A 57,027-nucleotide genomic window follows, 5' to 3' on the forward strand; every position below is an offset into this window, starting at 1 on the left:
GAGCGCGACGCTGGCAGCGTCGAGGTCGGGGGTTCGATCCCCCCAGGCTCCACCACTTCAAAAGGCGTTTGAAAGTCCTATGCGTCCCATTCGTCTAGTGGCCTAGGACACTGCCCTTTCACGGCAGTAACAGGGGTTCGAACCCCCTATGGGACGCCACTTTCAAGATTTGCGTGAATTGTTTTATGGGGCCTTAGCTCAGCTGGGAGAGCGCGACGCTGGCAGCGTCGAGGTCGGGGGTTCGATCCCCCCAGGCTCCACCAATTCATGTATGTCAGATCCTGCCTGCTTTGCGTTGTATTCCTGTTTTTTCGATCTTTGTCTTTTCTGCGCTCGTTATTCGCTATTATCCCCTGTTGCCGTTTATGTGCTCTGTCCGTTGTTGTTGGGCGTTGTTCTGTGGTGTCTGTCTGCAGTTGTTTCTCCTTTGCTTCTTGTCTCCCTTGTTCTGGTAAGTCGCGTTAATCGCTATGATGATGCAGTGTGGCTGGTGCCTCGATGTGGTGCGCGCCGGTCGAGTTGTGCGTGGCGGCCTGAAAGTGCGGGTTCGTGGCATTAAATAAGTGAGAGGAGTCTGGATTCCGTGGCCCTGATTGAGTTTTCAAAGGAAGAAAAGGCGTCCGTTGTACTGCAGATTCAGCGTTATTTTCGGGATGAGCTGGATCAGGACATTGGTCAGTTTGATGCCGAGTTTCTACTGGATTTTTTCTCCGACAAGGTGGGTGCCTATTACTACAATCGCGGTTTGTTCGATGCTCAGGCGGTGCTCAGCGGCAAGCTGGATGATATCGCCGAGGCTATCAGCGAGATCGAAAAGCCGACGGAGTTTCTGCGTTAGTCAGTGGGGCAGGTGATCGCTGTTGGTGGTCTTGGTCTTGGTCTTGGTTGTGGGTGCTGCTGATGTGGAGTTTCAGGGCCTGGCGGCGCAGGCGTCTGCTGGCGAAGACGACGCTGCCGCAGGCGCAGTGGCAGGCTGTGGTGGCATCACTCGGGCTCCTGCGCGGCTTGAGTACGGGTGAGTTGCGGGATCTGCAGCAGCTGGTGCTGTTGTTCCTGGCGGAAAAGTCCCTGGTGGGTGTGCAGGGGCTGGCGCTGAGTGATGCCATGCGTTTGCGCATCGCGGCGCAGGCCTGCCTGCCCGTGCTGGCGCTGGGGCTGGATTGGTACCGTGATGTGCAGACTGTGCTGGTCTATCCCGGTGGATTCATCGCCCGGCATGAATATCAGGATGAGGCTGGCGTGGTGCATGTCGAACGAGCGGCGCTCAGTGGTGAGGCCTGGGAGCGCGGGCCTGTGATCCTGTCGTGGGAGGCTGTGGCGGCTGAGTCGCCTGCCGGTGTCAATCTGGTGGTTCACGAGTTCGCCCACAAGCTGGATATGCTCAACGGTGCGGCCAATGGTTTGCCGCCGTTGCATGAGGGTATGTCGGTGCGCCAATGGTCGGCAGATTTCAGTGCGGCCTACGCACGTCTTGTGGCTGAAGCTGAGCGGGGTGGGGTCATGCTGCTGGATGCCTATGCGGCGCAAGATCCGGCGGAGTGCTTTGCGGTGCTGAGTGAGGTGTTCTTTGCAGCGCCAGGGTTATTGCAGGGCAGCTATCCCGAGGTTTACGGGCAGCTGCGTCTGTTCTATCGACAGGATCCGATGGTGCGCCTGGGCTGCTGAGGCGGCTTCAGGCAGGGCTGCGGGCTTTGTCTGTAGTTTCGGCCCAGAGTGCGGCGATGCCGGCCTTGTCGGCGTCACTGAGGCGGTCAACGGCGAAGGCGCTTTCCAGGCTCAGGTTAACGCAGTCATCGAGCAGGTCGCAGTCGGCGGGCTCCGTGCTGGCGGCCAGGCTCAGGTGGCCCAGCAGGTAGCTGCAATAGAACAGGCGGTCGTTGTCGTCGGTGCTCTGTTCCTGTGTCAGCAGGTAGTTGTGGAGGCTGTCGCTGTAATCAGTGGGGGTCATGGAGACTCTACCTTCTTCAGTAGCAGTTGTGCTTTTTTGCCGTCGCTTTCAATCTGGTAAAGCTTGACGATCATGTAATCCAGTTCGGGGGCAAACCAGATGTAGGTTTCGCGCTTGGCGTCTTCGCCGCGGTCGCGCTGTACCTTGATGGCATCAAAGGTGCCGGCCGGGGTGTCGACCGATTCGGTGCCCAGGACTTCGAAGTCATATTGCTTGAGGCTGCCGCCATCGGCGACCGGGTAGCTGAGCTTGGTCTTGCCGCTGGGCAGGTCGAGGCGGATTTGCATCTGGTAGCCGAGCTTGTCGAGGGTGCCGGCGGGGATGTCCATCTGCCAGGGTTTGTTGTCAACGTCGTTGGTGACCCGGGTGTTGGGCCAGTCGAAGTTGAGGGTGGCGTCACGGCGCTTGCCAAATACCTTGTGGTGGTACTGGTACTCTTGCGGTACGACTTGCAGCTGTTCAAGGGTGAAGCGGCTGCTTTCCTCGATGCCGGCAATGGCTGCGTCGGCGGTGCTGGTGAGTATCCATTGGCCGTCACTCTGCTGGCGCAGTTCGCGCACGGCTTCAAGGGTCAGCTCTATGCCAACATCCAGGCGTGATTCGTACAGGGCGCGAAAGGGTTTCAGTTCAGTGGGAGTACTCAGTGCCTGGGCGCTGATGCTGCTGCCCAGTAGCAGGGTGCAGCACAGGATCTGTCTTATCCGGCGGTACATCATTGGAACTCCGTATGGAATGCGCAGCACGGTGGCTGGTGGTCAGAGGTTTAATCTGCCCGGCGCCAGCTCAGGGCGGTGCGCCGGGTGGTTAAGCTCTGAATTTATACGCGCTGTCCGCTTGCCGGTAACTGAATGCCATCCAGTGTCACGCCTGTGGTTCCAAGTGTCAGGCGCTCGGCGCAGAACCACTCGACCGCCAGTGGGTAGATCTCGTGCTCGCGTAGCTGGACCTGCTGTTGCAGGCTTTCGATACTGGTGTCGGTCGCGATGGGTACCGCTGCCTGCAGAATCAGCGGGCCGCCGTCGAGTTCCGGGGTGACGAAATGTACGGTACAGCCGTGTTCGCTGTCGCCGGCCTCGATCGCATGCTGATGTGTGTGCAGGCCCTTGTATTTGGGCAGCAGCGACGGGTGGATGTTGAACATCCGGCCCAGGTAGTGGCGTACGAAGTCGGCGGTGAGGATGCGCATAAAGCCTGCCAGTACGATCAGGTCGGGTTCCTGGCGGTCGATCAGTTCCTGCAGTGCGCCGTCAAACGCCTCGCGGGAATCGTACTGGGTGTGATCGAGCAGCAGGGCATCGATGCCAGCGTCGCGCGCGCGCTCCAGGCCGCGTACGTCGGGCTTGTTGCTGATTGCAGCGACGATGCGCCCATTGATGCGACCCGACTGGGTCGCATCAATGAGTGCCTGCAGATTACTGCCGCTGCCGGAAAGCAGTACCACAATCCGCTTTTGTGTCACGCTCAGGCCTCCGCGCTGCGCAGTTCGACCTGCTCCTCGCCATCCTGCGCGGCTTCAATCTGGCCGATAACCCAGGCCTGTTCGCCGGCGGCGGTCAGCAGTGCCAGGGCGCTGTCGGTGTCGGATGCCGGTACGGCGATAACCATGCCGACGCCGCAGTTGAAGGTGCGGTACATTTCGCGCGCATCAACATTGCCATTGTTCTGCAGCCACTGGAATACGGGCGGCAGTTCCCAGGAGGACGTGTTGATCACGGCCTTGCTCGACTTGGGCAGTACGCGGGGGATGTTCTCCAGCAGGCCGCCGCCGGTGATGTGGGACAGGGCGTTGACCTGGCTGTCCTTGATCAGCTGCAGTACGGACTTGACGTAGATGCGGGTCGGCGCCATCAGGGCGTCCGCCAGGGTGCTGTCACCCATGGGCTGGTCGAGGTCGGCGTTGCTGACTTCAATGATCTTGCGGATCAGCGAATAGCCATTGGAGTGAGGGCCCGAGGAGCCCAGTGCGATCAGGCTGTCGCCGGCCTGCACACGGCTGCTGTCAATAATGTCGGCTTTTTCGACCACACCGACGCAAAAGCCGGCCAGGTCGTAGTCTTCGCCTTCGTACATGCCCGGCATTTCGGCCGTTTCACCGCCAACCAGTGCCGCACCTGCCAGTTCGCAACCACGGCCAATGCCGGTAACCACGTCGGCGGCGGTGTCGATGTTGAGCTTGCCGGTAGCGTAGTAGTCGAGGAAGAACAGCGGTTCGGCGCCGGCGACAATCAGGTCGTTGACGCACATGGCGACCAGGTCGATGCCGATGGTGTCATGCTTTTTCAGATCCATGGCCAGGCGCAGTTTGGTGCCGACCCCATCGGTTCCGGATACGAGCACAGGCTGGCGATATCCGGCCGGGATTTCGCACAGGGCGCCGAAGCCGCCGAGTCCGCCCATGACTTCAGGGCGCGCGGTGCGTTTGGCGACGCCCTTGATGCGCTCGATCAGGGCGTTACCCGCGTCGATATCGACACCAGCGTCTTTATAGCTCAGTGATGTTTTGTCGGATGCGGTAGACATGAATCAGATAACCTTTCAGCAACGAGGGTTGGCGGCAAAAAAATGAAGGCGGCATTCTATCAGGTTGCGCGTGGGGCGGCTATTGTGTGTTAGAGTTTAAGCGTCTTTTACCTCGCTGTTTGCCGGTTTTATCGTAGTTTGGAATACCTCATGTTTATCAAATACTTGCGTCAGGTTTTCGCCTGTGTCGCGCTGCTGTGGGTGATCTCTGCCGGTGCCGTTACTGTGCCGGGGCTGTACAGCGCGGAAATAAATGTTGCCAGCGCAGGGGCAGGGCCTGATGCGCAACAGATTGCCGAAGGTCTGGCGCAGGTGCTGATCAAACTTAGTGGCACTACTGAAGTTGCGGCGCGGCCAGGCTATGGCGCGGTGCTGGCCCAGGCGCAGGGTTTGCTAAGCGAATATGCCTATCGCAATTCGGCTGATGGTGATCACTGGCTGCAGCTGCACTACGATCCGGCGCAGCTTGATGAGCTGATGCAGGACGCGGGCATTCGCGGTCCCGGCCCGCAGCGTCCGGCGCTGCTGTTGTGGCTGGTGGTCAAGCCGGCTGGTGTTGCCGAAGACTATATCGCGACGGATCATCCGGCTCTGCAGGCGCTGGTTCAGCAGGCGCAGCGGCGTGGCCTGGCGTTGCAGTTGCCGCTGCTGGATCTGCAGGACTTGCAGCAGCTGCCGCCGGAGCTGCTCTGGCAGCAGGCCTCGGATGCGGTGCGCCGCGCCTCGCAGCGCTATGCTCCCGATGCGGTACTGGCGGGTCGGTTATGGTACGAAGGCGGCTTCTGGTTCAGTCAATTCGAGTTTGGCGGTGAGCGGCGTGAGATGCTGCGCATTACGCCTGCCGGCGATCTGGATGAGCAAATGACGGACGTTGTCGATACGGTGGCGGATTCTTTGCTGCGGCTGCCCGAGGCTGCGCCGCTGGATTATCGGCCGCAGGGGCTGGTGTTGCAGGTGGAAGGGGTCAGCGGTCAGGCAGATTATCTCGCCCTGGTTGAGCGTTTGCGTGCAAGCGAAGGGGTCACGGCGGTTTTTCCGGAGCTCCTGTCCCAGGGGCGTCTGCGCCTGCGTCTGCAGCTTGATACCAGCGTGGAGCAGTTGCAGGAAACGCTGCGACTGGATAATCGGCTGGTACCGGTGGGTAAAATCGATGGCATTTATATGCCGGACACAGGTCTGCTGCAGTATCGTTGGCAGAACTGAGAGCATGGATAGGGAATGCATCGCATGACGGAATCGCAACGCTGGTTTTTACTGATCATCACCCTGATCATGGGGGCGCTGGTGTATGTGCTGGCGCCTATACTGGCGCCTTTCCTGGTGGGTGCCCTGCTGGCCTATCTGTTCGATCCGGTGGCGGATCGGCTTGAGGCGGCGAAGTTTGGCCGTACCGGTGCCGTGGTGACAGTGTTCCTGTTCATGACGGCCCTGCTGGCGCTGACGGTGCTGTTGCTGCTGCCGCAACTGGGTCGCCAGATTCAGGTGCTGCTGGAGCGGGTCCCCATGATTATTGACCTGATCGAGCAGCGCCTGGTGCCGCTGCTGGAGTCGACGCTGGGAATGGATCTGGCGGCCATGGATCTGGGCATGCTGAAATCCATGCTGGCGGGCAACTGGCAGCAGACCGGCAACCTGATGGCGCAGCTGGCCGGCGGCATTACCCGTTCAGGCCTGGCGGTGCTGGCCTGGATCGCCAATCTGGTGCTGATACCGGTCGTACTGTTTTATCTGCTGCGGGACTGGGATCTGATGATGGCACGGATTCGCATGCTGCTGCCGCGCTACCTGGAGCCCAGGGTCGCGCTCTGGGCCAATGAGTGCGATGAGGTTCTCGGTGCCTTTATAAAGGGGCAACTGCTGGTCATGCTGGCACTGGGCATCATTTATGCTGTCGGTCTGTGGCTGGTAGGGCTTGATATTGCGCTGTTGATTGGTATGCTGGCCGGCCTCGCCAGTATCGTGCCCTATATGGGGTTCATTATCGGCATCCTTGTTGCGGGTATTGCAGCCTTTATACAGTTTCAGGATCCGATGGTGCTGATCTGGGTGGGTGCGGTGTTCGCAGTCGGGCAGGCACTGGAAGGCATGCTGCTGACACCATTGCTGGTGGGGGACCGGATAGGACTGCACCCTGTGGCCGTGATCTTCGCGATCATGGCGGGCGGACAGCTGTTCGGGTTCGTCGGCGTATTGCTGGCGCTGCCGGTTGCGGCGGTGATCATGGTGCTGTTGCGCCATTTGCACCAGGGTTACAAGAGCAGCACGCTGTATGGGTCGGCGCAGGTTGCCGAAGTGGAATTGCTGAATACAGAAGCGGATGAATAACACGGCACCTTTCCAACTCCCGCTAGGCGTATCGCTGCGGGATGATGCGCGTTTTGAGAATTATCTGACCGGCGCCAATGGCCTGGCTCGCGCAATGTTGCAGCAGGCTGCCGAAGGTGAAGGTGAGCTGTTGCTCTACCTCTGGGGGATACCAGGGGTTGGCTGTACCCATTTGTTGCAGGCCGCCTGCCACGCCAGTGAGCCCGCGCGCCGCACGGCGGTTTATCTGCCGTTGCAGGAATTGCTGCACCTGGGTCCCGGTATTCTGGATGGCATGGAACACCTGGATCTGGTGTGCATCGACAGTGTGCAGCTGGTGGCGGGCAATAAACAGTGGGAAGAAGGGTTGTTTCACTTCTTTAACCGCATCCGTGCACAGAATAATCGTCTGGTGGTGGCGGCCAGCAGTGCTCCGCGTCAGCTGGGCATCAAGCTGCCGGATCTGGCGTCGCGCCTGAGCTGGGGCATGGTGTTTCAGCTGCATGCCCTGCCGGATGAAGACAAGGAGCGCGCCCTGCAGTTACGTGCCCAGGCCCGTGGCTTCCAGCTATCCGGTGAAGTGGTGCGCTACCTGATTCATCATGCCAGTCGCGACATGGGGGACCTCTTCGGTCTGCTCGACCGGCTGGATCAGGCATCCCTGAGCGCCAAGCGCAAGATTACCATTCCCTTTATCAAGCAGGAGATGGGCTGGTAGCACCGGCTCGCTTCCTGCCTTGTGTCTTGCCCCCGCGGGGGCTTTTCTGCATCATCCCTATGCTGTCGGACAGCCGTTTCCATTGCAGGCATTGCGCTGTCAATGCGCTGGGTGCGCGCTGTTGGCTATGAAACATCTGAAACCAGAACCTGGTGGGAAACAACATGTTAGACGAGCGGACAATGCGGGATTTCGGCGCCCGGGATGAAGACGAGCAGCAGGCATTTCTGACTCAGACCTGGTGCGACAATTGTCAGCAGGCCAATCTTGGCATGCATACAGTGATCGAGTACGAACTCAAGGGTGTGCTGTTTATCGAGGGCAAGTGTGCTGGCTGTGGTGAGCCGGTACTGACTGAGCTTACGGATGATGACTTCTGAGCAGCAGGGTTGGATAAACGGTGTCGAACGAATTTGAAAACCGCTTTGGCGGCAGTCGCAGGCTCTACGGCGTTGACACGGTTGAGCTCTATCGTCGCAGCCATGTGTGCGTGGTGGGGATTGGCGGCGTGGGTTCCTGGGTTGTCGAGGCGCTGGCGCGCACGGCCATAGGCCGGATTACCCTTATCGATCTGGATGATATCTGTGTCACCAACACCAACCGTCAGATCCATGCGCTAAGCGGCAATATCGGCCGATCCAAGGTCGAGGCCATGGCTGAGCGGGTGCGGGCGATCAATCCCGAGGCCGTGGTGGCGGAAGTTGAGGAGTTTATCACCACAGAAAATATCGCTGAGCTGATCAGCGGCGACTTTGATTACGTGGTGGATGCCATCGACAGCCTGCGCGAGAAGTCTGCCCTAATCGCGCACTGCAAACGGCGCAAGATTCCGCTGATTACCATCGGCGGGGCCGGCGGCCAGGTGGATCCGACCCGCATCGATATTGCTGACCTGAGCCGCACCAGTCAGGATCCGCTGGCGGCCAAGGTGCGTTCGTGGCTGCGGCGCCATTATGGCTTCAGTACGTCGAGAAAATTTGGCGTTGATTGTGTCTATTCGACCGAGCAGCTGGTGTATCCGCAGCCCGACGGCAGCGTCTGTCAGCAGAAGACCCTCGCAGAGGGCAGTACACGGCTGGATTGTGACGGCGGCTTCGGGGCCTCCGTCTGTGTTACCGCCAGTTTTGGTTTTGTGGCGGTCTCGCGGGTACTGAAAAAGCTGCAGGAGCGGGAAGCCCGTCGTGTGGCGGCGCTGTCTGATGCGAGTTCGATCTAGTGTACTGCTTGTGTCGTCGAAGCGCGCCTGGGTGTCTCAGCCCAGGCCAACCTTGATTCCCAATGCCATCAATGTCACGCCAATCGCGCCTTCGATGCGCTGGCGTGCGCGCGCCAGTGCCTGCTGTACCGCGGGTCTTGTCAGCAGCATGACAACCAGGCTCAGCCACGCCAGTTCAATGCTGACCGGGGTTAACCCGTAGAGCATTAGCGCCGGCCAGTCATGATCCTGCTGCAGCACCTGGGAAAACATGGCCATAAAGAACAGCAGTACCTTGGGGTTGAACAGGCTGATCATGAGGCCTGCGAGAAAGCTGTGCTGGCTACTCGCTGCTACACTTTCGTTATCGGGGTTCTGGTCCTTGCGGCTACTGAGCAGATAAACCACACCCATGTAAAGCAGATAGGCGCTGCCGAGCCAGCGAATGCCGGCGTAGAGACCCGGTGACTGGCTGATCAGGGTGGCGATACCGACGAGCGACAGGGAGGCGTGGATCAGCAGTGCGGTGGCAAGGCCTGCTGCGGTGAAAAAGCCCGCTCTGCGGCCGCGCCCCAGGGTATTGCGCAGCACTATGGCCATATTTGCCCCTGGAATCATGGCTCCGAGCAGGGTAATGCCGGCAAAGAGTAACCATTCGAACATAGTGTCAGTCTCTGGGATCGTTCATCTGGACGCCCAGTGTAAGGAGTGGCATGCAGGTGCCGCCAATCCCCAATACTGATACTGGTTATTACTTCTGCTTATGGCTTGATGCGGGCTTGGAAAAGCTCGATTTTTCCAGTGCCTGATAGAAGCGCTCGCGCACAAAGCCGTGGGCAGCGTCATGCTGCTGCCGCTGATGCCAGATCAGCGAATAGCGTACCCGTTCGACCTCAAAGGGTAGCGGGAGCAGCGCCAGATCATGCCGTTGCCTGAGGTTTTCCGCCATGTGGCTGGGCAGGGTCAGAATGCCGTCACTGCTGGCGCAAAAGGCGAGCGCAGAGTGAAAAAAAGGCACGGTAATGCGGACCCGTCTCAGCCTGCCCAGTGCCGCCAGAGCGTTGTCGAGGGCGCGGTTCTTGTCGCCACCGCCGCTGATGCTGATATGGTCAGCGCTGGTGTATTGATCCAGATCGAGTCCGCCGTTCGCCAGTAGCGGGTGATTGGCACGCAGCAGGCAACTGTAGCTGTCTTCGCCCACCTGGCGGCCGTGGATATCGTCGGGTACTTCATTCAGGATGCAGGCGGCCAGATCCATGCGGCCCTCGCGCAGGTCGGTGATCATGGCGGGTTCCCAGAGGTGAAAATGCAGTTGCAGTCCGGGGGCGGTGCGGCACAGATCCTCGACCAGTGTTGGCAGAATGTGTTCGCTGGTGTAATCGGTGATGGCGATATTGAAGCGGCCCTGAAATAGGGCCGGGTCGAAATGATCGGGCATCAGCAGGCTTTCAATGTTCAGCAGCAATGGCGCTATCTGCGCCGACAGCGCTTCCGCCCTGGGTGTCAGCTGCATCTGGTTGCCGACCCGCACCAGCAGCGGATCCCCCAGCAGGGTTCGCAGCTGCGCCAGGTTGCGGCTCATGGCGGGTTGCGTCACGAAGAGGGCGCGCGCCGCCTGGCTGACGCTGCGACAGCGCAGCAGCTGATGCAGTGCTGTTAGCAGGTTGAGGTTGATGCGTGATAATTCCATTGCGCAAGGATATCAGCTCAGGTTATACCGAAGAACACTGCTGCATAAATACCTTGGGTGGCACCCTAATACCGCTCAAGGGCAGGGAGGCTGCGCCGATAGACTTCGCTGTGGGAACAACAGTCTGCGCAAGTGGCAATCTGCACATGCGGCCCCGGTGCATATTGATGGTCTGTTGGGACATGGTTAGCCATACGGCTGGGTGGCCTGGTGGCTGTGGTAGCCGGCATGGAGACTGGAAGCCTGTGAGATAAACGTTTTCAAGCCCGACCCGAGGGATCCAAGAGGTATATAATTAGCAGGTGCGCCCGCAGACTTCGTCAGTGGGCCAGCCAGATCCAGCGCTGAATAGGGAGATAGCTTGGATGCAGCAGCCTGATCGAAGCCCGTTAAGTCGGCCTGATGTGACACTCTCAGACGCCTCTACCGCCAAGGGAGGGGGGCTTGATCGCGGCTTTGGGAACATGCTGCAACAGGCTGCCATCTCGCCGGGGCTGGTGGCTGAGCTTGCGGCGGATCACGCCAGCAACCGGTTGGCTCCGCTGGAAAAAACACTGCTCGCACGCTGGCCGGTAGAGAACTACACCGCGGTGCTGCGCGACCCGGTTCAGGCGCTGGATGATGGCCGGGCAGAGTACGATATCTTTCTTGACGGCGCTCAGCGAGTGCTCGATGAGTTGGGCCGCTTTGATATAGCTGCACTGATTGAATTGCGCTTTCCGGCGGGTGGTGTGCAGTTCGGCTGGCATCGGTTTGAACTGTCGGATCTGTTTCTGGGGCAAATGTGGCTTGCCCAGGCGCCTATGCTTGAATGGCTGGAGGCCCATGCTGCCGGACTGGAATCCCTTGTCGCCCGTGCACGGCCCTATGCGCTGGCCCAAAGTGCCCTGTGGCTTGAACGTGATGGTGGCCAGAGTCGGGCCCGGGCCATCGACTCGGGGCAGCTGTATCCCTATTTGCAACGTCTGTTTGCCGGTGCCTTTAACCTTGTGGGTGTCTCTGCACTAAAGCCAGCAAAACTCTTGTCTGCCGGCATGGAGCCGCTGTTGCTGGCCGGTGGCGCCCTGCGCTTGGCTCATGCTGATGCTTCGGTCAGTCAGGCGTTTAGCCTGCTGGAAATCGATGTGCGCCGGGCGACGCTCATGCAGTTGCGCACTGCAGCAGCGCTTTTGTATGAAAAACATCTGCTCGACGCGCAGCACTATGTGCTGCTCAGTCATGGCCAGTATTTTGTGAAGTGCGTTGTAGCAGGCGCGGATGACGCGGATGACGCGAATTACAGGGCGCCGCGGGACTGGATTGACGTTTTCGAGCAGGCGCTTGCGGGCCTTTGGATGCGTGGCGATCTGGGTACCTCGATTCAGGCTGTTCTGGCGTTGCTCAAAAAGGCGGATAGCGCCGCCGCGGCCTGATTGGCGCCTGTGTTTACAGCTTTTCTCTTTTTGGGCAAGTGCCCACATCTGTAATCCGTTAATGCCCCGGCACGGCCTGTGCTTGTGCGTGCAGGCGCGTGGCCAAATCTCGGCCTATGCTGTAACAACGGTTTCCGGGTTGCGGGGCATGACCAAATAGGCAGGAAATCCTGCAAAATACAGGGTTCTGCGCGTCGTCTTAGACATAACCGATTGATTTTATAAGCTGTATCGCCGACCCTATGAGACGTGGTCTTGGTGCCCATGCGGGCGTTTGAGGCACAGTTACAGGCCATTTATGGTGTGGCAGCTGCGTGCTGCATGTATTTACTGGATAACAAACAAGGAAGCAGACAACATGATGAAACTTAAATCCGCCTTTACCGCATCGGTACTGGCCGCCGGTGTCATGCTGGCAGGCGCTGTGCAGAGCGTCTCTGCGGCCGAGCCGACCTATGTCACCATTGGCACCGGCGGTCAGACCGGCGTTTATTACGTCGTGGGTCAGTCGATTTGCCGACTGGTGAATCGCGGTGCCGATGATCATGGCATCAAGTGCACCGCGCCTTCTACCGGTGGCTCCGTCGCCAACCTGAATGCCATTCGTGAAGGTGGTCAGGACATGGGTGTGGCGCAGTCCGACATGCAGTTCCACGCCTATAACGGTACCGACAAGTTTGCCGAGCAGGGTGCCAACCCGGAACTGCGGGCAGTATTTTCCGTACATCCCGAGCCCTTCACCGTGGTTGCCCGTGCAGACTCAGGCATCAAGGTGTTTGATGATCTCAAGGGCAAACGCGTGAATGTCGGCAACCCGGGATCGGGTCAGCGCGGTACCATGGAAGTGCTGATGGAGCGCAAGGGCTGGACGCTGGACGATTTCAAGCTCGCCTCCGAACTCAAGTCTTCAGAGCAGTCCCAGGCGCTGTGTGACAACAAGGTTGATGCCATAATCTTCACCGTGGGTCACCCCAATGGTTCCATCAAGGAAGCCACGACCTCCTGTGAGGCCCTGATAGTGCCGGTGGAAGGTGCTGAAGTAGATGCGCTGATCTCCGAAAATGATTACTACGCCAAGGCGATCATCCCGGCGGGCATGTACAAGGGTACGGATGCCGATACGGCCACCTTTGGTGTGGGCGCGACCTTCGTATCTTCAACCAAGGCTGATCCGGAAGTGATTTACCAGGTGGTCAAGGCTGTGTTCGATAACTTCGATCGCTTCAAGAAATTGCACCCGGCGTTCGAGAATCTGGATCCTGCGCTGATGATCAAGAATAACCTGTCTGCACCGCTGCATGATGGTGCGGTTCGGTACTACAAAGAACGTGGCTGGATGTAACCACGGGTTTTAATTAAAACGGCTTGCCATAGTGGCAGGCCGTTTTTCGTTTGGCTCGCAGCGTTTTATTGCTTAAGTGCGGGCACAGTTAATAATCGGAGATTTTATGAGCGACCCAAAAAAAGGCCCGTCAGCCATTGATGAGGCAGGGCTGCAGGACATGGTTGCAGCCACTGACAGCGGTGCGCGCACCCCCCTGGGTTTTCAGAAAATGCTGTTGCTCGGTACGGCCCTGGGGTGGTCCTTGTTCCAGCTCTGGATTGCGTCGCCCCTGCCATTTTATGACTGGCCACTGGTTGGCAGTTTTGGTGTCTTCAACGATACAGAAGCGCGCTCTATTCACCTGGCGCTGGCAGTATTTCTGGCGTTTCTGGCCTATCCGGCCTTTGATGGTTCCCCCCGGGATCGGGTGCCGGCCATTGATCTTGTGCTGGCCCTGTTGGGCGCCTTTTCGGCGGCCTATCTGTTTATCTTCTATGTGGAATTGTCGACCCGCCCGGGCGCACCCCTGCTGCAGGATATAGTGGTGGCCTGTATCGGTTGTGTGCTGCTGCTGGAGGCAACCCGGCGTGCGCTGGGGCCGCCGCTGGTGGTGGTGGCGCTGGTCTTCCTGATCTATACCTTTGCCGGCCCCTATATGCCGGAAATTATTGCCCACAAGGGCGCGAGCCTGAAAGAAGTGGTAAACCATCAGTGGGTCACCACCGAAGGGGTCTTTGGTATTGCGTTGGGTGTGTCAACCAGCTTCGTCTTTCTGTTTGTGCTCTTTGGCGCGCTGCTCGACAAGGCGGGTGCCGGTAACTATTTCATCAAGGTGGCCTTTTCACTGCTCGGTCACATGCGTGGTGGCCCCGCCAAGGCGGCGGTAGTGTCCTCGGCCATGACCGGGCTGATTTCCGGCTCTTCCATTGCCAACGTGGTGACCACGGGTACCTTTACCATTCCGATGATGAAGCGGGTGGGTTTCAGTGCCGAAAAGGCCGGTGCCGTTGAGGTAGCCTCGTCGGTCAATGGCCAGATCATGCCGCCGGTCATGGGGGCTGCGGCCTTCCTGATGGTTGAATATGTGGGGCTGTCCTATGTCGAGGTTATTACTCATGCCTTCCTGCCAGCCCTGATCTCATATATCGCGCTGGTATATATCGTTCACCTGGAAGCTCTAAAGCTGGGTATGCAGGGGTTGCCGCGCCGCGGTGTTGTGCGCCCCTGGCAGATGCGCCTCATGGGCCTGCTGCTGGGCTTTATGGGCACGGCGGTCGTGGCTTTTGCGGTGTACTTCGGTATCGGCTGGATCAAGCCGCTGCTGGGTGATGCGGCCAGTATTGTTATAGCGCTGCTGCTATTTGGGGTTTATGTCGGGTTGATCCGTTTTGCCGCGACCTACCCGGAGCTGGAACTGGATGATCCCGAGTCCGAGGTGGTGGAACTGCCGGAAACTGGGCCGACTGTGAAGTCGGGCCTGCACTTTATCCTGCCGGTGGTGGTGCTGGTGTGGTGTCTGATGGTCGAGCGGCTGTCGCCCGGGCTGTCTGCATTCTGGGCCAGCGTGCTGATGATGGTCATACTGGTAACCCAGCGTCCGCTGTTCGCGTTTTTCCGTAACGAAGGCAAGCTTTTGGCGGCCTGCCAGTCGGGTTTTGATCAGCTGATCGACGGCCTGATTACCGGTGCCCGCAACATGATCGGAATCGGTATTGCCACGGCAACAGCCGGCATTATTGTCGGCGCCGTGTCCCAGACCGGCGTGGGCTCGGTGCTGGCGGATCTGGTGGAGGTCATGTCCTTCGGCAATCTGCTGCTGATGCTGATACTCACCGCCGTACTTAGCCTGATTCTGGGCATGGGGCTGCCGACCACCGCCAATTACATAGTGGTGTCCTCTCTGCTGGCGCCGGTCATTGTCACCCTGGGGCAGGAGTCCGGGCTGATCGTGCCGCTGATAGCCGTGCATCTGTTTGTGTTCTATTTCGGTATCATGGCCGATGTGACACCTCCAGTGGGACTGGCGTCCTTTGCGGCGGCGGCGGTGTCCGGTGGTGATCCGATCCGCACAGGCTTTGTGGCGTTTTTCTACAGTTTGCGCACCGCCATACTGCCGTTCCTGTTTATCTTCAATACCGACCTGCTGCTGATCAATGTCGATTGGCCCCATGGCATCATGGTGTTCGTGATCTCGACTATCGGCATCTTGCTGTTTACCGCCGCGACCCAGGGTTACTTCCTGGTGCGTTGCCGTCTGCACGAAACACTGTTGCTGCTGCTGATTGCCTTTTCGCTGTTCCGTCCGGGCTTCTGGATGGATCGAATTGTGGATCCGTTCGAGGTACGTGACGGGGCTATGTTGCTGGATGAAGCCCTGGATATCCCTTCGGGCACGTCTGTGCGGCTGCATATCCTGGGCGAAGACGAAATTGGCAACGATCGCCGTTTCGTTGTGCTGCTGCCAATAGGTGAGGGCGACAACACCCGCGATCGGCTGATGGATGCGGGGGTCGAGCTAATGGATGACGGTGGCAAGGCGCTGGTGGATGCGGTGAGCTTTGACAGCCGGGCAGAGCATGCGGGGCTGACATTTGACCAGGTTATCGAGCGTATCGAGATTGCCCGGCCTCAGCCTGCGAAGGAGCTGATCTTTATTCCTGCGTTGCTGCTGCTGGTGCCGCTTGTGATGATGCAGCGTCGCAGGCGTGGGGTGCAGGCGCAGCCCGGAACTGCGAAGGCCTGATAATTTGGCCGCCCCTGGGTGGGCGGCCCTGACAGAGCCGGCCGCGTGCCGGTCGAGGACCGATCATGTTCAAAACTATCCTGATACCGGTTGATCTGGAAGAGTCTGCTTTCGCCGAGCCCGCCATTGCGGTGGCGTTACGCGAACTTGACCCTGATGGCGGCAACATTCATCTGATGACGGTGATGCCGGGTTTTGCGTCCCCTATGGTTGCTTCGTTTTTTGATCCGGCGGCGGTAAAGAAGGCGCATCAGGCGGTGGATAAGCACCTGGTGGAGTTTGCCGAGCGCCAATTACCGGCTGATGTGTTACACAGTCTTTCGGTGCATCAGGGGCATCCGGCAGAACGGATCATCAAGCAGGCGGCGGCGATTAACGCCGATATGATCATTATGTCGGCGCATCATCGCAGTCGCCTGGACAGCGCGCTGCTGGGATCAAACTCCGCCCGTGTGGTCGAGCGTGCGCAGTGCTCGGTGATGATTCTGCGCGGTGAAGCGCTTAAGCCGGCCTGATCTGCCAGCCCTGGGTGATTCTGGGATTTTGGCTCTCCTTCAGGTCAGCGGTGACAGTTCGCTGATTAACTCCTCCCTGCGGCGCAGCGCCTCTATCGCTGTGTCGCCCAGCCTTGCCGCCACTTCGCTCAGAAGTGCTTCGCCCATTACAAAGAATCCCGCCATGGCATTGCTGTAAAACAGGCTGCGGTTGGGCACACAAAAGCTGCAGCTGGCAATGTGGTGCAACGGAGAATCCGCTGTGTCGGTGAGTGCAATGACTTCGATGCCATGCTGTTGCGCAATTTCCGCTGTCCTGATTACGCTCGCCGTGTAGGGAAAGCAGCTGGCGACTATCAGTACGTCGCCTGTCTGCAGCGGGCTCAGTGCATCGGCGATGCCCTGGCGCCCGGCCTCGAGCGTGGCAACGTTGGGCCTGATCATGCCAAGGGCGTAGCCCAGGAAATAGCTTAACGCATAGAACTGGCGCACACCGTAAATCCGTACCTGCACGGCTCTGGCCATGAGTTCGGCTGCGCGACTGAAATCGTCTGGATCCAACGTATCGATCATGGTGGTGATGTTGCTGCATTCCTGTTGCCCGACTTTTGCGGGCAAGCCTGCGTCTGCGAGGCCGGGCTCGCGCGCTAGCTGACTGGCCTGCTCACTGTAAAAATGCAGCGGGCTGCCGGTCAGTTCGAGTCTGAACAGCTGCTGCAGGCCGTTGAAGCCGCTCAGTCCCAGGCGGTGTGCCAGGCGGGTCAGGGTTGATGCGTTGACGCCATGGCGCTCGGCAAGCTCGGTGATGGAGGCCAGGGCAACCTGTTCCGGGGTGTTCAGCATGGCATTGAGTACCCGGCGCGACTGGCCGCCGAGGCGAATAGGTGCCTGCTTGCTGTCAATCTCCGCCAGCAGTTGCCGCAGATTGCTGAGGTTATGGGGCGGGGTGAAGCCTGATGTGTTCATCGCCAGAGTTCGCTGTTTAGGGTTCAGGTACTGTCGCCGGGTGCGCAGTATAACCTTAGATTAAGGCAAAAATAATTGCATAAATTATTAATTGCAAATATATTTGCAAAACACTAATGCTGCCGAGTGCGCCTCCATGACCCATGTCTTTCACCGCAATATCCACCAGTCCTACCCGGTCGCTGTTGCCGGTGACGGTCCCTATATTATCGCCGCTGACGGGCGTCGCTATCTGGATGCCAGTGGTGGTGCCGCGGTTTCCTGTCTCGGTCACAGTGCGACCGAGGTGGTAGAGGCCATCCAGCAGCAGGTGGCGAGCCTGGCGTATGCCCATACCTCGTTCTTTACCACTGAGCCGATGGAGCAGCTGGCGGACTTTCTTATCGCGCGGGCGCCCGCCGGGCTTGAGTATGTCTACTTTGTCTCCGGTGGCTCAGAAGCGGTGGAAGCGGCACTGAAACTCGCGCGGCAATACTTCACCGAAACGGGGCAGCCGCAGCGCAGGCATCTGATTGCGCGGCGCCAGAGCTATCACGGCAACACCCTCGGAGCCCTGGCCACCGGTGGTAACGCCTGGCGCCGTGCCCAGTTCGAGCCGCTGCTGACCCAGGTAAGCCATCTGACGCCCTGTTATGCCTATCGTGAGCAGGGCGAACAGGAGTCGGATGATGCCTTTACAACGCGTCTGGCGCAGGAGCTGGAGGATGAAATTCTGCGTCTGGGCGCCGATGAGGTGATGGCCTTTGTGGCAGAACCCGTGGTGGGGGCAACGCTGGGGGCGGTGCCACCTGTGGCTGGGTACTTTCGCAAGATTCGCGACGTGTGCGACCGCTACGGCGTGCTGCTGATTCTGGATGAAGTCATGTGCGGCATGGGGCGTACCGGAACCCTCTTTGCCATCGAACAGGAGGGCGTCAGCCCCGATATCACCACCATTGCCAAGGGTCTGGGGGCCGGTTATCAGCCCATAGGTGCGACCCTGGTAAGTGGGCGCATTTACGATGCAATTGCGGCGGGCAGCGGCTTCTTTCAGCATGGTCATACCTACATTGGTCACGCCACCGCCTGTGCCGCTGCTCTGGCGGTACAGCAGACCATCGAATCGCGCCAGCTGTTGCCCCGGGTGCAGATGCTGGGTAGGGCGCTGCAACAGCGCCTGCGCAGCCGCTTTGGTGATCACCCCCATATTGGTGACCTGCGCGGCCGGGGTCTGTTCCAGGGGATTGAACTGGTGCGTGACAGGGCAACCAAGGAGCCGTTTGATCCGGCACTGAAACTGCACGCTCGCATCAAGCAGGCGGCGATGGACGAAGGGCTGATGTGCTACCCCATGGGCGGTACCCTTGATGGCCGCCGGGGTGATCATATTCTGCTGGCGCCACCCTTTATCCTCGAAGAGTCGCATCTGGACGAGCTGGTGGATAAGCTGGAAAGTGCGATTACCCTGGCGCTGCGTGCCGTTAAGGGGGCAAGGGCATGAGATCACGCCTGAGTGAGCTGACGCCGGGGAAAATGAGCGATGAACAGCAACGTGTGCTGGACGCTATCCTCAGTGGCCCGCGGGGCAATCTGGATGGCCCTTTCCTGGCCTGGATTCACAGCCCTGGGCTGGCCGATCCTGCCCAGGCGCTGGGCGCTTACTGTCGCTACCATACGTCGATGCCGCTGCGCCTGTCGGAACTGGCGATTCTGGTGACGGCGTCCTGGTGGCAGTCCCAGGCTGAATGGCAGATCCACGAGCCCATCGCACGCCGGGCAGGCATTGTCGATCCCGTGATTGATGCGCTGCGCCTTGGCAGCGCGCCCGTATTTGAGCGCGCCGACGAGCAGCTGGTGTATCAGATCGGCTGTACCCTGTATCAAACTAAGCGTATCGACGATGCGCTCTATCACCGCGCGATCGCCGAGTTTGGCGAGCCTGCACTGGTCGAGCTGGTGGGAATCTTTGGTTATTACGCCCTGGTCGCCATGACACTGAATGTGTTTGAGGTGCGGCGCGATGGCGCGCCGGAACTGCCATTTACCGAGCCGGGTTAATGCCCGCATAATCGACGTCAAATGCTTGCAGGCGCGGAGGCCGGGCGTTAGATTAATGGAGTTATCGCGGGTATCGTATAGTGGTTATTACTCGAGCTTCCCAAGCTTGCGAGGCGGGTTCGATTCCCGCTACCCGCTCCAGTCTCTTATCAGCTCACCTTGCATCGCGCCTGCAGCCTACTAAGGGCCGATTGATAGTTTGCACCACTATTACGACAAGCTCTGACAGAGCGGGAGGCCATGCCGGCCTTGCCGGCGGCAGCTGTCTGCAAAGGCGGCGGATTGCTTTATAATGCGCCCCTTTGTCACTGTGGCGCCGCGGGCGCTTTGTGGGTGCTGTGGAACTTATGAGTTGCGAAAAATCTGTGCGCGTTTTGCTGGTTTGTCTGGGGAATATCTGCCGCTCGCCTACAGCCCATGGCGTGCTGGAGCATCGTCTTCGCGCCGCGGGCCTCGACTGGGTCAGGGTCGATTCGGCCGGTACGGCGGCCTATCATCAGGGCCATGCGCCGGATACGCGTGCGACGGCAGCCGCAGCACGCCGGGGTGTGCCGCTGGCGCATTTGCGGGCACGCCAGGTGGTGACGGCGGATTTCGAGCAATTCGATCTGATACTGGCCATGGATGCCCAAAACCTCTTGGACCTGCGTGCCCAGGCTCCGGCGGGCTCATCGGCGTCAGTACGGCTGTTTATGGACTTTGCGAAGGGCCTGGAAGCTGAAGTGCCTGATCCTTACTACGGTGGTGCAGCGGGTTTTGAGCAGGTGCTGGATATGGTGGAGGCGGCGAGTGATGGTCTGATCGACCAGTTGTGCAGCGGCCTCTGGCGACGAGGAGGCAAGTGATGGATAGCCTTGTTCATAATCAGGATCTGCGTCGGCACAACAGTTTTGGATTTGCGGCCTGTGCCGCAAACTTTATGCGCGTCGAGACGCTGGAGCAGCTGCAGGGTGCCGTTGCACAGGCCCGGCATAACAGTTGGCCGGTGCTGGTGCTGGGGGGGGGCAGTAACCTGGTGCTGCGTGAGCAGATACCGGGCCTGGTGATTCAGATGGCGATCGGCGGGCGCCGGGTAGAGTCCGTGAGTGAAGATAAGGTGCGGGTAACGCTCGGCGCCGGTGAAATCTGGCACCAGAGTCTGGAGTGGATGCTGGAGCAGGGTTACTACGGCTTGGAGAACCTGGCGCTGATTCCGGGCACCGTGGGTGCTGCACCGATTCAGAATATCGGTGCCTACGGTGTCGAACTGGAGCAGCGGTTTGACTCTCTGCTGGCGCTGGATACCGACTCCGGCGACCTGCGTCGCTTCAATCGTGACGACTGCCGGTTCGGTTACCGCGACAGCTGCTTCAAGTCGCATGAGCCCGGGCGCTATGTCATCCTGGAAGTGAGCTTTGCGTTGTCGCTGATACCGAACCTGGTGCTGCGCTACCAGGCGTTGGCAGACGAGTTGAAGGCGCGCGGCATTGAGCAGCCGCAACCGTCGGATGTGTTCGATGTGGTCTGTGCGATCCGTCAGCAGAAGCTGCCGGATCCGGCCGAGCTGGGCAATGCGGGCAGCTTTTTCAAGAATCCGCTGGTGTCCGCGGATCGGTATCGGGATCTGCTGCAGCAATTTCCGAATCTTGTTGCCTATCCGGCGGATGATGCCTACAAGCTGGCGGCCGGCTGGCTCATCGAGCAGTGCGGCTGGAAGGGGCGGTGCATCGGTGCCGTGGGTGTCTATTCCCGTCAGGCACTGGTATTGGTCAATCAGGGGTCGGGTACGGCCACAGAGCTGATGCTGCTGGCAGGCCAGGTCGTGGATTCGGTGCAGCTGCGCTTTGGGGTTGTGCTCGAAATGGAACCCAGACTGTACCCTGCCTGAGCGGTTTGGTCTTTGGCTGGGTCTATTTGCGGAGCCGGTCGATGAACGCCTGGAGGCCGGGGCAAGCTCATGAACAGGTTGGTCTGATGTTCAGGCACAAAAAAGCCGGCGCTAGAGGCGCCGGCTTTTTTGTATCCGCATCACTCAGGAGTGATGCTGTTCTGCCTGCTCCGACGGGTCCTTCTTCGCACTACGACGTTTTTCCCGGGGATCATTGGGTGCGCGGCCGGCACGGCGACGACGACGGGGCGCTGGCTGCTCTGTGGCTGCTTCGGCTTCAGCGCCGGTGTCGACCGCTTCGGCAGCTGTCGGCTGCGTTGCAACCGCTTCTGCCTCTGACGGCTGGGCTTGGGCCCGGGTAGTCTCGGCTTCAGTCGCAGCTTCCTCGACGGCTTCGGGTGCCTTGGCTTTCGCAGTCACTTCGGCTTCAGCAGTTTCTGCCGTTGTTTGTGATAGCTGAGCTTTAGCAGCCGTCTCGGCTGTTGAGTCGGCGCGGGTTTCTGTCGGTTCGACAGGCGTTTCATCGGCAGCCTGTGCAGTCTCGGCGGTTTCAGGCTGAGCTGTCGTTTCAGGCGTTTCAGGCGTTTCAGAAGTTTCTGCCGTGCTGCCAGGTTCCGCCGCTGCAGTCTCAACCGATTCTGGCTGGGCTGGCGCGCTCACGCTGGCTTCAACAGTACCTGTTACCGCTTCAGTAACCACCGTTTCGGCTTCAACGGCATCTGATGCTGTTTCTGTTGCCATGGCTTCTGTTGCGATGGTTTCTATTGCAGCAGCTTCGGCTTTCGCCGCTTCGCTTTCTGCAGCTTCAGCTTCCACCACTTCGATCGTGACAGCGGTGACGTCTGCGGTTTCCTGGGTGGCTGCAGATGCGGCGTCCGTTACGGCATCGGCTGTTTCAGGAGTGGATACCTCATCTACCGCATCAACCGCATCGGCGGTTGCCGCAGCTTTCCGGTCTACCGCTTCGGTGGCAGACGGTTGTGCATCAGCAACCGGTTCAGGAGCGGAGACAGCCTGCGTCGCTGTAGGCTGGGAGGCCTTGTCGGCAGCAGCATCCGTGCTGTCCTGCTGCGCAGCTGCATCAGCTGCATCAGCTGGGGTTGCGGTCAGGGCGACTGCATCCGTCGGGGTGCGTTCTGCGACGCGGTCTGATCCGCGACGACGACGACCACGGCGACGACCGCGGGTTTCGCTGTCCTCGGCGCTGTTGTCACGGGTTTCGCGTTTCTCGGCAGCAGGCTTTGCCTTGGTCGTGTCATCAGTGTCACTCGGGCTGACAATATCCGGCTGCTTGACGCTGGTGTCCGCTTGCTCGTTCTGCTGCTCTTCGCTTGTCTCAGCGTTGCGGGCGGAGCGTTCTGCGCGGGGTTCATCACCGTCATTTTTGCGGCTGCGACGGCGACGACGCGGCTTGCCAGAGCCGCTCTGTTCTTCAGAAGAGGAACTCGGTGCTGGTGCGCTGTCGGCCTGCTGCGGCGTGATGGTGATGATTTCGTCGGAGTCCTGCTGCGAACGACGACGACGGTCATTGTCACGGCTGTCGCGACGGCGCTTGGGTTTGCTGTTGCTGCGTTCCTGAGCTGGGCGGTTACGCTCTTCACGGTTCTGGCTCGGCGCCCGACCCTGACGGATCTCGGGCAGCGGCGTCGGTTCAGGTTCCGGCTTGGGCGTGTCGCCAAACAGGCTCTTGATGAAACCGACCAGCTTGGTGCCCAGGGATGCAGGGGCAGCAGCAGGTGCGGCAGGCGCTGCTTTGGCGGCTGCTGGAGCGCGCTCGGTGCGTGCAGTTGTCGCGGCTGCAGGCGTGGCTGCAGGAGCGGGTTCAGGCGCTGCGGCCGGTGCCGGGGAGGTGGGGGCGATGCCCTGTACCGCGGCTTCCTCGCGCTTCACTATCTTGGCGGTAGTGGCGCCGAACTCTTCCTGCTTGGGTGGGGGCTGCAGGTTGTAGCTGGCGTCGTTGGTGGTGGCCACGGTGTGGTCATCACGCAGGCGAACGACTTCATAGTGCGGCGTTTCCATGTTTGGATTCGGCACTATGACGATGCGTACGCGGTGGCGCAGTTCGATTTCGTGAACTTCGTGGCGCTTTTCGTTCAGCAGGTAGGTCGCGGCGGTGACCGGCAGAATGGCGCGAATCTGGGAAGTGCGGTCCTTGGAGGACTCTTCCTCGATCAGGCGCAGAATCGACAGCGCCAGGGATTCGGTATCGCGAATGGAGCCCTGGCCGTTGCAGCGCGGGCACACGGTGCCGCGGGATTCAGCCAGTGAGGGGCGCAGACGCTGACGCGACATTTCCAGCAAACCAAAGCGGGAGATGCGGCCCATCTGGACGCGGGCGCGGTCCAGCTTGAGGGCATCGGCCAGGCGGTCTTCCACCGCGCGCTGGTTCTTGATCGGTGTCATGTCGATGAAGTCGATGACCACCAGGCCGCCGATATCACGCAGGCGCAGCTGGCGGGCGATTTCTTCAGCCGCTTCCAGGTTGGTGTTGAGCGCTGTTTCTTCGATATCGCCGCCACGGGTGGCGCGGGCCGAGTTGATATCGATGGAGACCAGGGCTTCGGTCGGGTCAATCACGATCGAACCACCGGAGGGCAGGGTGACTTCACGCTCAAAGGCCGTTTCGATCTGGGATTCGATCTGATAACGGTTGAACAGCGGTGTCTGCTCTTTATAGAGTTTGATCTTGCTCTCGAAGCTCGGCATCACGTGGCGGATAAACTGGCGGGCTTCGTCGAACACCTTGTCGCTGTCGATCAGCACTTCGCCGATATCGTTGCGCAGGTAGTCGCGAATCGCACGGATAACGACGTTGCTTTCCTGAAATACAAGGAAGGGCGCGTTGCGTTTGGTACCGGCTTCGGTAATGGCTTCCCACAGGGTGGCCAGGTAGTTCAGGTCCCACTGCAACTCTTCGGAGCTGCGACCGACACCCGCGGTGCGAATGATGATACCCATCTTGTCGGGCACTTCTACACCAGACAGGGCTTCCTTGAGCTGGCTGCGCTCTTCGCCTTCGATACGGCGTGAAATGCCGCCGGCACGGGGGTTGTTGGGCATCAGAACCAGGTAGCGACCGGCCAGGCTGATGAAGGTGGTGAGGGCTGCGCCCTTGTTGCCACGTTCTTCCTTTTCGACCTGAACAATGACTTCGGTGCCTTCCTTCAGCACATCCTTGATGTTCGGACGGCCGCCGCGCTCGGGCTGCTTGCTGAAGTAGTCGCGGGAAATTTCCTTCATCGGCAGGAAGCCGTGACGATCGGCGCCGTAGTCGACGAAGGCCGCTTCAAGGCTCGGTTCTACGCGGGTGATTTTGCCCTTGTAGATATTGGCCTTTTTCTGTTCGCGGTTGGATGACTCGATATCCAGATCATAAAGCCGCTGCCCGTCAACGAGGGCGACCCGCAACTCTTCTGGCTGAGTTGCGTTAATTAGCATTCTTTTCATGTAGTTAGCATTCTTTAATAGGGGAATGCACGTCTGGCCACTGGTCGAGCTGCTTGACCGTATCTTGATGGTACGGCCCGGTCTTGTGACGCGGTCAGTGTGACGCGGCCGGGGGCTGATAGTGCCGCCTGGCAATGTGTAGACTCGTATCGTCGGTGGAGGAAACGCCAGCCAATATAGTTCTAAGTTCTTTGCTTGTTACTGCCGTTTGGGGCAGGTTCTGGGCTGATGTACATCTTCACCTGCAACCGGGCCGCTCAGGACCGGTGGCTGGAGTGCATTCCTGAAAACTGTTGTCGAATTGGTCTTTTTGCCGGTGCCCGGGCTTCTGCGCCCATCGCATCGCCAGAAATATCGTGGGGAGGGTCAGGCGGTTCGATAAATTTGCATTCTCTAAGAGCCAACCGCACACGGCAGCGGTAGAATATATCAGCTATCCCTACAGGCATCAATCAGAGCGCTCTATCCTATTAATATGTCAAAAAATATTGCGGCCGCGCCGGTCAGTGTCCAGTTTGTTGAAGTGACGGAAGATCAGGACGGTCAGCGGATCGACAATTTTCTACGCACGGCACTTAAGGGTGTCCCTAAAAGTATGATCTATCGCATCGTTCGCAAGGGCGAGTTGCGCGTCAACAAGAAACGGGTAAAGCCGGATTACCGGGTTAAGCCCGGTGATCTGGTCAGAATTCCACCGATCCGGGTGTCCGCACCGCGTGAAGATGTGCCGGTCAAGCAGGGTCTCGCCGACGTGCTCGAGGCGGCGGTGCTGTATGAAGACAAGGATCTGATCATTATCAACAAGCCTTCGGGGCTGGCCGTGCACGGCGGCAGCGGTGTGAGCCTTGGTCTGATCGAGGCCCTGCGCCAGATCCGGCCTGAACAGCGTTTCCTTGAGCTGGTGCATCGGCTGGATCGGGATACGTCGGGCTGCATTATGGTGGCCAAGAAACGCTCTATGCTGAAGTTTCTGCATGAGGGCTTGCGTCAGAAGGGCCGGATCACCAAAATCTATCAGGCGCTGGTGGTGGGTCGCTGGTCGACACGCACGCATCAGGTTGATGCGCCGCTGAACAAGAATGAACTCAAGTCCGGCGAGCGTATCGTCAGGGTGCAGCCCGAGGGCAAACCGTCGATCACGCTGTTCCGGGTATTGCGTCGCTTTGGCATGACGGCGACGCTGGTCGAGGCGCAGCCGGTTACCGGGCGCACGCACCAGATCAGGGTGCACGCACAGTTTGCCGGTCATCCGATCATCGGCGACGAGAAGTATGGTGTAGATGAGCTTAATCGTGAGATGAAAACACTTGGTATTCGCCGGCTGTTCCTGCATGCGGCGCAGTTGCGTCTGACACTGCCCAATGGCGAACGTCTGCGAGTAGAGGCTCCGCTGGAGCCGCAACTGCTCGAAGGCCTGGCCAGGCTGGAGGAAACCGGGTCTGATGGTGTGCACGTCCAGGAAGGATCTAATGAGTAACGAAGAATTGAAACAGCAGGTGTTCCGGGCCGCAGATCAGTTGCTGCTCAGTGGTCAGTCGCCGACGGCGGCACTGATCGAGCGGCAGCTTGAGATCGAGGCTGCAGAGATCGAGCCCTGTATGGTGTTGTGGTGGCAAATGTTGTCTGAGCGTGTGGGGCTGGATGCCGCGGTGACGCCTATTCCGGAAGTGCCCGATAGCCTGGCGACAGCGTTTTCCCGTGTCTGGCAGCAGGCGGTACAGGAAGCGTCTTCTGCGGTAACGCTGGTGAAGCGTCATGCTGAATACGGTGCTGAGGCTGAGCGGCGTGTGTCGGAAGATGCGCTCAAGCAGTCCCATGATCACTATCAGGAGCTGGAAACACGCTACCGTGAACAGACACTGAAGCTTGAAAAGGCCGTCAGTGCCAGCAAGGCTGCGGAAGCCGAAACTGCCCACTTGAGGAACAGCCTGACGTCCGAGGCGGCGCGCTTTGCCAAGGAAGAAGCCCAGCGCATGCACCTGGAGCAGGAGCTTGAGCACCTGCACAAGACCTATGAGGATGCCAAACGCAGCTTTGATCTGCGCATCAAGGACGAGCAGCGTCACAACCTTGAAGCCCTGGCCAAGAGCGAGGCGGACGTAAAGCATTACCGTTCCGTGCAGGAAAAGCTGCGCGACGAGTTCGGCAAGAAGGAATCTGTGCTGGGGCGGGACATCAGCGACCTGCAGGCGCAGCTGGCCAAGAAGGACAGCCGGATAGAGACGTTGCAGACCAGCATTCGCAGCCTGGAGGATGAGCTCAAGTCGGTGCAGCAGGAGATTGCCGTGCAGCAGCGCGAGCTATCCAAGGTTAACGCCAGCCTGCTGTCTGAAGTCAATCGCAGCAAGCGGCTGGATGACAAGGTCAAGGAGCTTGAAGGCGACCTCAAGCAGCAGGTACAACGAAATGCCAGCGCCTCCAGTGAGGCAGCGCGGCGGGAAAATGCGTTGCGGGCGCAGGTGCAGGCTCGCGAGGAAGAGTTGCTTAGGGCCAATGCCAAGGTGGTTGCGCAGGAAAAGCGCCTGATAACCCAGGATGAAGAGCTTAAGCGGATGACAGCCCGCCTTTAAGGCGGGCGTCTGCGGTTGGGGCGCTGACTATCTTATTCTATACTGTTATAAGTCTCTGCTTTTTTTGAATGAGTGGCGATATGTTAACAGCCAGGATGCGAGGTCAGGCCGGCCAATGAAACTTCAGCAATTGCGTTATATCTGTGAGGTTGCCAAGCATGACCTCAACGTGTCTGCGACCGCGCAGAGCCTTTTTACGTCTCAGCCCGGTATCAGCAAACAGATCCGTTTGCTGGAGGATGAACTCGGTGTTGAGGTTTTTGCCCGCAGTGGCAAGCATCTGACCCGGGTCACCACCGCCGGCGAGGCCATCCTGGCGGTGGCTGGCGAAATTCTGCAAAAAGTCGAAAGCATCAAGCAGGTGGCGCAGGAGTTCAGCGATGAGCGCAAGGGCAGCCTTGCCGTTGCCACCACCCACACCCAGGCGCGCTATGCCTTGCCCTGGTCGATCACCCAGTTTATCAAGAGCTATCCTGACGTATCCCTGCATATGCATCAGGGTACTCCGATGCAGATTTCGGAGATGGCCGCCGATGGCACGGTGGACTTTGCGATTGCCACCGAAGCCATGTCTCATTTCAGTGATCTGATCATGATGCCCTGCTATCGCTGGAACCGCTCGGTGGTGGTACCCAGGGATCATCCGCTGTGTCAGGGCTCGAAGCTGACGCTCAAGGAGCTGGCGGCCTATCCGCTGGTGACCTATGTCTTTGGCTTTACCGGGCGCTCCAAGCTTGATGATGCCTTTGTGCGCGAAGGACTGACTCCCAAGGTGATTTTTACCGCGGTCGATTCCGATGTGATCAAGACCTATGTGCGGCTCAAGCTCGGAGTCGGCATTATCGCCACCATGGCGTACGAGCCGGATATCGACAGCGACCTGGTGGCACTGGATGCCAGTCATCTGTTTGAGGCCTCGACGACGCGCATCGGCTTTCGCAAGGGCACCTTCCTGCGTGGCTACATGTACTACTTTATCCAGAAGTTCGCCCCCCACCTCACCGAGGACGTGGTCCGCCAGGTGCAGGCCTGTTCCAGTCGGGCCGAAATCGACGCCATCTTTGCAGGCCAGGTTCTGCCAGAGCTTTGAACCTGAACTGCAGGGCAGTCTCGTCCGGGAGAGGGAGGCTGCTGTCTTTGGCGCGGCTTGCGTGCCTGGGTGGCAGGAGGTAGATTGACCGGCAACATTTTGCCCGTTAATTACGCAAGGAGACTGATGTGGAGCTGGCCTGTCTTGATCTGGAAGGTGTACTGGTCCCGGAAATCTGGATCGCATTCGCAGAAGAAACGGGCATCGATGCCCTAAAAGCCACCACCCGGGATATCCCTGATTACGATGTACTGATGCAGCAACGCCTGCGCATTCTCGATGAGCACGGCCTGACGCTGCCGCAAATCCAGCAGACGATCAGCCGCCTCAAGCCCCTGGAGGGCGCCAGGGAGTTTATCGACTGGCTGCGCGAGCGTTTTCAGGTGGTGATACTGTCCGATACCTTTTATGAATTCGCGGCCCCCCTGATGCAGCAGCTTGGGTATCCGACACTGCTGTGTCACAAGCTAGAGAGCGACGAGGCGGGGCGTATCACCGGCTACAAGCTGCGCCAGCGGGACCCCAAGCGCCAGTCGGTGCGGGCGTTCCAGCTGCTCAACTATCGCGTGATCGCCGCCGGTGATTCCTACAACGACACCACCATGCTGTCCCAGGCCGAGGCCGGTATTCTGTTTCATGCCCCTGCCAATGTTATCGCCGAATTTCCACAGTTTCCGGCGGTACAGACCTTTGCGGACCTCAAGCAGGAATTTATCCGCGCCAGCCAGCGCACGCTGAGCCTGTAAGTCCCTCCGGTTCTGGACATGAATCTTTTGCCTGCGGGTACAGCGCATTGAGCTAGACTTTATCGGGCCAGCACGAATTCGGGACCTATAGCGTGCCGCCTATCCGATTTATGGGTGCTGGTCCGGAGGTTTTGCCGTACTCCAACGTGGAATTCCTTGTGGTGGCTGAAAGTCAGGGAGGATGGCTGTACGCTGCGGGGGGTTGGTTTCGGTCACTGCCGGTTGCGGGTGGCAGCGAAAGCAGCCTTGCCTGATGCCCTGCCGGATGTGGGGCTGACCGGTCGCGCTCCGGCGCGCCAGTGGCGGGGCGGAGGAAAGCGCCATGCGCCATCTGATGTCCATTCTTGTTTTTCTTGTTATATGTTTCCCGGTTGTCGATGCTCAGGCAGGTCCACTGCAGGGTCCCGGCAACATTCATTCATCGCCGCCGCCGCGCTATGCGACGGATCGCATTCTGGTCAAGCTCAAGCCGGGGACTGTTGCCGCCCAGTTGCAGGCGCTGCCGCAGGGGGATCATTTCCTGCGCACGATACCGGGGCTGGGCGTCCATGTTTTGCAGGTTCCCGCCGGAACCGTGCTGGATCGGGTAGCCGTCTATCAGCGTAACCCGAACGTGCTTTATGCCGAACCGGATTATAATCGTATCCTGATTGAACCCAATGAGGGTACCGATCCGCTGCCGCCCGACGGTACCGGCAACGATCATTTTTCCGACCAGTGGGCGCTCAACAATACCGGCCAGCTCCATGCGATTCCCGACCCGGTGCTCGGTATTGTCGAGGTCAGCGGCTCTTCCGATGCGGATATCGATGCACCACAGGCCTGGGATATTTCCACCGGTTCGTCCAGTGTCAAGATCGGCATCCTCGATACGGGTATCGACTGCCGGGACGCGGGTAATCCCTCGGGCAGTCTGGAGTTTACTGCCGGGAAGTGCATCGAACAGGTGAACTTTGTCGGCGGGGAAGAGGATCTGCTCGACTATCTCGGGCACGGTACTCACGTTGCGGGTATAGCGGCTGCAACGACGAACAATGGTATCGGCATTGCCGGTGTCGGCTGGAACAGCTCGGTCGGAAGCCTGAAAACCTGCTACCAGTATTACTATTATCCGTATCCGGAGCTGGGGGATATCTATTACGAAATCATCGGGGTCTGCCCGGTATCGGCATCAGCGGAAGCAATCCAGTATGCCGCCGATCACGATTATCACGTCATCAACATGAGCTACGCCAGTGACGAATTTGATGTAAATGGCGATCCGGTCAGCTATGGCGGCTATTCGCAGGCGGAAGCCGATGCGGTCGCCAATGCCTGGGATGCGGGCGTGGTGCTGGTGGCGGCTGCCGGTAACGAGGGGGCCAACACACAGATCTATCCCGCCGCCTACCCGCAGGTGATCGCCGTCGGGGCGACCGATCATGACGACAACGTTCCGGATTTCTCCAGCTTTGGCAGTAACTGGGTGTCCCTGATGGCGCCTGGAGAGAACATTATTTCCACTGTGCCTAATGAATTCTGTGTCTTCTACGCATGGCTTCTCGGGCTCGAGTTCGATCCAGACAGCGATGTTTGTCTCGACTGGTATTCCGGTACCTCTATGGCCAGTCCCCATGTCGCCGGTGCGGCGGCCGTGGTCTGGGGGCATCTCTTCGCCGGGAGCCTGGCCGATCCAGGCAGCTGTACCGATGCCGACGGTGCTACGCCCTGTAATCAGGTGGTGCGTGATCGTCTTGAATCCGGCGCGGATACGGCCGGAGCTCTGGGTCAAAACATGCTTGCCTGGTCGGCGAATGGTCGGCTCAATCTTCATGGCGCCTTGACAGCAAGTGTGGAACCGCCACCTCCGCCACCACCCCCGGAGCCGGAGGTTCCGCAAGCTCCGTCAGCGCCGGTAGCGCTAATTGTGGATGACAGCGGTGATCAGTCGGTTGAGCTAACCTGGTCGCACAGCCTGACCAATGTGACGGGCTTCGATGTCGAGCGAGATTCGATACATCCGAAAAATGGCAAAACGACGGCAGTTGATATTTTAGACGCTGGCATGACACTGACTTTAACTGATCATGTATCCAGTGGACTTTACCGCTACCGCGTTATCGCCAAGAACGGTGATGTCCTTTCGGACTGGAGCGGCTATTCGGGCGATATTGCTGTCAGTGACAGTGGAGGTGGCAGTGGCGGCGGTGGTCCGGGTGGTGGCAAGGGCGGCAAACCCGCCAAATAGTACCCGACAGGATTGACAGACCAGGCGGCGAAACGCCGGCACTCAGTGGCCGGCGTTTGCGTTACAGGTCGCTTCAAGTGTCTTCAGCAGGTTGTTGACCTTGTTGTAGGTCTCTGCGTATTCCTGTTCTGTAATCGAGTCCGCCACTATGCCGCCGCCGGCCCAGCAGAAGATACGGTCCTGTTCGCACAGCAGGGTGCGAATGGTGATGCTGGTATCCATGCGCCCGCACAGGCTGATATAGCCGATGGAGCCACAGTAGATGTTGCGACGCTGCGGTTCCAGTTCGTCGATGATTTCCATGGCGCGGATTTTTGGTGCGCCGGTGATCGAGCCGCCGGGAAAACAGTGTTCCAGCAGATCCAGCGGCTGTTGCTGCTCGGCCAGTGTGCCAGTCACCGTGGTGACCAGGTGGTGCACATTGGCGTAACTTTCGACGGTAAACAGTCGCGGTACCTTCACCGACCCCAGTGCGCAGACCTTGCTCAGGTCGTTGCGCATCAGGTCCACAATCATCAGGTTTTCGGCCCGGTCCTTGTCTGACTCGCGTAGCTCCTGCTTCAGCTGTGCGTCTGTCTCTCTGTTGTTGCCTCGTGGCCGCGTACCCTTGATGGGCTTGGTCGTCACCAGGCGCTGGTCGGTGCACAGAAACTGTTCGGGTGACAGCGACAGCACGGCGCCATCGTCACTTTCCAGGTAGGCCGAATAGGGTGTGGGGGCGGCCCGGCGCAGCATCTGATAGGCCCGCCAGGGATCGCCGTCAAAGGTGGAGCTGAAGCGCTGGGTGAAGTTGACCTGGTAGCAGTCGCCTTCCTTTATATAGTCGTCAATGCGTGCCAGCGCCTGATTGTACTGCTGGGGGGGCAGGTCATTGTGAAAGCCCGTGCGCAGCCTGAATTCAGGTGTCGCGACGGGTTGGGCTGGACGCTGCAGGCGCTGCAGTATCGCCTGCAGCTGCTGCGACGCGCAGCTCGGGTGGGCGATCAGTTCGCTCCGCGCCCGATGGTGATCCACTACGATGGCCCAACTGTAAAAGCCCATGCGCATTTCAGGGAAGGCGATATCATCGCCCGCCAGTGCCGGCAACTGTTCCAGCGCCCGCCCCAGGTCGTATCCCAGATGGCCGATGAGGCCGCCGCAGAACGGCAGGTCGTCCTGGGGTTCGGGGGCCGGGTGTCTGGCCAGTAACTGTCTCAGGGCATCGAAGGGGGAGCCTTGCAGGGTTTCACAGACACCGTTGCGGATCAGCTGCAGATTGCCGCGATTGAAGCGCACCAGAAAATCCGGCGCCGCTGTAATGATGTCGTAACGGCCGTACCGGCTGAGCGGGCGGCCGCTGTCCAGCCATACAGGGCTGCCAAGGTCGCGAATGGCCTCGAACAGGGAGCTGCTGTCTTCGCGGTAGTCTAACGCTGTACGACTGATCACGTGCCTGGAGTCTGCCTGCTGGTAAGAAAGCCGCAATTCTACCCGCGGCGCAGGGGCAATGCACTAGTGTACTGCTTCGCCCTAATGGGTGCTTATAGAGCCCGCCAATTCGTGTCCGGCAAGGCGCCGTTCGCTGGTAATAGTGGGGCTCTTGCCAAGAGCGGCAACGCAGCAGGGCGCGAATTGGCGAGCTCCCTGCGGGCGAGCCGCCAGGAGGCCGTCCACTGTGTTGCATTTCCTCGAAATAGGCCCACTATGCCTTCGAAAATGCGCCGTGCGGCCAACCTCCTGGCGACTCGCTAAAAGCGCCTCTAAGAGCGAAGCAGTACACTAGGAGCCTGCGGGGAAGCGGTCTCTGGTCAGTCTGGTAATGCAGTTCGTGCAGGTACTGTCCTGCGTCTGTGTACCGCAAGCTTATATAAGGCTGCGCAATCAGATGAGGGCGCTATAATTGTCCACCGCACTCGAAGTGTCGACACTTTACCTAAACGGGCGCCTCGCTGTCGCGCCGCGCTCTCTGTGCTTAATCAAGGATCCTTGTATGCGTCACCCTTTTTCTGTGAATAGGCACTGCCTGAAGCTGGCGGACCAGCACCTGAGCTATAGGCTCTATCACAACGAGGCGGCAGTATCCGACCGCCAGCTGGTGCTGTTGCACGGTGCCGGTGTGGCCGGGCTTGATACCTGGCACGCGCTGACCGCCTTCACGCAGCAGTGGCGCTGGATACTGGTGCCCGATCAGCGGGGGATGGGGGATACCCATAGCCCCGACGGCCAGGAGCATCCCTATGTCATTCAGGAACTGGTGGCGGATCTGGAGGCTTTGGTGGATCACCTGGGCTGGCAGATGTTTGACCTCGGGGGTTACTCCCTGGGCGGGTTGGTGGCCATGTTGTTCAAGCAACGGCATTCGCTGCGGGTAGGGAAACAGTATCTGCTTGAGTCAGCCATTCTGGATCGGCCGGACTGGAACAGCACTGTGGCGTTGCGCCAGCGCTACAGCCATGTGGTGGGGCACCTCAGTGGCAGCGACGCTGCGCAGGGTATCACCCAGTTTCTCGATGCGATTTCACCCGATCGCAAGATCAAGCCTGAAGCCGAGCGGATGATGGTGTCCCGGCTGGCGGCGCGCCCGCTGGGGTTTGCCAATGCGCTCAATGCCGTTACCCGGGCGATCAATGAGGTGAGCCGTGACGAGATTGTAGCCGCCCAGGGCGATGTCAGCAGTTTTATCGGTGGGCGCAGCGTCGATCCCATGCACCAGTATCACCGGCATCTGGCTGAGCGCCTGCCCAACTGGCACTACTTTCTGGTGGCCGGCACCGATCATTCGCTGCCGTTCCAGAAGCCGCGCCAGATCGCCACGATCATGGAAGCCGAGCTGCTGCGCTATCTGGAATCTGCTGACACTTCGGTGTGAATCCTGGCGCAGGGGGTAGGTTTTAATAGGTATATATACCTATAGTGTTGACACATTATATCAATATGACTGTTGACCTCTGTTTTAAGCGGCGTTATGGTGGCGTTACTTAAACATTGTCGACAGTCTTCAGTTCTTGAGTCCCTATGACAGACAAAACGATTGTACGGTCAATTCAAATGGAAACCCGAACACTGGCGGATCGCGTCTGTGATGAAATTGTCACCGCGATCGTCAAGGGTGAGATGCCGCCGGGTTACAAGATCAGCGAGCCGGAACTGGCCCGCGTTTACGGCATCAGTCGTGGGCCATTGCGTGAAGCCATGCGGCGTCTCGAAGGTCTGCGCCTGATCGAGCGCAAGCCACATATCGGTGCCCGGGTGGTGAAGCTGTCGGCCAATGAGCTGGTCGAGATCTACCGGGTGCGCGAAGCCCTTGAAGGCATGGCGTGTCGGCTGGCCGCCGAGTTCATGACCGAAGCCGAAATTCAGGGCTTGCGAGACCTGCTGGATGCGCATGAGCGTTCGGTGGAAGAACTCGAAGGCCGCGCCTATTTCCAGAAGGAAGGCGATCTGGATTTCCATTTCCGAATCGTTCAGGGCAGCAAGAACGCCAAGTTGCTGGAGATTCTCGGCAGCGATCTTTACCACCTGGTACGCATGTACCGCTATCAGTTCAGTGTCTCCAGTTCGCGTCCCAAAAGGGCGCTCAAGGAACACCGCCAGATCGTGGATGCGATTGATGCGCGGGATCCCGAGCTGGCGGAATTGCTGATGCGTCGACACATCAGTGCGGCACGTCGCAATATTGAAAACAAACTCGAATCAGTGAATTCAACACTGGGGGAACATCATGGCTGACAAGCTTGCCGCAGGCCGGCATTTTCGCCGGCCAATGTCTGACAACAAACCGTAGCTCAGGGTGTCGCGGTACCTCAATATCGCACACAAGCGGGATTACCTGAACCAGAATCTGGGAGAAAAACATGGCTGACAAACTTACCGCGGGCGGACGCTTTCGCAAGGCACTGGCTGAGAACAAGCCGTTGCAGATCGTTGGTACCATCAATGCTTACCACGCCATGATGGCCACCCGTGTCGGGCATCAGGCCATTTACCTCTCCGGTGGCGGCGTAGCGAATGCGTCCTACGGTCTGCCGGACCTTGGCATGACCTCCATGAATGACGTGCTGGAAGATGTGCGCCGCATCACCAACGCGGTGGAAACGCCGCTGCTGGTGGATATCGATACGGGCTGGGGTGGCGCTTTCAACATTGCCCGCACCGTGCGGGAAATGATCAAGGGCGGCGCAGCAGCGGTGCATATCGAAGATCAGGTGGCGCAAAAGCGCTGCGGTCATCGACCCAACAAGGAAATTGTATCGCTGGAAGAAATGGTGGATCGCGTCAAGGCGGCGGTGGATGCCCGTACCGACGACGATTTCTTCCTTATTGCCCGTACCGATGCCTTCCAGCAGGATGGTCTGAATGCGGCGGTTGAGCGCGCCCAGGCCTGTCTGGAAGCGGGTGCCGATGGCATTTTCGCCGAAGCGGTGCATACGCTGGAAGACTACCGCGCCTTTACCGATGGGATTAATGGCGCCCACCTGCTGGCCAATATCACCGAATTTGGCGCCACGCCGCTGTTCAACAAGCAGGAGCTGGCCGAAAACGGTGCCAGCATGGTGCTGTACCCGCTGTCCGCCTTCCGGGCGGCCAACAAGGCAGCACTGAATGTGTTCGAGCATCTGCTGCACGATGGCGACCAGCGCGCCGTTGTTGACAGCATGCAGACCCGCATGGAGCTGTACGACTTCCTGAACTATCACGATTTCGAACAGAAGCTCGATGCGCTCTTCGCCGAAGGCAAGAACAAGTAACAGTGACGCCGGGCGAGTGGCACTGCGGTCCGCTCACGGCGTAACGGATTCAATTCAAGTACCCGGGCTGCGCCACGGTGCATGCCCTAAGAATAAGGAGAGACAGGATGGCTGAAGCAAAACAACTGAGCGGCGCCGGTCTTCGTGGTCAGTCTGCCGGCGCAACTGCGCTCTGCACCGTGGGCCAGTCCGGTGCCGGCCTGACCTACCGTGGCTATGATATTAGCGAGCTTGCCGACAAGGCGCAGTTTGAAGAGGTCGCGTACCTGCTGCTGTATGGCAAGTTGCCGACCCGCGCTGAACTTGACGCTTACATCACCCGGCTCAAGGGCTATCGGGGTCTGCCCCAGGCGCTGAAAACCGTGCTGGAGCAGATTCCGGCAGATGCCCATCCGATGGATGTAATGCGTACCGGCTGCTCGATGCTGGGCAACCTGGAAACGGAGCACAGCTTTGACGAACAGCATGATCATATCGACCGCATGCTGGGCTGCTTCCCGTCGATCATCTGCTACTGGTACCGCTACAGTCACGAGGGCGTGCGCATTGAAACGGACGCGCCCGAAGTCGACTCCATCGGTGGTCATTTTCTGACCTTGCTGCGGGGCGAAAAGCCGAACGAGTTGCACGAGCGTGTGATGAACGTGTCGCTGATCCTCTATGCCGAGCACGAATTCAATGCCTCGACCTTTGCGGCCCGTGTCTGTGCCTCCACGCTATCCGACATCCATTCCAGCGTCACGGCTGCCATCGGCACGCTGCGCGGTCCGCTGCATGGCGGTGCCAACGAGGCGGCCATGGAAATGATCGAGAACTGGGCTTCGGCGGACGAAGCCGAGCGCGAAATAATGGGCAAACTGGAACGTAAGGAAAAGATCATGGGCTTCGGTCATGCGATCTACCGCGAGTCCGACCCGCGCAATGCCCTGATCAAGAAATGGTCCAAGCTGCTGGCGGACGAGGTGGACGATACGGTGCTGTATCCGGTTTCCGAGCGTTGCGAGGCCGTGATGTGGCGCGAGAAGAAGCTGTTCTGCAACGCCGACTTCTTCCATGCCTCGGCTTACCACTTCATGGGCATCCCGACCAAGCTGTTTACGCCGATCTTTGTCTGTTCCCGCGTCAGCGGCTGGACCGCCCACATTATCGAGCAGCGTGCCAATAACCGCATTATCCGCCCCAGCGCCGATTATACGGGTCCTGATCACGCGGACTGGATTGCGATCGAAGATCGCGTCTGATGCCCTGGGCGCTCGTACTGCGAGCGGCCCGTTCACTTTTACGCTCAGCCAGACAGCCGCCGGCGATAATCCCTGAGGGGGTGATGTCGGCCATACCTGGCTGGGCGCCACTCGATGGAGTTCCGGCGCCATGAACACTCAATACCGTAAACCCCTGCCCGGCACCGCTCTGGATTATTTCGACACCCGTGCCGCCGTCGAAGCGATCCAGCCTGGCGCCTACGCCCAGCTTCCCTACACCTCCCGCGTACTGGCCGAAAACCTGGTGCGTCGTTGCGATCCCGCGACCCTGACCGACTCGCTCAAGCAGATCATCGAGCGCAAGCGCGAACTCGACTTTCCCTGGTTCCCGGCCCGCGTGGTGTGCCACGACATCCTGGGTCAGACGGCGCTGGTGGATCTCGCCGGCCTGCGCGATGCCATTGCCGAGCAGGGCGGCGATCCGTCCAAGGTCAATCCGGTGGTACCGACGCAGCTGATTGTCGATCACTCCCTGGCCGTGGAGTACGGCGGTTTTGAAAAGGATGCCTTTGACAAGAACCGCAGCATCGAAGACCGTCGCAACGAAGACCGTTTCCACTTTATCAACTGGACCAAGAAGGCGTTCAAGAACGTCGATGTTATTCCGCCCGGTAACGGCATCATGCACCAGATCAACCTGGAGAAAATGTCGCCGGTGGTGCAGACCCGCGATGGCGTGGCCTTCCCGGATACCCTGGTGGGTACCGACAGTCACACGCCCCACGTCGATGCCCTGGGTGTCATTGCCATCGGTGTTGGCGGCCTGGAAGCCGAAAGCGTGATGCTCGGCCGTGCCTCCTGGATGCGCCTGCCGGACATCATTGGTGTCGAGCTGACCGGTCGCCGTCAGCCCGGCATTACGGCTACCGATATAGTGCTTGCAGTCACCGAATTCCTGCGCGCCCAGAAGGTCGTATCGTCCTACCTGGAATTCTTCGGTGAAGGTGTGGCGGCGCTGACCCTGGGCGACCGGGCCACCATCTCCAACATGACGCCGGAGTTTGGCGCCTCGGCAGCGATGTTCTATATCGACGAGCAGACCATCGACTATCTGCGCATTACCGGGCGTGAAGACGAGCAGGTCAAGCTGGTGGAAAACTACGCCAAAACCACCGGCCTCTGGGCAGACAGCCTGGTGGACGCGCAGTACGAGCGTGTGCTGAAATTTGACCTGTCGAGCGTGGGCCGCAATATTGCCGGCCCTTCGAATCCCCATGCGCGGGTGCCGACCTCCGAACTTGCCGCCCGCGGCATTTCCGGCACGGTGGAGAACGAGCCGGGCCTGATGCCGGATGGCGCTGTGATCATCGCCGCCATCACCAGCTGCACCAACACCAGCAACCCGCGCAACGTGATTGCCGCCGGCCTGTTGGCGCGCAATGCCAATGCCCGTGGCCTGACCCGCAAGCCCTGGGTGAAGACCTCCCTGGCGCCGGGCTCCAAAGCCGTGCAGCTGTATCTGGAAGACGCCAAGCTGCTGCCGGAGCTGGAACAGCTGGGCTTTGGCATCGTCGGCTTTGCCTGCACCACCTGCAACGGCATGAGTGGTGCGCTGGACCCGAAAATTCAGCAGGAAGTGATCGATCGCGACCTGTACGCGACGGCGGTGCTGTCGGGTAACCGCAACTTCGATGGCCGTATTCATCCCTATGCCAAACAGGCTTTCCTGGCTTCACCGCCGCTGGTAGTGGCCTACGCCATCGCCGGTACTATCCGCTTTGATATCGAAAAGGATGTGCTGGGCATCGACAAGGAAGGCAAGCCGGTGACGCTGAAGGATCTGTGGCCGAGTGACGAAGAAATTGATGCGATTGTGAAAGCCAGCGTCAAGCCTGAGCAATTCCGCCAGGTATACATCCCGATGTTTGCCGTCGAGGAGGACAACGGCGAGCAGGTGACGCCGCTGTACGACTGGCGCCCGCAGAGCACCTATATCCGACGCCCGCCCTACTGGGAAGGCGCGCTGGCCGGTGAGCGCAGCATGAAGGGTATGCGTCCGCTGGCAGTGCTGGGCGACAACATCACCACCGATCACCTGTCGCCCTCCAATGCGATCCTGCTGGACAGCGCCGCCGGCGCCTACCTCGACAAGATGGGCCTGCCGGAGGTGGATTTCAACTCCTACGCCACGCACCGCGGTGACCACCTGACGGCGCAGCGCGCGACCTTTGCCAATCCCAAGCTGTTCAACGAAATGGTGCAGGAAAACGGCAAGGTGAAGCAGGGTTCACTGGCCCGTATCGAGCCCGAAGGCAAGGTATCGCGCATGTGGGAGGCCATCGAGACCTATATTGAGCGCAAGCAGCCGCTGATCATTGTGGCCGGTGCCGACTATGGCCAGGGATCGTCCCGTGACTGGGCGGCCAAGGGGGTGCGTCTGGCCGGTGTCGAGGTGATCCTGGCCGAAGGCTTCGAGCGCATCCATCGCACCAACCTGGTGGGCATGGGGGTGCTGCCGCTGGAGTTTATGCCGGGCGAGAACCGTCATAGTTACGCCATCGACGGTACCGAAACCTATGATGTGATCGGCGAGCCGACACCCCGTGCCGCGCTGACGCTGGTGATCAACCGTCGCAACGGCGAGCGTGTCGAGGTGCCGGTGCGCTGCCGCCTGGATACCGCCGAGGAAGTGTCGATCTATGCCGCCGGCGGTGTGCTGCAGCGCTTTGCGCAGGACTTTCTTGAGTCCAGCGTCAGCGCCTGATCGGTTCGAGCGGGCGCCCTGGCGGCGTCCGCACTCTCTAGGAGTTCAGATAATGTCCCACGTACCCCAGATTAGCTCTCCACAGATAAAGATTCCTGCTACCTACATGCGTGGCGGCACCAGCAAGGGCGTGTTTTTCAATCTTAGCGATCTGCCGGAAGCCGCCCAGGTGCCGGGTGCGGCGCGTGATGCGCTGCTGCTGCGGGTGATCGGCAGTCCCGACCCCTACGGCAAGCAGACCGATGGCATGGGGGGCGCCACCTCCAGTACCAGCAAGACCGTTATCCTGTCCAAAAGTACCCAGCCGGATCACGATGTCGATTACCTGTTCGGACAGGTGTCCATCGATAAGCCCTTCGTCGACTGGAGTGGCAACTGCGGCAATCTCACCGCCGCGGTGGGTTCCTTTGCCATCAGCAGTGGTCTGGTTGATGCCAGTCGCGTCCCTGAAAATGGCGTCGCCGTTGTGCGTATCTGGCAGGCCAACATCCGCAAGACCATCATTGCCCATGTGCCTATGACCAATGCTGCGGTGCAGGAAACCGGTGATTTCGAACTCGACGGTGTGACCTTCCCGGCGGCGGAGGTGCAGGTCGAGTTCATGGACCCGGCCGATGGCGAGGGGGCTATGTTCCCGACCGGCAACCTGGTGGATGATCTGGAGGTGCCGGATGCGGTGGTTGCAGGCGGCGTGATTCGCGCCACCCTGATCAATGCCGGTATCCCGACCATCTTTGTGAATGCGGCTGATCTTGGCTATAGCGGTACCGAGCTGCAGGATGCGATCAACGGTGACGAGCAGGCCCTGGCCCGGTTCGAGACCCTGCGTGCCTATGGTGCGCTGCGCATGGGGCTGATTTCAAATCTGGAGGAAGCCGCCACCCGCCAGCACACGCCCAAGGTCGCTTTTGTTGCGGGGCCTGCGGCCTATGTCTCGTCCAGCGGGAAGCAGGTTACGGCAGGGGATGTAGACCTGCTGGTGCGGGCGCTGTCCATGGGCAAGCTGCACCATGCCATGATGGGCACGGCTGCCGTGGCCATAGGTACCGCTGCTGCGGTGCCGGGCACCCTGGTCAATCTGGCCGCCGGCGGCGGTGCGCGCACTGCGGTACGCTTTGGGCATCCGTCGGGCACGCTGCGGGTCGGTGCCCAGGCCAGTCAGGTCGGGGACGACTGGGTGGTACTCAAGGCCGCCATGAGCCGCAGTGCCCGGGTATTGATGGAAGGCTGGGTGCGAGTACCGGGCGACGCTTTCTGATAGCGCGCCGGTTCCGTAGATTTACGCAAAGGCTCTCTGAATGCCCGCGCAGCAAGGCCCCGTTATTAACTATTCACTTATTACGGGGCCTTTTTGTGGCCGGGCGCTTCGGGCCCGTCTAGAGCTGGCGCACCAGCCGGGCTTCGGAAATGATACGGGTGGCGATTTCCTCCACCGAAAAGGTGGTGGTATTGATGCAGGGGATCTTTTCCTGGCGAAACAGCCGCTCGATGGTGCGCACCTCCAGAGTGCACTGATCGAGAGAGGCGTAGCGGCTGTTGGGGCGGCGCTCGTGGCGAATGGCCGCCAGCTGGAAGGGGTCTATGGTGAGGCCGTACAGCTTGGCGCGGTGGGGCTCCAGGGCGTTGGGCAGGCCCTGCAGCGTCATATCCTCTTCGGTGAAGGGGTAGTTGGCCGCGCGTATGCCGTATTGCATCGCCATATAAAGGCAGCTGGGCGTTTTGCCCGAGCGCGACACGCCCACCAGAATGATGTCGGCACGGTCGTACTGCTGGGTGCGGGCGCCATCGTCGTTGTCGATGGCGAAATTAACCGATTCTATCCGATCCTTGTAGCGGTTCATTTCCTGGATGCTGTGGGACTTGCCAACCGTATAGGTTGAGTGGACGCCCAGTTCTTTCTCCAGGGGCTTTATGAAGGTCGCGAACACATCAATCATCATGCCGTTGCACTGGGCAATACAGGCGCGTATGTCCTCATTGACGATGGTGTCCAGAATGATGGGGCGAACCTGATCCTCTTCTACTGCCGCGTTAATCTGCAGCGCCACGGCATGGGCCTTTTCAAGGGTGTCTATATAGGGCAGCGTGACCTTTTTGAACTCAATACCATCGAACTGCGACAGCAGGCTATTGCCCAGGGTTCCGGCGGTAATTCCTGTGCCGTCCGAAATAAAGAATGCGGTACGTTTCATGGTGTGCGTCCAGGTTGTGGGGGGCGCTGGGGTGGGACTTTGCGGCTTGCAAACCGCTGAATTCTGGCACTATAACAGATTTTTACGTAGTTAAATTACATCCCCCCTGGCGGCGATTTTCTGTTAAAACTGCAGTATTATCCCGGCTGATTCCGTAGTTTGCGGGCGGTTTGGCAGTACTCACTAAGGGCAACAGGAGAACGCATTTTGCAGCATTATGTACAGCGCCTAGACCAGGTTGGTATGGCAGATGTCGATACCGTGGGCGGGAAAAATGCATCCTTGGGTGAGATGATCAGCCAGTTGAGTGCGGCCGGCGTTCGGGTGCCCACGGGGTTTGCCACTACGGCCCAGGCGTATCGTGATTTTCTGGCGTTTGAGGGTCTTTCGCAGCGCATCGAAGATACGCTCGAAACACTGGATGCTGATGATGTGCAGGCGCTGGCGCTTACCGGCCGCAAAATCCGCCAGTGGATTCTCGAAGCGCCGCTGCAGCCGGAGCTGGAAGGTGCCATTGAAACCGCCTTTGCCGAAATGACCCAGGGCAACGCGGAGATGGCGGTGGCGGTACGTTCATCCGCCACGGCAGAAGATCTGCCGGACGCCTCCTTTGCCGGCCAGCAGGAAACCTTTCTGAATATCCGCGGGCTGGACAACGTCAAGCATGCCATCCGCGAAGTCTTTGCGTCCCTGTATAACGACCGCGCCATCTCCTACCGCGTGCATCAGGGCTACGAGCATATTGATGTTGCTCTGTCCGCCGGTATACAGCGCATGGTGCGCAGCGAAACCGGTGCTGCGGGCGTCATGTTTACGCTGGATACGGAGTCTGGCTTTCAGCACGCAGTCTTTATCACTTCCGCCTATGGATTGGGTGAGACTGTGGTGCAGGGCGCTGTGAATCCCGATGAGTTCTATGTATTCAAACCGACCCTGAGCCAGAAGGTGCCCTCCATCCTGCGCCGCAACCTGGGCTCCAAGGCGATCAAGATGATCTATACGGCTGATGGCCGTGCCGGCAAGGCGGTGGCAACCGTTGAGGTGCCCCTGGCACAGCGCAGCAAGTTCTCCATTACCGATGCCGATGTTGAAGGCCTGGCGCGCATTGCGGTCATTATTGAAGATCACTACGGCCGGCCGATGGATATCGAGTGGGCCAAGGACGGTGATGACGGCCAGCTGTATATAGTGCAGGCGCGGCCAGAAACGGTCAAAAGCCTGGCCCAGGGCAATGTGATTGAGCGTTACCTGCTGCAGGAAAAGGGCGAGGTGCTGGCTCAGGGGCGCTCAATAGGGCATCGCATCGGCTCGGGGCCCGTGCGGCTGGTGAGCGACCTGAGCCAGATGCATCTGGTGCAGCCCGGTGATGTGCTGGTCACCGACATGACGGACCCGGACTGGGAACCGGTCATGAAGCGCGCGGCGGCCATCGTCACCAACCGCGGTGGCCGTACCTGTCATGCGGCCATTATTGCCCGTGAGCTCGGCATTCCCGCTATCGTTGGTTGCGGCGATGCCACCGAACTGCTGACTGAGGGGCAGCCGGTGACGGTGTCCTGCGCAGAAGGGGATACCGGCTGGGTATACGAGGGTGAACTGAGCTTCGAGCATCAGACCAACAGCGTGGTATCCATGCCGCCGTTGCCGTTCGATGTGATGATGAACGTAGGCAATCCGGACCGTGCCTTCGATTTTCAGGCGTTGCCCAACGCCGGTGTCGGCCTGGCGCGGCTGGAGTTTATTATTAATCGCATGATTGGTGTGCACCCCAAGGCGTTGCTGAATTTCGATAGCCAGACGCCGGAATTGCAGCAGACGATAAAACGCCGCATCGCAGGCTATGCAGGCCCGGTGGAGTTTTACATCGACAAGCTGGTGGAAGGTGTTTCGACCCTGGCGGCGGCCTTCTATCCAAAAAAAGTCATAGTGCGTATGTCGGACTTCAAGTCCAATGAATACGGTCATCTGATCGGTGGCGCCGAGTTTGAACCCAGCGAAGAAAACCCGATGCTGGGGTTTCGCGGTGCGGCGCGCTATATCTCGGAGTCGTTCCGTGACTGCTTTGAGCTTGAGTGTCGGGCGCTGAAATACGTGCGTGACACCATGCGCCTGACCAATGTCGAGATTATGATTCCCTTTGTGCGCACCCCGGGTGAGGCGCGTCAGGTGGTTGAGCTGCTGGCCGACAATGGCTTGCGTCGGGGGGAGAATGGTCTGCGCCTGATCATGATGTGTGAAATTCCCTCCAACGCATTGCTGGCCGACCAGTTTCTGGAATACTTCGACGGTTTCTCCATCGGCTCCAATGACCTGACCCAGCTGACCCTGGGGCTGGATCGCGACTCGGGCGTGATCGCGCACCTGTTCGACGAGCGTAACGAGGCGGTGAAAAAACTGCTGTCCATGGCGATCGATGCCTGTCGCAGCCAGGGCAAGTATATCGGCATCTGTGGTCAGGGCCCGTCTGATCATCCGGATCTGGCCCAGTGGCTGATGGAGCAGGGGATTAACAGCGTGTCACTGAACCCGGATTCGGTGCTGGATACCTGGTTCTTCCTGGCCAATCATCTGCAAGACGCAGCGGAGTCCCGGGCTTAAGGGCCTGTCAGCCATAGTACTTTTGTCATGAAATGTGCGCTTTAATGGCTGGCAGCATTGGTCTGCCCGTCTGGACGACGCGGTCGAAGCGCCAGCTTGGCAATAGGTGACAGCAGTGATTTGGCTGCGACAGGGCCGTGCAGCTTTTCCTGTCTTTTGCGTTTGGCCTGTTTTTTGACGGGGCGCGAAAAATATTTCCACAATGATTCAGCGGCCTTAGGGCCGCTTTTTTTACTTTGTTTATTTATACCGTTATCTACTGTCTGGGGCCGGATCTACAGCGCGGTGGTTTGGCTGTGCGCAGGTCGTTAACCTGGGTATCGATTCAGAGTACGCACTCGACATGGGCAGGCAGGGGCATGGCGGCGAAGGTCTGTCGCAGCAGCAGTAGCATGGCGTGGGCGGCGGGGCTGAGGGAGCGGCCACGGCGGCGGATGATATAAAGATCGCGGTAGAGAGCCGGTTCCGACAACGGCCTAAAGGTGAGGTGCTCGAAGGAGCGGGTGCCGGCGGCCAGTGCCGGCAGTACGGACAAGCCGATGCCGGCTTCCACCAGTGCGGCCAGGCCCGCCGGGTTGGATACTTCGATGGCCGGGTGATCGAGCCCCAGGCGGATGGCGTTGCCGGCCGGTGTTTGCGCCAGCTGGGCGCGGATGCCGGTATCGGCCGAAAGCATCAGCAGCTCTTCGTCTGCCAGTGCCTGCCAGGGCAGCGCTGTCTCTGTGGGCGCTGTCGAGGCGGGCGAGTCAGCCGGGGCGGGCTCATCAAATCGGTGGCCGCGGTTGAAAACCACGCCAAAGCGGTCACGCAGAATTGGGGTGTAGCTCAGGTCGGGCTGATCGGAATGGTTGCCCCCCACGCCGAAGTCCACATCATTGGCCAGCACGTGCTGCTCGATGCCGGCGGCGCTGTCGTCGCGTAGCAGAATGCCGATATTGGCGTGGCGGGCACGGTAGGCTTGCACCACGGCAGGCAGCAGGCAGGCGATGGTCGAGGGAGACGCTGCGATGCCCACCTGGCCATGCTGGTGCTCTGCCACGGCCTGCAAGTCGGACAAGGCGGTATCAAAGTCCGACAGTAGCCGTTCGGCCACGGGCAGAAAACGTTCGCCCTCGGGGTTGAGCAGTACCCGTCGGGTCGTGCGATCCAGCAGGATCAGGCCGCTTTGCTGCTCCAGCTGCTTGATGGTGGCGGTGAGCGACGACTGGGTCAGATGCAGGTGCTTGGCGGCCTGGGTAAAGCTGCCCTGATGGGCCACGGCGACAAAGGCGCGCAGATGCCGGATTGAAATATTATTCGCCATTAGTTATCAATCTATTAACTTTTAGCGTTTGAATGATAAATTCGAATTCTGCATCATAGCGTCCATACAGACAATCCCGCACACCCATAAACCCGGGATGCGATTGCGAGGACGCGCGAGCCCATGATTCCGCACATCAGGCACATCGATACTACGGCCCCCCTTTATCTGGAGTTTATCGAGCAACTGCAGCAACAGGGGTTCGGCGGGGATACCAGCCCGGATTACGCTAACCGGGTGGTGCAGTCCACCGACAACAGCATTTATCAGATGCTGCCCCAGGCCGTGGTCTATCCCGCCTCCGTTGAAGACCTGATGCTGATCGCACGGCTGTCCAGCCAGTCGCGTTTCAGCCGCCTGCGCATGAGCCCCCGTGGTGGTGGCACCGGTACCAACGGCCAGTCGCTCAGCGATGGTCTGATCGTCGATACCTCGCGGCACATGAACCGAATCATTGAGATCAATGCCAAGGAGCGCTGGGTACGGGTGCAGGGCGGGGTGGTCAAGGATCAGCTTAATGCCGCTCTCAAGCCCTATGGCCTGTTTTTTGCGCCTGAGCTTTCAACCAGTAACCGCGCCACCATCGGAGGCATGATCAATACCGATGCCAGTGGTCAGGGCTCCTGCCTGTACGGCAAAACCCGCGACCATGTGCTGGAGCTGCGCTCGGTGCTGCTTGATGGCAGTTTCTGGGAGTCCAAGCCGCTGAGTGACGCCAAGCTGCAGAAGATTCAGGCGCGGGACGATCTGGTCGGTGAGGTGCACCGTCTGGTGGACGGAATCTACGCCGACAAAAAGGAGCTGATCGAGGCCCGTTTTCCCAAGCTTAACCGTTGCCTGACCGGCTATGACCTGGCTCATATCCGCGATGAGCAGGGGCGATTCAACCTCAACTCGGTGCTCTGTGGGTCGGAAGGCTCGCTGGCGTTTATCGCCGAGGCCAAGCTTAATGTACTGCCTATCCCCAAGTATTCCGCGCTGGTCAACGTCAAGTACGACAGCTTCGAAAGCTCACTGCGCGATGCCAAGGCGCTGATGGCCTGGGGCCCGACATCGCTGGAAACAGTGGATTCACGGGTGCTGAATCTGGCCATGGGCGATATCGTGTGGGATTCGGTGAGTGATTATTTCCCGCATCATGCAGGGGAGCCCGGTATTCAGGGTATCAACCTGGTGGAGTATACCGGCGACGATGAAACGCAGTTGCGAGCCGATGTCGCGGCGCTGGTGGCGCACCTCGAGCAGGTCAGTGGCCAGCCGGGCAGGAGTTTCGGTCATACAGTGGTGTTCGGCGCCGCCGAGATCGGCAAGATCTGGGGCATGCGCAAAAAGGCCGTGGGCCTGCTGGGCAATGCCGAGGGCGATCGGCGGCCGATTCCCTTTGTGGAAGATACGGCGGTGCCGCCGGAAAATCTGGCGGACTTCATTATGGAGTTTCGCGCCGTGCTGGATGCCCGCGGTCTGACCTACGGCATGTTCGGTCATGTGGATGCCGGTGTGCTGCATGTGCGCCCGGCCATCGACATGAAGGATCCGGCGCAGGAGGGCCTGGTGCGCGAGGTCACCGATGAAGTGGTGCGCCTGACGCAGAAATACAAGGGCCTGCTCTGGGGTGAGCACGGCAAGGGTGTGCGTTCGGAGTATTCGCCCGAGTTCTTTGGTGAACTCTACCCTGAACTGCAGCGCATCAAGGGGGTCTTCGACCCGCACAATCAGCTCAACCCCGGCAAGATCGCGACACCGATGATCGATGGCGCCGAGCTGTTGAAAATCGATGGCGTGCCCACCCGCGGGCAGCATGACCGCCAGGTCGGCGAGGCGGTGCGCAAGAGTTACGATTCCGCCATGAACTGCAACGGCAACGGCGCCTGCTTCAATTACGATCCCAATGACGCCATGTGTCCGTCCTGGAAGGGCACCCGCGAGCGTATCCATTCACCCAAGGGGCGGGCGTCCCTGGTACGGGAATGGTTGCGTCTGATGTCCAATCAGGGGGTGGATCTGAACGATGCCAGTGCGCAGGTGCGGCGCTCGTCCTTTATTGGCGGCCTGCCGCAGCGCATTCGCAACAGCCTGCGCAAGCGCCGCGGCGAATATGACTTCTCCAACGAGGTGCATGCCTCGATGATGGGCTGTCTGGCGTGCAAGTCCTGTGTGGGGCAGTGCCCGATAAAGGTCAATGTGCCGGACTTTCGTGCCCGCTTTCTGGAGGTTTACTACGGCCGTTACCTGCGCCCGCTGAAGGATTATGTGGTGGGCAGCCTGGAATACATGATTCCGACCCTGGCGCGTTTCCCTGGGCCCTATAACTGGGCCATGGACAACATGCTGGTGAAGCGCTTCTTCAGAAGCCAGATTGGCATGGTGGACAGCCCGACCATCTCGACCCTGGATCTGCAGTCGGGCTTGCGTCGCCGTGGCATTGAACTGGCAACCCCTGAACAGGTGGCTACTCTGTCCGAGGCGCAGCGCAGCAAGGCGGTGGTCATAGTTCAGGATGCCTTCACCAGTTACTTTGAAACGGGGTTGGTGCTGGATCTGGTGGATCTGCTTAGCCGCCTCGGTTTCTATGTGCTGGTGGCACCGTTTCGTCCCAACGGCAAGCCGCTGCACGTGCATGGCTTTATGGGAGTCTTCGAGAAAGCGGCACGGCGCAATGCGCAGATGCTCAATGGGCTGGCCGACAGCGGCCTGCCGCTGGTGGGGATCGACCCCTCCATGACCCTGACCTACCGGCAGGAGTATGCCTATGCGCTGGATGCTGACAAGCTGCCACCGGTGCGGCTGGTGCAGGAGTGGCTGGTGGAGCAGCAGGCGGTGCTGGAGGCGGCTCGCAAGGGCATGCCGGCCGGGCATTTCAAGTTGCTGGCCCACTGCACCGAAAAGACCTCGGCGGCGCCGTCCATTCGCAACTGGCAGCAGATATTTTCGGCCATGGGGCAACGCCTCGAGCTGTTGGCGGTGGGCTGCTGTGGCATGTCCGGCACCTACGGTCACGAGAGTGCGAATCTTGAAACCTCAAAGCGTATCTATGACCTGAGCTGGCGCGAGCCTGTGAACGATGCGCAGAACCATGATCGTCTGCTGGCAACCGGCTATTCATGCCGTAGCCAGGTTAAGCGTCTGGATGATCAGGAAGTACCGCATCCGCTGCAGGCGCTGCTGGAACAGCTGTGTCAGGCCAGGGTCTGATTAGCCGCTAAGCTGCGAAGAACCAAAGAAAAGGCGCCCGTGTTTTGCACGGGCGCCTTTTTTGCAGGGGTATTACAGCCAGGCGCCTTGTGAGGGGCGCGCCTGTCTGCTCTGCGGCTTTATTTTTCCACGAAGGCGCGTTCGATCACATAGTGGCTTTGTTCGCCATGGCGTGATTCGCTGAAGCCCCAGTCATTCAGAATGTCGCAGGTTTCCTTCAGCATGCTCGGGCTGCCGCAGATCATGAAACGGTCATCCTCAAGGTTGGGTTGTGGCAACCCCAGGTCGCTGAACAGCTTGCCGCTGCGCATCAGGTCGGTCAGGCGACCCTGATTGCGGAAGGCTTCGCGGGTAACGGTCGGGTAGTACAACAGTTTCTCGCGGATTTCCTCGCCGAAAAATTCGTTGTTCGGCAGCTCTTCCAGTATGGTCTGCTGATAGGCCAGCTCCGATACAGAGCGCACACCGTGGGTCAGAATCACGCGGTCGAAGCGTTCATAGATTTCCGGGTCGCGGATAATGCTCATAAAGGGCGCAAGGCCGGTGCCGGTGCTGAGCAGGTACAGGTTGCGTCCGGGCAGCAGGTGGTCGGCCACCAGGGTGCCGGTCGGCTTGCGGCTGATCAGCACTTCGTCACCGACCTGCAGGCGCTGCAGGTGGGAGGTCAGCGGGCCGTCCTGTACCTTGATGCTGAAGAATTCCATTTCGTCTTCGTAGTTGGCACTGGCAATGCTGTAGGCGCGCATCAGTGGGCGCCCTTCGAGCTCCAGTCCGATCATGGTGAAATGGCCATTCTTGAAGCGAAAACCCGGATCACGGGTTGTAGTGAAGCTGAACAGTGTTTCGTTCCAGTGGTGTACGGCGGTAACCGTTTCGCGATTGTGATTGCTCATGCTGCCTTGTCCTTAACCCTGTGGTGATGCTTATAACTTAATGATTGCAAGATTAGCGCTATCTATAACCAACTGTAAAAATGAATTTATCAATAACCTTTATCGGTTTTAGCGATTATGAAATACACCCTGCGTCAACTTCAGGTGTTTCTGGCCGCTGCACATAGCCAGAACATCACCCGTGCGGCCGAGGAGCTGGCGATGTCGCAGTCCGCCGCCAGTGGAGCCCTGCGCGAGCTCGAAACCCACTTTGACATCCAGTTGTTTGACCGTGTCGGCAAGCGTCTGCAGCTGAATGAACTGGGGCGCCTGCTGCAGCCCAGGGTCGAGGCGCTGCTGGCCCAGGCGCTGGAGCTGGAGACGGCGCTGTTGCAGCACGCCGAGGCGGGGCCGCTGAAGGTTGGCGCCACGCTGAGTATCGGCAACTATCTGGCCGTGGAGATCATGGCGCGTTACATGACCGATCACCCCGATGCGAGGGTCACGCTGGATGTAGAGAACACCGCCGCCATCGCCGACAAGGTGCGTAACTTTGAGCTGGATATAGGCCTGGTGGAAGGTGAGGTCCAGCATGCGGATCTCGAGGTGATTCCCTGGCGCGAAGATGAACTGGTGGTGTTCTGCGGCGCGGACCATTCGCTGGTCGGCGAAGGCGCGCTCAGCGATGAGCAGCTACTGGCGGTGCCCTGGATACTGCGCGAGGCCGGCTCCGGTACGCGCCAGGCTTTTGACCGCGCCCTTTATGGGCTGATGCCGCAGATGCATATTCTGCTGGAGCTGCAGCATACCGAGGCGATCAAGCGGGCGGTGCAGGCGGGGCTTGGCGTTGGCTGCCTGTCCAGGGTCACGCTGGAAGATGCCTTCAGGCGTGGCGATCTGGTACCGCTGTCTGTGCCTGGACGCGATTTCAGGCGGCTGTTTTACTTCGTCATGCATCGACAGAAATACCGCAGCGCAGGTCTTGAACGCTGGATCCGGCTCTGTCGCGAGGCCTGAAGGTTTCGGTGGTCGCTGGCATCTAATCGTAATACCTGCGTGCTAAAAAGCGGTTTTTTGGCAATTTCGGCGGATTTATCCTCATGTGGCAAATTTTTGTGCAGTTCCTGCTGCTGGGCTGCGTCAGCTTTGGTGGCCCGGCCGCCCATATCGGTTACTTTCGCAATCATTTTGTAGAGCGCCTGGGCTGGGTAGATGGGCGTGACTTTGCCGAGCTGCTGGCGCTGTGCCAGTTTCTGCCGGGGCCCGCATCCAGCCAGCTGGGGTTCGCCATCGGCTATAGGCGCGACGGTATACTGGGCGGGGCCTGCGCCTTCCTGGGCTTTACGCTGCCCTCAGTGCTGCTGATGCTCTCCCTGGCCGCAGGCGGTGGCTGGCTGCTGGAGCAGGCCTGGTTTGATTCTGTGTTGCACACTTTGAAGCTGCTGGCGCTGGTGGTGGTCGCGGATGCCCTCTGGGGCATGGCGCGGTCTTTCTGTAGTGGCCGCCTCACGCTGGTCATTGGGCTGTTCGGGGCCATTGCGGCTTTGCTGGCGCCGGGTATCGCTGCGCAGCTGGCCGTACTTGTGCTGGCGGCGATGATCGGAGCCATCATGCTGGGAAGGGTGGGGAAATCGGTGCAGGCAGGCGCTTCGGTGCCAGCACTGGAGTCCGAATCGCCGGGCCGGCAGCGCTGGGCGCTGGTGCTCTTTGGGTGTCTGCTGGCGCTGTCATGGCTGGCAGCAGAGTCGGGGCTGGCGGGGGTTGCGGCGGACTTCTACCAGGTGGGCGCTCTGGTGTTTGGCGGTGGTCACGTGGTGCTGCCATTGTTGCAGGCGCAGCTGGGCGCGGATCTGGCGCCGTCGCAGTTTTTGCTCGGATACGCCGCAGCCCAGGCCGTGCCGGGGCCCATGTTTACGCTGGCGACCTTTCTGGGGTATGAGCTGGTGTCGCAGGCGCCGGTACTGGGGGCGCTGCTGGCAACTCTTGTTGTGTTTCTGCCGGGGTTCCTGGTGCTGGTTGCGGTGCTGCCCGACTGGCAGCGCTGGGTGGCCCGACCCGCGCTCGCCGGTGCTGTGGCGGGCGTCAATGCGGTGGTGGTGGGCTTGTTGCTGGCGGCACTGTATCAGCCGGTCTTTGTCAGCGCCGTCACCGGCGGGCGTGATCTGGCGTTGGCGCTGGTTGGGCTCTATCTGTTGCGCGGCTTGGGACTGGGGGTCATTGCCCTGGTGCCGTTGGCGATTATCACGGGCCTGCTCATGTTCTGATAGCCGTGCTCTGGACAGCAGTGCTAGGAGCGAGGCGGGTTCTGGCCGGCGGCGGATGCGCGCGCCAGAAAACGGTCGAGCTGGTTGGCAAAGGCCTGGCGATCCGCGTTGCCAAGTGCTGCCGGTCCGCCGGTCTGAATGCCAGAGCTGCGCAGGGTTTCCATAAAGTCCCGCATTGAGAGGCGCTGGCGGATGTTTTCCCTGGTATAGAGCTCGCCTCTTGGGTTGAGCGCCCAGGCGTTATTGTCGATAACATCGGCTGCCAGCGGAATGTCGGCGGTAATGACCAGGTCGCCGGGCTGCAGTTTGCTGACGATGGTGTTATCGGCGACATCAAAGCCGCTGGCCACCTGAATGGCATCGATCAGATTGCCAGGCGGTGTGCTCATGAACTGGTTGGCTACCAGCGTCATGCGCGTATTGGTGCGCTGTGCGGCCCGGAACAAAATATCCTTGATCATTTTGGGGCAGGCATCGGCGTCGACCCAGATGTGCATGCTGCTTGTGCTCCCTGTTGGCTGCAGGTGAAAGGGGTGTCCTGGGCCCCATTATCCGCCGTTATCCTGCCTTGGTGGTAGTGCATTTGTCCCCTTGATCACCGATCATGGCGTTTTGCCCTGGCCGCTGGACGGCCGATATTCATCTCAAGGAGTTTCTGATGGACGATCTTTTACCTGAGCTGTGTGACCATTTCGAAGAGCTGGTGCAGGTGGTTGAGCCCATGTTCGGCAGCTTTGGCGGCCGTGGAGCCTTCGGTGGCGAAATTGTCACCATCAAGGCGTTTGAGGATAACTCCAAGGTGCGTGAACAGGTGGCGCTGCCCGGAGAGGGCAAGGTGCTGGTTGTCGATGGTGGCGGTTCCATGCGCCGTGCCATGCTGGGCGATATGCTGGCCGAGAAGGCGGCGGACAACGGCTGGGAAGGCATCGTGATCTATGGTTGCATCCGCGACGTTAACGCCATCGCCGATCTGGATCTGGGTGTGCAGGCGCTTGGCAGTCATCCGCTGAAAACCGAGAAGCGGGGGCTGGGGGATGTCAATGTGCCGGTGACCTTCGGTGGTGTGACCTTCCGCCCGGGGGACTATGTCTACGGTGACAATAATGGCCTGCTGGTCAGTGCGCAGAAGCTGGAACTGCCGCAGGACTGAGGTGTATCCGGTGCCCGCAGCCCGCTGTTGGCGCCCGTGTCGGCTCGCTGTGCTCTATCCGCCAATACGCTGTGCCCGCCGTCTACCCCTGTCCGCTGTCTACACTGAGGGTGCGCCGGTGCCGCTTCGGTGTTCATGCTGAATTCAACAACTGGGCGCATGCTGGTGTCTGTTAAGGTTTTACCTGGCGCAGATGTGGGTGCTCGGGCGATTGGAGGCATGTGAATGAAAACGGCTGATGTTCTGGTGATAGGCGCGGGCCCCTGCGGCCTGTTTCAGGTGTTTGAGCTGGGCCTGCTGGGGCTCAATGCCATAGTGGTGGAGGCGCTGGAACAGCCCGGGGGGCAGTGTGCCGAGCTCTATCCGCAAAAACCCATTTACGATATCCCTGCCATTCCCGAAATCAGCGGTGCCCAGCTGACGCAGAACCTGCTGCGCCAGATTGCGCCTTTCAAGGCGCAATTCTGTTTTGGTGAACGTATCGAGCAGCTTGAACCGCGGGGCGAGCGATTCTGGCTCTGTGGTGACAAGGGCACCGAGTTTGATGTGGCCGCAGTGGTGATCGCCGCCGGTGCCGGTGCCTTTCAGCCGGTGCGCCTCAAACTGGAAGGCATCGAGAGGCTCGAAGGTGATCAGCTGTTCTATGCCGTCAAGGATCGGGGCCAGTTCCATGGCCGGGATCTGGTGGTCTTTGGCGGCGGGGACTCGGCGCTGGACTGGGTCATGGCGCTGGTGCCGGAGGCCCGCTCTGTGGTGCTGGTGCACCGCTCGGAGCGTTTTCGGGCCCAACCTGCGCTGGTGGAGCAGATGCATGCGCTATGCAAGCAGGGGCGTATGCGCTTTGTTGCAGGGCGGGCAAGCGACTATCGTCTTTCCGATGGACGCCTCACGGCGGTTGAACTGACCGACAGTGAGGGGCGAACCCATTGGCAGGAGGTCGACAGTCTGCTGGTGTTCTTTGGCATGGTGCCCAACCCTGGGCCTGTGAAACACTGGGGCCTGGCAATGGATGCCAATCAGCTTCAGGTGGATACCGAGCGTTTCGAGACCTCGCTGCCTGGGGTGTTCGCCATTGGCGATATCAATATCTATCCTGGCAAGAAAAAACTGATTCTGAGCGGGTTTCATGAGGCCGCGCTGGCGGCCTTTGCCATAAAGTCGCGCCTGGAGCCCGGCAAGAAGGTACAGCTGCAGTACACCACTACTAGCCCGTTGTTGCGTCGGCGCCTGGGCGTGGATGCCGATTCCTGAGTGTTTAGCCGGACTTGCTGATCAGCTGTTGCTGCATCCGGGGGCTGTCGAGCATGTCGGCCAGGCTGTATTGGGCCAGGCTTGCCATAAAGGCGCGCTGGGCGTCGGCCAGAGCGCTTTGCAGGTTACAAATGCCGGCCAGGCGGCAGGGCTGGGACTCGCAATCGATCAGCGGGCTGGTGCCTTCGCTCTGGCTGACAATGGCGCCGAGATTGATGTCGGCTGGTGCCAGGTTCAGCTTGATCCCTCCTTTTTGTCCGCGATAGGTTTTAAGGTGACCGCTTTTGGACAGCGCATGCACCACCTTGCGCAGGTGTTCCACTGATATTTGATAGAAGTCGGCAATCTCGTGCAGGGTTGTCAGGCGCTCGTTGTTGATTGCGACATAAAACAGCACCCGCAGGGTGTAGTCCGTGAATCGGCTCAGTTGCATGCTGGTATCCTGAAAAATGTTTTCCAAATATACGTTGGTCGCCCGCTGGGCTGCAAGCTTGCTGTCTTGCACCGGTTGACGCATTGCTGCATTCTTTGCCGCCTTGGGACTTAATGGGGTTGTTGTAGTGTATAAACTGCTGATTTTCGATTGGGATGGAACCGTCATCGATTCTGCCGCTCGAATCATTTCTAGCATGCAGCGTTCGGCACTGGACCTTGGGCTGGAGCCGCTGGATGCCGAGGCGATCCGCAACATTATCGGCTTGGGGTTGCCAGAGGCGATACGGGCGCTGGTGCCTGGCATTGATGCCGCCGGTATCGAGGGCATGCGCGAGCGCTATGCTCACTACTATGTCACCGGCGATGAAACGCCCACTCATCTGTTTGCCGGTGCCCGCAGCAGCCTGGAGAGCCTGCATCGCAAAGGCTATCGGCTGGCGGTGGCCACGGGCAAGAACCGCCGCGGGCTGGATCGGGTATTTGCTCAGACGGGGCTTGGCAGCCTGTTTGAGTTGTCGCGCTGCGCTGATGAAACCACCTCCAAGCCAGACCCCCACATGCTGCACGAGATACTGCAGCAAGCGAAGGTCGATGTGTCGCAGGCGCTGATGGTCGGCGATACCGAATATGATCTGGAAATGGGCCATAGGGCCGGTATGGCGACGGTGGCGGTGAGCTACGGAGCGCACCATATTGACCGGCTCAAGCCTTGGCGGCCGGTGCTGGAGATCGACAATTTTCTGGAGCTGGAACGCTGGCTCGACGGACAACCACTATCCTGACAGGAGCACTTTGTGGCCGATAATCCCTGGGACGAAAAAATGGATGACAAGTTGCAAGCGACAGTAGACAAGGCGCAGGACGGCAGCAAACGCGAATGGCGCCTGATCGAAAAGCTGCTGATGGGGCTGCACGCGGAGCAGCGCCGTAGCCGGCGCTGGGGTATTTTCTTCAAACTGCTGACCTTTGCCTATCTGTTCGGGATTCTTGCGATCTTCCTGGTCGGCAAGGACTTGGGGCACGAGGTGCTGACCAAGGAGCACACCGCCATTATTGATGTGCGCGGCCCCATCGCCGATGGCGAAGAGGCCAGTGCCGACAATATAGTCGGGGCCCTGCGTGCGGCGTTCAAGGAGCCCAAGTCCCAAGCTGTGATCATGCGCATCAACAGCCCCGGCGGCAGCCCGGTACAGTCGGGCTATGTATTTGATGAAATCAAGCGCCTGCGTGGGCTCTATCCGCAGAAAAAACTCTATGCGGTTATCAGCGATATCGGTGCCTCGGGGGCTTACTACATGGCGGCGGCGGCGGATGAAATTTACGCCGACAAGGCGAGCCTGGTAGGCTCCATTGGCGTGACATCGGCGGGCTTTGGCTTTGTGGAGCTGATCGACAAGCTCGGCGTTGAGCGCCGTGCGCTGGTATCCGGTGAGCACAAGGCTTTCCTGGATCCGTTTAGCCCGCTGAAAGACAGCGAGCGGCGTTTCTGGGAGGAGGTGCTGGGCACCACCCATCAGCAGTTTATTGATCAGGTGCGTGCGGGGCGTGGTGATCGGCTCAAGGAGGATGACCGTCTGTTCAGTGGTCTGATCTGGACCGGAGAGCAGGCGCTGAAGCTGGGGCTCATCGACGGGCTTGGCAGCAGCAGCATGGTCGCGCGGGATATTGTCGGGCAGGAAGAGCTGGTTGAGTACGGCTCCAAGCTTTCAGCGCTGGACAAGCTGATCGATCGACTCGGCGTGAGCTTTTCCAGGTCCCTGGCCACAGAACTCGGCCTGG

At 59.7% G+C, this 57,027-nt stretch carries 48 protein-coding genes and 3 tRNA genes (1 of these 51 only partly in view); 37 read left to right on the top strand and 14 right to left on the bottom strand.

The features are described 5' to 3' along the window. Positions 1 to 83 precede the first annotated feature (83 nt). The 4 genes from MRS74_RS07325 (at position 84) to MRS74_RS07340 (ending at position 1,665) form a co-directional block, all read left to right on the top strand. A tRNA-Glu gene (locus MRS74_RS07325) sits at positions 84 to 159 on the top strand. 28 nt (positions 160 to 187) lie between these two features. Next, positions 188 to 263, top strand: a tRNA-Ala gene (locus tag MRS74_RS07330). Positions 264 to 583: 320 nt separating this feature from the next. Further along, positions 584 to 838, top strand: coding sequence for a DUF2164 domain-containing protein (locus MRS74_RS07335; protein WP_254579626.1), 255 nt, complete (start codon positions 584 to 586; stop codon positions 836 to 838). Positions 839 to 900: 62 nt separating this feature from the next. Beyond that, complete coding sequence (locus tag MRS74_RS07340; RefSeq protein ID WP_254579627.1) at positions 901 to 1,665, top strand: M90 family metallopeptidase; 765 nt, start codon at positions 901 to 903, stop codon at positions 1,663 to 1,665. Positions 1,666 to 1,672: 7 nt separating this feature from the next. Here the strand turns inward: MRS74_RS07340 and MRS74_RS07345 are convergent, their stop codons facing one another. From MRS74_RS07345 to purM, 4 genes are all read right to left on the bottom strand, one after another. Then, on the bottom strand, positions 1,673 to 1,948 hold the full coding sequence (locus MRS74_RS07345; RefSeq protein ID WP_254579628.1) for a YfcL family protein: 276 nt from the start codon (positions 1,946 to 1,948) through the stop codon (positions 1,673 to 1,675). Next, positions 1,945 to 2,661, bottom strand: a complete 717-nt coding sequence (locus tag MRS74_RS07350) for a DUF3108 domain-containing protein (RefSeq protein ID WP_254579629.1) — start codon at positions 2,659 to 2,661, stop codon at positions 1,945 to 1,947. Before MRS74_RS07350 ends, MRS74_RS07345 begins: the two co-directional genes overlap by 4 nt. A gap of 104 nt (positions 2,662 to 2,765) precedes the next feature. Continuing rightward, positions 2,766 to 3,407 (bottom strand): phosphoribosylglycinamide formyltransferase, encoded by a 642-nt coding sequence (gene purN / locus MRS74_RS07355; RefSeq protein WP_254579630.1) that lies wholly within the window; start codon positions 3,405 to 3,407, stop codon positions 2,766 to 2,768. 2 nt (positions 3,408 to 3,409) lie between these two features. Then, positions 3,410 to 4,468, bottom strand: coding sequence for a phosphoribosylformylglycinamidine cyclo-ligase (gene purM, locus MRS74_RS07360; RefSeq protein WP_254579631.1), 1,059 nt, complete (start codon positions 4,466 to 4,468; stop codon positions 3,410 to 3,412). 150 nt (positions 4,469 to 4,618) lie between these two features. Here purM and MRS74_RS07365 point away from each other — a divergent pair, with 150 nt between their 5' ends. The 5 genes from MRS74_RS07365 to tcdA all read left to right on the top strand — a co-directional run bounded on the left by MRS74_RS07365 (position 4,619) and on the right by tcdA (position 8,706). Continuing rightward, entirely contained in the window at positions 4,619 to 5,671 is a 1,053-nt protein-coding gene (locus MRS74_RS07365; protein ID WP_254579632.1) for a DUF2066 domain-containing protein, read from the top strand. 24 nt (positions 5,672 to 5,695) lie between these two features. Next, positions 5,696 to 6,793 carry an AI-2E family transporter gene (locus MRS74_RS07370; protein WP_254579633.1) on the top strand — a complete coding sequence of 366 codons (1,098 nt, stop codon included), beginning with the start codon at positions 5,696 to 5,698 and terminating at the stop codon, positions 6,791 to 6,793. Further along, complete coding sequence (gene hda / locus MRS74_RS07375) at positions 6,786 to 7,490, top strand: DnaA regulatory inactivator Hda (RefSeq protein WP_254579634.1); 705 nt, start codon at positions 6,786 to 6,788, stop codon at positions 7,488 to 7,490. Before MRS74_RS07370 ends, hda begins: the two co-directional genes overlap by 8 nt. A 164-nt stretch (positions 7,491 to 7,654) precedes the next feature. Next, complete coding sequence (locus MRS74_RS07380) at positions 7,655 to 7,870, top strand: hypothetical protein (RefSeq protein WP_254579635.1); 216 nt, start codon at positions 7,655 to 7,657, stop codon at positions 7,868 to 7,870. A gap of 20 nt (positions 7,871 to 7,890) precedes the next feature. Next, entirely contained in the window at positions 7,891 to 8,706 is an 816-nt protein-coding gene (gene tcdA, locus MRS74_RS07385) for a tRNA cyclic N6-threonylcarbamoyladenosine(37) synthase TcdA (protein WP_254579636.1), read from the top strand. A 36-nt stretch (positions 8,707 to 8,742) separates the two neighbouring features. On the opposite strand, the gene MRS74_RS07390 is transcribed toward tcdA, so the two are convergent. Then, the gene (locus MRS74_RS07390) at positions 8,743 to 9,348 is read right to left on the bottom strand and encodes a LysE family transporter (protein WP_254579637.1); all 606 of its coding nucleotides are present in this window, start codon (positions 9,346 to 9,348) and stop codon (positions 8,743 to 8,745) included. An 88-nt stretch (positions 9,349 to 9,436) separates the two neighbouring features. After that, the gene (locus MRS74_RS07395) at positions 9,437 to 10,375 is read right to left on the bottom strand and encodes a LysR family transcriptional regulator (RefSeq protein WP_254579638.1); all 939 of its coding nucleotides are present in this window, start codon (positions 10,373 to 10,375) and stop codon (positions 9,437 to 9,439) included. A 365-nt stretch (positions 10,376 to 10,740) separates the two neighbouring features. On the opposite strand from MRS74_RS07395, the gene MRS74_RS07400 reads away from it, so the two are divergent. From MRS74_RS07400 to MRS74_RS07415, 4 genes are all read left to right on the top strand, one after another. Then, positions 10,741 to 11,787 (top strand): hypothetical protein, encoded by a 1,047-nt coding sequence (locus tag MRS74_RS07400; RefSeq protein ID WP_254579639.1) that lies wholly within the window; start codon positions 10,741 to 10,743, stop codon positions 11,785 to 11,787. Between the two features lie 361 nt (positions 11,788 to 12,148). Then, positions 12,149 to 13,129, top strand: a complete 981-nt coding sequence (locus tag MRS74_RS07405; protein WP_254579798.1) for a TAXI family TRAP transporter solute-binding subunit — start codon at positions 12,149 to 12,151, stop codon at positions 13,127 to 13,129. Positions 13,130 to 13,235: 106 nt separating this feature from the next. Further along, entirely contained in the window at positions 13,236 to 15,854 is a 2,619-nt protein-coding gene (locus MRS74_RS07410; protein ID WP_254579640.1) for a TRAP transporter permease, read from the top strand. 65 nt (positions 15,855 to 15,919) lie between these two features. Continuing rightward, positions 15,920 to 16,369, top strand: a complete 450-nt coding sequence (locus tag MRS74_RS07415) for a universal stress protein (protein WP_254579641.1) — start codon at positions 15,920 to 15,922, stop codon at positions 16,367 to 16,369. Between the two features lie 39 nt (positions 16,370 to 16,408). Here the strand turns inward: MRS74_RS07415 and MRS74_RS07420 are convergent, their stop codons facing one another. Then, a complete protein-coding gene (locus MRS74_RS07420; protein ID WP_254579642.1) occupies positions 16,409 to 17,314 on the bottom strand; it encodes a MurR/RpiR family transcriptional regulator in 906 nt (301 codons plus the stop codon). Between the two features lie 136 nt (positions 17,315 to 17,450). Between MRS74_RS07420 and MRS74_RS07425 the strand changes: the two genes are divergently transcribed. The 5 genes from MRS74_RS07425 to murB all read left to right on the top strand — a co-directional run bounded on the left by MRS74_RS07425 (position 17,451) and on the right by murB (position 21,218). Next, positions 17,451 to 18,794, top strand: coding sequence for an aspartate aminotransferase family protein (locus MRS74_RS07425; RefSeq protein WP_254579643.1), 1,344 nt, complete (start codon positions 17,451 to 17,453; stop codon positions 18,792 to 18,794). Further along, entirely contained in the window at positions 18,791 to 19,351 is a 561-nt protein-coding gene (locus tag MRS74_RS07430; protein ID WP_254579644.1) for a carboxymuconolactone decarboxylase family protein, read from the top strand. Before MRS74_RS07425 ends, MRS74_RS07430 begins: the two co-directional genes overlap by 4 nt. Before the next feature lie 66 nt (positions 19,352 to 19,417). Further along, positions 19,418 to 19,492 (top strand) — tRNA-Gly (locus tag MRS74_RS07435). Positions 19,493 to 19,698: 206 nt separating this feature from the next. After that, complete coding sequence (locus tag MRS74_RS07440; protein ID WP_254579645.1) at positions 19,699 to 20,196, top strand: low molecular weight protein-tyrosine-phosphatase; 498 nt, start codon at positions 19,699 to 19,701, stop codon at positions 20,194 to 20,196. Beyond that, positions 20,196 to 21,218 (top strand): UDP-N-acetylmuramate dehydrogenase, encoded by a 1,023-nt coding sequence (murB, locus tag MRS74_RS07445; RefSeq protein ID WP_254579646.1) that lies wholly within the window; start codon positions 20,196 to 20,198, stop codon positions 21,216 to 21,218. The genes MRS74_RS07440 and murB overlap by 1 nt, the downstream gene beginning before the upstream one ends. A 144-nt stretch (positions 21,219 to 21,362) precedes the next feature. On the opposite strand, the gene rne is transcribed toward murB, so the two are convergent. Further along, positions 21,363 to 24,665, bottom strand: a complete 3,303-nt coding sequence (gene rne, locus MRS74_RS07450) for a ribonuclease E (protein ID WP_254579647.1) — start codon at positions 24,663 to 24,665, stop codon at positions 21,363 to 21,365. A 475-nt stretch (positions 24,666 to 25,140) separates the two neighbouring features. On the opposite strand from rne, the gene rluC reads away from it, so the two are divergent. From rluC to MRS74_RS07475, 5 genes are all read left to right on the top strand, one after another. Beyond that, a complete protein-coding gene (rluC, locus tag MRS74_RS07455) occupies positions 25,141 to 26,142 on the top strand; it encodes a 23S rRNA pseudouridine(955/2504/2580) synthase RluC (protein WP_254579648.1) in 1,002 nt (333 codons plus the stop codon). Next, positions 26,135 to 27,235, top strand: coding sequence for a coiled-coil domain-containing protein (locus tag MRS74_RS07460; protein WP_254579649.1), 1,101 nt, complete (start codon positions 26,135 to 26,137; stop codon positions 27,233 to 27,235). The genes rluC and MRS74_RS07460 overlap by 8 nt, the downstream gene beginning before the upstream one ends. Before the next feature lie 115 nt (positions 27,236 to 27,350). After that, positions 27,351 to 28,325 (top strand): HTH-type transcriptional regulator CysB, encoded by a 975-nt coding sequence (cysB, locus tag MRS74_RS07465; protein ID WP_254579650.1) that lies wholly within the window; start codon positions 27,351 to 27,353, stop codon positions 28,323 to 28,325. A 128-nt stretch (positions 28,326 to 28,453) separates the two neighbouring features. Continuing rightward, the gene (thrH, locus tag MRS74_RS07470; RefSeq protein ID WP_254579651.1) at positions 28,454 to 29,071 is read left to right on the top strand and encodes a bifunctional phosphoserine phosphatase/homoserine phosphotransferase ThrH; all 618 of its coding nucleotides are present in this window, start codon (positions 28,454 to 28,456) and stop codon (positions 29,069 to 29,071) included. Between the two features lie 322 nt (positions 29,072 to 29,393). After that, entirely contained in the window at positions 29,394 to 31,298 is a 1,905-nt protein-coding gene (locus MRS74_RS07475; protein WP_254579652.1) for a S8 family serine peptidase, read from the top strand. 42 nt (positions 31,299 to 31,340) lie between these two features. On the opposite strand, the gene pabB is transcribed toward MRS74_RS07475, so the two are convergent. Then, positions 31,341 to 32,726, bottom strand: a complete 1,386-nt coding sequence (gene pabB, locus MRS74_RS07480) for an aminodeoxychorismate synthase component I (RefSeq protein WP_254579653.1) — start codon at positions 32,724 to 32,726, stop codon at positions 31,341 to 31,343. A gap of 541 nt (positions 32,727 to 33,267) precedes the next feature. Between pabB and MRS74_RS07485 the strand changes: the two genes are divergently transcribed. From MRS74_RS07485 to prpF, 6 genes are all read left to right on the top strand, one after another. After that, a complete protein-coding gene (locus MRS74_RS07485) occupies positions 33,268 to 34,146 on the top strand; it encodes an alpha/beta fold hydrolase (protein ID WP_254579654.1) in 879 nt (292 codons plus the stop codon). Between the two features lie 179 nt (positions 34,147 to 34,325). Continuing rightward, the gene (locus MRS74_RS07490) at positions 34,326 to 35,006 is read left to right on the top strand and encodes a GntR family transcriptional regulator (protein WP_254579655.1); all 681 of its coding nucleotides are present in this window, start codon (positions 34,326 to 34,328) and stop codon (positions 35,004 to 35,006) included. Positions 35,007 to 35,131: 125 nt separating this feature from the next. Beyond that, positions 35,132 to 36,025, top strand: a complete 894-nt coding sequence (gene prpB, locus MRS74_RS07495; protein WP_254579656.1) for a methylisocitrate lyase — start codon at positions 35,132 to 35,134, stop codon at positions 36,023 to 36,025. Between the two features lie 107 nt (positions 36,026 to 36,132). Next, positions 36,133 to 37,266 (top strand): bifunctional 2-methylcitrate synthase/citrate synthase, encoded by a 1,134-nt coding sequence (gene prpC, locus MRS74_RS07500; RefSeq protein ID WP_254579657.1) that lies wholly within the window; start codon positions 36,133 to 36,135, stop codon positions 37,264 to 37,266. Between the two features lie 130 nt (positions 37,267 to 37,396). Continuing rightward, complete coding sequence (gene acnD / locus MRS74_RS07505; RefSeq protein WP_254579658.1) at positions 37,397 to 39,991, top strand: Fe/S-dependent 2-methylisocitrate dehydratase AcnD; 2,595 nt, start codon at positions 37,397 to 37,399, stop codon at positions 39,989 to 39,991. A gap of 52 nt (positions 39,992 to 40,043) precedes the next feature. Next, on the top strand, positions 40,044 to 41,249 hold the full coding sequence (gene prpF / locus MRS74_RS07510; protein WP_254579659.1) for a 2-methylaconitate cis-trans isomerase PrpF: 1,206 nt from the start codon (positions 40,044 to 40,046) through the stop codon (positions 41,247 to 41,249). Between the two features lie 118 nt (positions 41,250 to 41,367). Here the strand turns inward: prpF and ppsR are convergent, their stop codons facing one another. Further along, positions 41,368 to 42,183 (bottom strand): posphoenolpyruvate synthetase regulatory kinase/phosphorylase PpsR, encoded by an 816-nt coding sequence (gene ppsR, locus MRS74_RS07515; RefSeq protein ID WP_254579660.1) that lies wholly within the window; start codon positions 42,181 to 42,183, stop codon positions 41,368 to 41,370. A 207-nt stretch (positions 42,184 to 42,390) separates the two neighbouring features. Between ppsR and ppsA the strand changes: the two genes are divergently transcribed. Next, a complete protein-coding gene (ppsA, locus tag MRS74_RS07520) occupies positions 42,391 to 44,781 on the top strand; it encodes a phosphoenolpyruvate synthase (protein ID WP_254579661.1) in 2,391 nt (796 codons plus the stop codon). A gap of 325 nt (positions 44,782 to 45,106) precedes the next feature. On the opposite strand, the gene MRS74_RS07525 is transcribed toward ppsA, so the two are convergent. Beyond that, entirely contained in the window at positions 45,107 to 46,084 is a 978-nt protein-coding gene (locus MRS74_RS07525) for a LysR family transcriptional regulator (RefSeq protein ID WP_254579662.1), read from the bottom strand. A 123-nt stretch (positions 46,085 to 46,207) separates the two neighbouring features. Between MRS74_RS07525 and ydiJ the strand changes: the two genes are divergently transcribed. Then, positions 46,208 to 49,276 carry a D-2-hydroxyglutarate dehydrogenase YdiJ gene (gene ydiJ / locus MRS74_RS07530; protein ID WP_254579663.1) on the top strand — a complete coding sequence of 1,023 codons (3,069 nt, stop codon included), beginning with the start codon at positions 46,208 to 46,210 and terminating at the stop codon, positions 49,274 to 49,276. Positions 49,277 to 49,395: 119 nt separating this feature from the next. Here the strand turns inward: ydiJ and MRS74_RS07535 are convergent, their stop codons facing one another. Further along, complete coding sequence (locus MRS74_RS07535) at positions 49,396 to 50,169, bottom strand: ferredoxin--NADP reductase (protein ID WP_254579664.1); 774 nt, start codon at positions 50,167 to 50,169, stop codon at positions 49,396 to 49,398. 117 nt (positions 50,170 to 50,286) lie between these two features. On the opposite strand from MRS74_RS07535, the gene MRS74_RS07540 reads away from it, so the two are divergent. Beyond that, positions 50,287 to 51,165, top strand: coding sequence for a LysR family transcriptional regulator (locus MRS74_RS07540; protein ID WP_254579665.1), 879 nt, complete (start codon positions 50,287 to 50,289; stop codon positions 51,163 to 51,165). 83 nt (positions 51,166 to 51,248) lie between these two features. Beyond that, a complete protein-coding gene (gene chrA / locus MRS74_RS07545) occupies positions 51,249 to 52,412 on the top strand; it encodes a chromate efflux transporter (RefSeq protein WP_254579666.1) in 1,164 nt (387 codons plus the stop codon). A 23-nt stretch (positions 52,413 to 52,435) separates the two neighbouring features. Here chrA and MRS74_RS07550 read toward each other — a convergent pair whose 3' ends face one another. Beyond that, a complete protein-coding gene (locus MRS74_RS07550; RefSeq protein WP_254579667.1) occupies positions 52,436 to 52,909 on the bottom strand; it encodes a YaiI/YqxD family protein in 474 nt (157 codons plus the stop codon). A gap of 161 nt (positions 52,910 to 53,070) precedes the next feature. Between MRS74_RS07550 and MRS74_RS07555 the strand changes: the two genes are divergently transcribed. Both MRS74_RS07555 and MRS74_RS07560 read left to right on the top strand, forming a co-directional pair. After that, complete coding sequence (locus tag MRS74_RS07555; protein WP_254579668.1) at positions 53,071 to 53,562, top strand: putative 4-hydroxy-4-methyl-2-oxoglutarate aldolase; 492 nt, start codon at positions 53,071 to 53,073, stop codon at positions 53,560 to 53,562. A 225-nt stretch (positions 53,563 to 53,787) separates the two neighbouring features. Next, on the top strand, positions 53,788 to 54,813 hold the full coding sequence (locus tag MRS74_RS07560) for an NAD(P)/FAD-dependent oxidoreductase (RefSeq protein ID WP_254579669.1): 1,026 nt from the start codon (positions 53,788 to 53,790) through the stop codon (positions 54,811 to 54,813). A gap of 4 nt (positions 54,814 to 54,817) precedes the next feature. On the opposite strand, the gene MRS74_RS07565 is transcribed toward MRS74_RS07560, so the two are convergent. Beyond that, a complete protein-coding gene (locus tag MRS74_RS07565) occupies positions 54,818 to 55,246 on the bottom strand; it encodes an RrF2 family transcriptional regulator (RefSeq protein WP_254579670.1) in 429 nt (142 codons plus the stop codon). 127 nt (positions 55,247 to 55,373) lie between these two features. Here MRS74_RS07565 and MRS74_RS07570 point away from each other — a divergent pair, with 127 nt between their 5' ends. Together MRS74_RS07570 and MRS74_RS07575 are read left to right on the top strand one after the other, a co-directional pair. After that, a complete protein-coding gene (locus MRS74_RS07570) occupies positions 55,374 to 56,030 on the top strand; it encodes an HAD family hydrolase (protein WP_254579671.1) in 657 nt (218 codons plus the stop codon). 12 nt (positions 56,031 to 56,042) lie between these two features. Beyond that, positions 56,043 to 57,027 carry the 5' portion of a S49 family peptidase gene (locus MRS74_RS07575; RefSeq protein ID WP_254579672.1) on the top strand. 23 nt of this gene lie beyond the right edge of the window, so only the first 985 of its 1,008 coding nucleotides appear in the window; the start codon lies at positions 56,043 to 56,045; its stop codon lies off the right edge, out of view.

It is taken from the genome of Marinobacterium sedimentorum (genome assembly GCF_024267675.1).
GTDB lineage: Bacteria > Pseudomonadota > Gammaproteobacteria > Pseudomonadales > Balneatricaceae > Marinobacterium_A > Marinobacterium_A sedimentorum.

What these genes read in the sequence shown, in the direction of transcription:
- MRS74_RS07340 (WP_254579627.1), top strand. Translation starts at nt 901, where the DNA reads ATGTGGAGTTTCAGGGCCTGGCGGCGCAGGCGTCTGCTGGCGAAGACG.
- MRS74_RS07345 (WP_254579628.1), bottom strand. Translation starts at nt 1,948, where the DNA reads ATGACCCCCACTGATTACAGCGACAGCCTCCACAACTACCTGCTGACA.
- MRS74_RS07350 (WP_254579629.1), bottom strand. Translation starts at nt 2,661, where the DNA reads ATGTACCGCCGGATAAGACAGATCCTGTGCTGCACCCTGCTACTGGGC.
- purM (WP_254579631.1), bottom strand. Translation starts at nt 4,468, where the DNA reads ATGTCTACCGCATCCGACAAAACATCACTGAGCTATAAAGACGCTGGT.
- MRS74_RS07365 (WP_254579632.1), top strand. Translation starts at nt 4,619, where the DNA reads ATGTTTATCAAATACTTGCGTCAGGTTTTCGCCTGTGTCGCGCTGCTG.
- MRS74_RS07370 (WP_254579633.1), top strand. Translation starts at nt 5,696, where the DNA reads ATGACGGAATCGCAACGCTGGTTTTTACTGATCATCACCCTGATCATG.
- hda (WP_254579634.1), top strand. Translation starts at nt 6,786, where the DNA reads ATGAATAACACGGCACCTTTCCAACTCCCGCTAGGCGTATCGCTGCGG.
- MRS74_RS07380 (WP_254579635.1), top strand. Translation starts at nt 7,655, where the DNA reads ATGTTAGACGAGCGGACAATGCGGGATTTCGGCGCCCGGGATGAAGAC.
- MRS74_RS07390 (WP_254579637.1), bottom strand. Translation starts at nt 9,348, where the DNA reads ATGTTCGAATGGTTACTCTTTGCCGGCATTACCCTGCTCGGAGCCATG.
- MRS74_RS07395 (WP_254579638.1), bottom strand. Translation starts at nt 10,375, where the DNA reads ATGGAATTATCACGCATCAACCTCAACCTGCTAACAGCACTGCATCAG.
- MRS74_RS07400 (WP_254579639.1), top strand. Translation starts at nt 10,741, where the DNA reads ATGCAGCAGCCTGATCGAAGCCCGTTAAGTCGGCCTGATGTGACACTC.
- MRS74_RS07405 (WP_254579798.1), top strand. Translation starts at nt 12,149, where the DNA reads ATGAAACTTAAATCCGCCTTTACCGCATCGGTACTGGCCGCCGGTGTC.
- MRS74_RS07410 (WP_254579640.1), top strand. Translation starts at nt 13,236, where the DNA reads ATGAGCGACCCAAAAAAAGGCCCGTCAGCCATTGATGAGGCAGGGCTG.
- MRS74_RS07415 (WP_254579641.1), top strand. Translation starts at nt 15,920, where the DNA reads ATGTTCAAAACTATCCTGATACCGGTTGATCTGGAAGAGTCTGCTTTC.
- MRS74_RS07420 (WP_254579642.1), bottom strand. Translation starts at nt 17,314, where the DNA reads ATGAACACATCAGGCTTCACCCCGCCCCATAACCTCAGCAATCTGCGG.
- MRS74_RS07425 (WP_254579643.1), top strand. Translation starts at nt 17,451, where the DNA reads ATGACCCATGTCTTTCACCGCAATATCCACCAGTCCTACCCGGTCGCT.
- MRS74_RS07430 (WP_254579644.1), top strand. Translation starts at nt 18,791, where the DNA reads ATGAGATCACGCCTGAGTGAGCTGACGCCGGGGAAAATGAGCGATGAA.
- MRS74_RS07440 (WP_254579645.1), top strand. Translation starts at nt 19,699, where the DNA reads ATGAGTTGCGAAAAATCTGTGCGCGTTTTGCTGGTTTGTCTGGGGAAT.
- murB (WP_254579646.1), top strand. Translation starts at nt 20,196, where the DNA reads ATGGATAGCCTTGTTCATAATCAGGATCTGCGTCGGCACAACAGTTTT.
- rne (WP_254579647.1), bottom strand. Translation starts at nt 24,665, where the DNA reads ATGAAAAGAATGCTAATTAACGCAACTCAGCCAGAAGAGTTGCGGGTC.
- rluC (WP_254579648.1), top strand. Translation starts at nt 25,141, where the DNA reads ATGTCAAAAAATATTGCGGCCGCGCCGGTCAGTGTCCAGTTTGTTGAA.
- MRS74_RS07460 (WP_254579649.1), top strand. Translation starts at nt 26,135, where the DNA reads ATGAGTAACGAAGAATTGAAACAGCAGGTGTTCCGGGCCGCAGATCAG.
- cysB (WP_254579650.1), top strand. Translation starts at nt 27,351, where the DNA reads ATGAAACTTCAGCAATTGCGTTATATCTGTGAGGTTGCCAAGCATGAC.
- MRS74_RS07475 (WP_254579652.1), top strand. Translation starts at nt 29,394, where the DNA reads ATGCGCCATCTGATGTCCATTCTTGTTTTTCTTGTTATATGTTTCCCG.
- MRS74_RS07485 (WP_254579654.1), top strand. Translation starts at nt 33,268, where the DNA reads ATGCGTCACCCTTTTTCTGTGAATAGGCACTGCCTGAAGCTGGCGGAC.
- MRS74_RS07490 (WP_254579655.1), top strand. Translation starts at nt 34,326, where the DNA reads ATGGAAACCCGAACACTGGCGGATCGCGTCTGTGATGAAATTGTCACC.
- prpB (WP_254579656.1), top strand. Translation starts at nt 35,132, where the DNA reads ATGGCTGACAAACTTACCGCGGGCGGACGCTTTCGCAAGGCACTGGCT.
- prpC (WP_254579657.1), top strand. Translation starts at nt 36,133, where the DNA reads ATGGCTGAAGCAAAACAACTGAGCGGCGCCGGTCTTCGTGGTCAGTCT.
- acnD (WP_254579658.1), top strand. Translation starts at nt 37,397, where the DNA reads ATGAACACTCAATACCGTAAACCCCTGCCCGGCACCGCTCTGGATTAT.
- prpF (WP_254579659.1), top strand. Translation starts at nt 40,044, where the DNA reads ATGTCCCACGTACCCCAGATTAGCTCTCCACAGATAAAGATTCCTGCT.
- ppsR (WP_254579660.1), bottom strand. Translation starts at nt 42,183, where the DNA reads ATGAAACGTACCGCATTCTTTATTTCGGACGGCACAGGAATTACCGCC.
- MRS74_RS07525 (WP_254579662.1), bottom strand. Translation starts at nt 46,084, where the DNA reads ATGGCGAATAATATTTCAATCCGGCATCTGCGCGCCTTTGTCGCCGTG.
- ydiJ (WP_254579663.1), top strand. Translation starts at nt 46,208, where the DNA reads ATGATTCCGCACATCAGGCACATCGATACTACGGCCCCCCTTTATCTG.
- MRS74_RS07535 (WP_254579664.1), bottom strand. Translation starts at nt 50,169, where the DNA reads ATGAGCAATCACAATCGCGAAACGGTTACCGCCGTACACCACTGGAAC.
- MRS74_RS07540 (WP_254579665.1), top strand. Translation starts at nt 50,287, where the DNA reads ATGAAATACACCCTGCGTCAACTTCAGGTGTTTCTGGCCGCTGCACAT.
- chrA (WP_254579666.1), top strand. Translation starts at nt 51,249, where the DNA reads ATGTGGCAAATTTTTGTGCAGTTCCTGCTGCTGGGCTGCGTCAGCTTT.
- MRS74_RS07550 (WP_254579667.1), bottom strand. Translation starts at nt 52,909, where the DNA reads ATGCACATCTGGGTCGACGCCGATGCCTGCCCCAAAATGATCAAGGAT.
- MRS74_RS07555 (WP_254579668.1), top strand. Translation starts at nt 53,071, where the DNA reads ATGGACGATCTTTTACCTGAGCTGTGTGACCATTTCGAAGAGCTGGTG.
- MRS74_RS07560 (WP_254579669.1), top strand. Translation starts at nt 53,788, where the DNA reads ATGAAAACGGCTGATGTTCTGGTGATAGGCGCGGGCCCCTGCGGCCTG.
- MRS74_RS07565 (WP_254579670.1), bottom strand. Translation starts at nt 55,246, where the DNA reads ATGCAACTGAGCCGATTCACGGACTACACCCTGCGGGTGCTGTTTTAT.